This is a genomic window from Pseudacidovorax intermedius (genome assembly GCF_003350475.1).
Lineage (GTDB): Bacteria > Pseudomonadota > Gammaproteobacteria > Burkholderiales > Burkholderiaceae_C > Xenophilus > Xenophilus intermedius.
The window spans coordinates 56,754-111,493 of record NZ_QQAV01000010.1 but is presented as its reverse complement, the minus strand read 5'-3'; the positions used below and the strand labels follow the sequence as shown (position 1 = coordinate 111,493).

Below are 54,740 nucleotides of genomic sequence, written 5' to 3'. Positions count from 1 at the left end.
GCGAGCAGCAGCGCGCGCAGCAGGCCGCAGCGGCCGACGTGGCGCCGGCGCCCGCGCTGGCCGCTGTGCCTGCAGCGCGCGGCGGCTCGGCGCCGGCTACCGCTGCCGCACCTGGCACGAGCGCCGAGCGGCCACGCCGCGGGCCGCTCATGTTCCCGCGGCTGCCCACGCCGGCCGACACGCGCACGCTGGCCCTGTTCCCCGTCCCCAAGGTGGCCACCCGATGACGCGCCAGATCGACCAGCGCCACCGCTACCGCCTGCCCTCGCTGGTGCTGCGCGAGCAGATCGTGCGGACGATGTTCTGCAGCACGCCACCGGCACCGCGCACGGGCGGCGCCTACACCGGTGCCGAGCTGCTGCCGAGCGGCGCATACCGGCCCGGCGCCTTCGACGCACTGGCCTGCCCCAGCGTGATCGCCGGCCGGCGCGTGTACCGGCCCGACCTGGCCACCTTCGCGCCGTTCATCAGCGCCGAGCGCCTGGCGCAGGCAGAGGCCGAGCATGCGCTCGAGCGTGCGCGGGCATGAGCGGCATTCGAAAAGTGGTCATCGGCAACGCGACCCTCTACCGCGGCGAGTGCACGCAGGTGCTGCAGGATCTGCAGGGCGATCTGGCCGCCGTCATCACCGACCCGCCCTACAGCAGCGGCGGCATGGTGCGCGGCGACCGCATGCAGAGCACGGCCGCCAAGTACGTGCACGACGGCACGCCGCAGGACGCGGCGCACAACGTCGAATTCAGCGGCGACAACCGCGACGCGCGCAGCTGGGCCTTCTGGGTCAGCATGTGGCTGGCCATGCTGCAGCCCAAGGTGCGCGCCGGCGGCTACGTGATGGTCTTCACCGACTGGCGGCAGTTGCCCGCGCTCACCGATGCGCTGCAGGCCGGCGGCTTCGTGTGGCGCGGCCTGGTGCCGTGGGACAAGACCGAGTCCTCCCGCGCGCCGCACAAGGGCTACTTCCGCCACCAGTGCGAATACGTGGTGTGGGGCAGCAATGGCCCGCTGCCCATCGCCACGCACGGCGGCCCGTGGCCCGGCCTGATCCGCGAGCGCGTGAACCCGCGCGAGAAGCACCACATGACCGGCAAGCCCACCGGGCTGATGGAAGAGCTCGTCCGTGTGGTGCCGCCGGGCGGCGTGATCGTGGACCCCTTCATGGGCTCCGGATCCACCGGCGTGGCCGCCGCGCGCCACGGGTACCCCTTCGTTGGCATGGAGCTGACGGACCACTACTTCGACATCGCCTGCCGGCGCATCGCGCATGCCCAGGCGCAGCGCCCTCTGCTGCCGCCGCCCGTACTCCCCGCTCCGCTCGCTCAACAAGAGCTGACGGGATGAGCCGTCCTGCCTTTCGCCTTTTCCCTTTCCCTCAACGCTGTCACACACCATGAAGACCCTGCCCTTGCACCCGTCCCTGCTCAAGACGCTGCGCGCGCTGCTGGAATCGCGCGCGCCCGAGCTGCTGGAGTCCCTCTCCGTGCGCATCGCCGCGCGCGAAGAGCACAGCCGCCCGGCCACCACGCGCATCTACGTCGCCGGCCCCATGAGCGGACTGCCCGGCCTGAACTACCGCACCTTCAACGAAGAGGCCGCGCGCCTGCGCGCCCAGGGCCTGCACGTGGAGAACCCCGCCGAGAACCCGGCGCCGAGCTGCGGCAGCTGGGAGGGCTACATGGTCCTGGCCCTGGGCCAGCTGGCCACCTGCGGCCGCATCCACCTGCTGCCCGGCTGGAGCCGCAGCGCCGGCGCGCTGATCGAGCGCGACACAGCCTTCGCGCTGGGCCTGGACATGACGCACGCCGCATGAGGGAACCGCAATGACCACGCGCTACGTCCGCATCGTCAAGTTCGTCGCCGAGACCGGCTACACCGCCCGCGCGGTGGAAACCAAGATCCACCGCGGCGTGTGGATCGAGGGCAAGCACTACCGCCGCGCACCGGACGGCTGCATTCATATCGACATGGAGGAATACACAAAATGGGTAGAAAGCCGACATCAGGCGGGGTTCGACCAAAAGGCGGCCGCATAGAGGTTCGCTTCAAGTGGCAGGGCAAGCAGATCGCTCCCACGCTTCCGCTCAAGCCCACTGCAGCCAATTTGAAGCACGCGGCGCGCGTGCGGATCGAAGTCATGGCGCTGATCGCGCGCGGCGCGTTCCGAATCCAAGACCACTTTCCCGACTACCGCTACGCGCAGGAGATGCAGCCCGCCGAGGAAGGCGCGGGCCAGACTCTCGGCGATTGGGCGCTGACATGGCAACAGATCTCGTCGCGCTCGTTGGAGCATTCGACGCTGGCCATCTACGTACGCCACCTCAAGGCGTACTGGCTGCCCAGCTTCGGCCACCTGCTGCCGGAGCAGGTGACGCACTTGGCCATCCTCAAGCATCTGGCGAAATTGAGCGCCGACCGTTTCGACGAGAACACCGGCAAGACGATCAAGGGGCTGAGCCGCAAGACACAAAACAACATCATGATCCCTCTGCGCGCAGTGTTCGGCCTTATCTGCCGGCACATGAGGAACCTGCGCGATCCGACCGAGGGCATCGAGAACCAGAAGACGCAGAAGGGACGGCCCGACCCGTTTGCACCAGCCGAAGTGGAGGCGATTCTCAAAGCGCTACGGACCATGGCGCCGCATGGCGACGTGATGGCCGACTACTTCGAGTTCTCGTTCTTCGCCGGCATGCGGCCCAGCGAGCAGATTGCACTGCGATGGGAGGACGTCAACCTAAAGGCCGGCACGATGCGCGTGCACCGCGCGCGCGTGCTGACGGAGGACAAGGCAAGGACGAAAACGCATGTGGAGCGTCACGTTGAGCTGAACCATCGCGCGCTGGGTGTGCTGCTGCGGCAGCACGCCAGAACCTCGGCCCACGCTGCAGAGGTGTTCTTCAATCCACGCACGGAAGCGGCCTACGTCGACGAGCAATCGCAGCGCCGTGCGTGGGTGCAGGCGGTTTCGGAGGCCGGCGTGCGCTACCGCCCGCCGAAGGAATGCCGCGACACCAGCGTCACCATCGCACTGATGGCAGGCGCGAATCCTGTCTGGGTGGCCATGCAGCATGGGCACTCTGTGCAGGTGATGATGCGCGACTACGCCAAGTGGATTCCGTCAGCCGACCGGGGTGCGAACCTGGCAGCGTTGAATGCGACGCTGGCCCGTTCGACGGAGGGCGCGGAGCCCCCGGATTGATCGATTTAGGACAAATTTGGGACTAGCGGCAGCAGCCGGCCAGCCAGAAATGAAAAAAGCCGTTGAAGATCAACGGCTTTCTATGCGAAGGGCTTGGCGGAAACGGAGGGATTCGAACCCTCGATGAGGCTCTACACCCCATACTCCCTTAGCAGGGGAGCACCTTCGGCCACTCGGTCACGTTTCCAGTGCGCTAGGCAGACCATGATTATGCCATCGAATCTGCCCCGTTCGACCCCGAACGGCGCGCGTTGCGCATTAATTTGCAGGCTGGTCCAGGTCGAAGGCCTTGTGCAGCGCGCGCACGGCCAGTTCCATGTACTTCTCGTCGATCACGACCGAGGTCTTGATCTCGCTGGTGGAGATCATCTGGATGTTGATGCCTTCCTCGCTCAGCACGCGGAACATCTTGCTGGCCACGCCGACGTGGCTGCGCATGCCGATGCCGACGATGCTCACCTTGCAGATCTTGGTGTCGCCCACGATGTCGGCGGCGCCCAGGGTGGGCAGCACCTTGGTTTTGAGCAGGTCGACCGTGCGGGCGAACTCCGCGCGGTTCACGGTGAAGCTGAAATCGGTCTTGCCGTCCTTCGAGAGGTTCTGGATGATCACATCCACCTCGATGTTGGCGTCGGCCACGGCGCCCAGGATGTGGTACGCGATGCCCGGCTTGTCGGGCACGCCCAGGACGGAGATCTTGGCTTCGTCGCGGCTGAAAGCGATGCCGGACACGACGGCTTGTTCCATGGTTTCGTCTTCCTCGAAGGTGATCAGAGTGCCGGACACGGCCTCTTCATTGATGTCGATGTCCCAGGGCGTGAAGCTGGAGAGCACGCGCAGCGGCACGCGGTACTTGCCGGCGAATTCCACCGAGCGAATCTGCAGCACCTTGGAGCCCAGGCTGGCCATCTCCAGCATCTCTTCGAAGCTGATCTTGGCCAGGCGGCGCGCATCGGGCTCGACGCGCGGGTCGGTGGTGTAGACACCATCGACGTCGGTGTAGATCAGGCACTCGTCCGCCTTCATGGCGGCGGCGATGGCCACGGCCGAGGTGTCGCTGCCGCCACGGCCCAGCGTAGTGATGTTGCCCAGCTCGTCCACGCCCTGGAAGCCGGTGACGACGACCACGCGGCCCGCGTCCAGGTCGGCACGCACGCGCTCGTCGTCGATGCGCTCGATGCGGGCCTTGGTGTAGCTGCTGTCGGTCTGCACGCCCATCTGCCAGCCGGTGTAGCTCACGGCTTCCACGCCTTCGCTCTGCAACGCAATGGCCAGCAAGGCCGACGAGGCCTGCTCGCCGGTCGCGGCCAGCATGTCCAGCTCGCGGTTGTAGGGCGTGGTGGGCTTGGCTGGGGCCAGCTCCTTGGCCAGGCCCAGCAGGCGGTTGGTCTCGCCGCTCATGGCGCTGGGGACCACCACCATGCGATGGCCCGCGCGCGCCCATTTGGCGACGCGCTTGGCGACATTGCGGATGCGCTCGGTCGAGCCCATCGACGTGCCGCCGTACTTGTGAACGATCAATGCCATGGGTGAGATGTCGGAAGAAAAGTGAGTCGCCTGGTCGGCGTCGCCCGGGACGGCGGGCCTGGGGAATGGCCTGCGCGGTGGCGGCCCGGATGCCATTCAGCGCGGGTGCTTCGGCAAGGGCGCGCCATTGTACCAACGCAGGGTGTCGCCTTCGCGCACCACCTGGCCGCTGCCAGCCTTGAGATGGATGCGGTGGCCACGCGTGGTGCAGTCGGCGATCTGGTCCAGCAGCTCGTCGATCTGCCGGGCCGCCGGCGCGCGGCCGGCGGCCTGCGCCAGCCAGGCCCGCAGTGCATTGGCCTGCCGGCTTCGCGGCAGCGCCTGCAGCGCGCGGATGCGGGGTGGCGTGCCCGTCTGGTCCAGGTCGGCACGGGCGATGTCGGCCAGCAGTTCCTGCGCCTGGGCCGCGTGGCGCGCACTGCGGGCAAAGGTTTCGCGGAACTGCGGGAAGGCGGCGGCCAGCGCGGGCAGCACCTGCTGGCGGATGCGATTGCGCGTGTAGCGCAAGTCGGCGTTGGTGGGGTCGTCGACCCACGCTTCGCCGCGGGCGCGCAGCCAAGCGCGCAAGGTGTTGGCCGGCAAGTCCAGAAAGGGCCGGTGCCAACGCAGACCCGCACGCTCGGCCGTCCGAGGCATGGCGGCCAGGCCCGGCAGGCCGGCACCGCGTGACAGGGCGAGGATCAGCGTCTCGACCTGGTCGTCGGCATGGTGACCCAGCACGATGTCCTGCACGGCGCGATGCCGGTCGCCGGTCGTGGCAGGTTCCGCGGCCTTGGCCTCGCCCGACGCGCTCCGGACGAAGTCACCCTCCGCGCTGGCCAGCTTGGCCAGTGCCCGATAGCGCCCCAGCCGCGCCACCTGTTCCGGGCTTTCGCCGGCCTGCGCTCGGGCGTCGATCCGCCCCACCCGCAGCGGCACCTGCCAGCGTTCGCAAAGCGCGGCGCAATGGCGCTCGAAGGTATCGGCTGCCGCCTGCAGCCCGTGATTGACGTGCAGCGCCACCACCTGGCCTGGCCAACGGCGCGCACAGGCGACCAGCAGCGCTGTCGAGTCGGCACCGCCGCTCAAGGCGACGCCCAGCGGCAGGCGTGGCGTGAGCGCGGCGACGGCTGCCTCGACGTCACCCGGGGGAACCCCTGCCACCCCTGGCGCTCCAACCGCGTTCATGGCCGCCGCATTCCCGCGCCGGCCGCACCCGGACCGAGGAGTTGCCGAATGTGGAAGTTGGGACGACTGTGGTGGGCGATGCGCAAGGAGCTCCTGCTGGCCTGGGTCGTCCTGCGCGACGGGCGCTCGCCGTGGGGTGCCAAGCTGGCCGTGCTCGCTGCGGCGGCGTACCTGATCAGCCCCCTGGACCTGATCACGGATGCCGTGCCGTTGCTGGGCTGGCTGGACGACGGCATCGTGGTGTTCCTGCTGTTGCGGCTGTCGCAGAAGCTGCTGCCGCCCGGACTGAGCGAAGCGCTCAAAGCGCGCGGTGCAACACGTCGACGGTGACACGCATAGCCGCGCGCATGCGAAGCGGAGCCACACTTCTCCGCGTGGACTCGGAACTCAGCGCCCGGCGTCAACCTTCGTGTCGGCGAAGCGCCCGTAGCTCTGAATGCGCTCATAGCGACGATCTAGCAGTTCGCGCGGCTTGAGGTCCACCACTTGGCGCACCGCCTCGGTCAGCGCGCGCTTGAGGAAGGACGCCATCTGCCGATGGTCGCGGTGCGCACCACCCACCGGTTCATTGACGATCTTGTCGACCAGGCCCAGCGCCTTGAGACGGTGCGCCGTGATGCCCAGCGCGTCCGCCGCGTCCTGCGCCCGGTCGGCGGTCTTCCAGAGGATGGAGGCGCAGCCCTCGGGGCTGATCACCGAATATACCGAGTACTGCAGCATCAGCACCTGGTCCGCCACCGAGATGGCCAGGGCACCGCCGGAGCCGCCCTCGCCGATGATCGTGGTGAAGATTGGCACCTCCAGTTGCGCCATCTCGAAGATGTTGCGGCCGATGGCCTCGGACTGGCCACGCTCCTCGGCATCGATGCCGGGATACGCGCCCGGCGTATCGACGAAGGTGAAGACCGGCAGCTTGAACTTCTCGGCCGTCTTCATCAGGCGCAGCGCTTTTCGGTAGCCCTCGGGCTTGCTCATGCCGAAGTTGCGCGCCGTGCGTTCCTTGGTGTCGCGGCCCTTCTGGTGGCCCAGCACCATGCAGGGCATGCCATTGAAACGCGCGAGGCCACCGACGATCGACAGATCGTCCGCGAAATGCCGGTCGCCGTGCAACTCCACGAAGTCGGTGAACATCTCGTTCACGTAGTCCAGTGTGTAGGGCCGCTCCGGATGGCGCGCGATCTTCGTGATTTGCCACGGCGTCAGGCTGCTGTAGATCTCCTTGGTCAGCTGCTGGCTCTTCTTGCCGAGCTGGTCGATCTCTTCCGAGATGTCGACCGCCGATTCGCTCTGCACATAGCGCAGTTCTTCGATCTTGCTTTCGAGTTCGGCAATGGGTTGCTCGAAGTCGAGGAAGCTACGTTTTGCCAAGATCTACTCCTGTGAAGTCAATAGGCCACGGGCAGGGGCTCGAGCGAGCGCCAAATGTACCAAGTGGCCACACTGCAATAAGGGGCCCAGGCGACGGCCACTTCGCGCGCATCGCTGCGGCTGACGGGGTCGCCCGAGAAGTACTGCTGGCTGATGCCGGCGATGAGGCTGGCGTCGTCCAGCGGCAGGATGTTGGGACGCAGCAGGTGGAAGATGAGGAACATCTCCGCCGTCCACCGGCCGATGCCGCGAATGGCCACGAGCTCCGCGATGATCATCTCGTCGGCCATGTCCTTCCAGGCGTCGACGTGCACGGTGCCACCGTCGAAGTGCAGCGCCAGGTCGACCAGGTACTCCACCTTGCGCGCCGAAAGGCCCGCCGCACGCATGTCGTCCACCTTCAGCTTGAGCACGTTCGCGGGCGTCATGCGGCGCGGCAGCTTCTCGAAGCGCTCCCACACCGATTGCGCGGCCTTCACAGAAATCTGCTGGCCCACGATGCTGCGCGCCAGCGTGGTGAAGGCGTCGCCGCGCGACTGAAGGCATGCATCGCCGAATTGCGGGATCAGCCGGCGCATCACGCGGTCCTTCTTGACCAGGTGGCGGCAGGCCTCCTCCCAATAGTCGGGCGTGATGAATTGCGGATCCTGCGGGCGCGGTGCAGCCATGGCCAGCGTTGCCGTCGTGTCCACCGATTACTGGGCCGCGGCCCAGGTGGTGCCCGCGGGACCGTCCTTGAGCACGACGCCCTGGGCGAGCAGGTCGTTGCGGATGCGGTCGGCCTCGGCAAAGTTCTTGGCGGCCTTGGCGGCGGCGCGCTCCGCGATGCGCGTCTGGATGGCTGCGTCGTCGAGCCCCGCACCGGCCTGCAGGTAGGCCCGCGGCTCGGTCTGCAGCAGGCCCAGCGTGCCGGCCAGCGCCTTGAGCAACCCCGCCGTCTGTGAGGAACGGGCGCGGTTGGCCTCGGCAGCCAGTTCGAAGAGCACGGCGACCGCCTCGGGCGTGCCGAAGTCCTCGTCCATGGCGGCCTTGAAGCGCGCGGCATGGGGATCTTGCCAATCGATCTCTGCCACCTCCACCGGCGGAACTCCGTCGAGTGCCGTATAGAGGCGGCGCAGCGCGTTGCGCGCATCGTCCAGGTGCACATCGCTGTAGTTGAGGTCGCTGCGGTAGTGCGCGCGCACGATGAAGAAACGCAGCGTCTCGGCGTCGTACTTCTTCAGCACGTCGCGGATGGTGAAGAAGTTGCCCAGGCTCTTGGACATCTTCTCGTTGTCGATGTTGATGAAGCCATTGTGCATCCACTTCATCGCGAAGGTCTTGCCCGTGGCGCCTTCGCTCTGCGCGATCTCGTTTTCGTGGTGCGGGAACTGCAGGTCGGCACCGCCGCCATGGATGTCGAAGGTCTCGCCGAGCAGGTCGCAGGCCATGGCCGAGCATTCGATGTGCCAGCCGGGACGGCCAGTGCCGAAGGGGCTCTCCCACTTGGCCTCGGCGGGCTCGGCGGACTTGGCACTCTTCCAGAGCACGGGATCGAGCGGGTCTTCTTTGCCCTCGGCCACGGCCACGCGATTGCCGGCATGCAGCTCGTCGAGCGACTTGCCCGACAGCTTGCCGTAGCCCGGGAACTTGCGCACTGCGTAGTTCACATCGCCCTCGGCCGAGCGATAGGCCAGGCCCTTGCGCTCCAGCGTCTCGATCATCGACAGCATCTGGGGGATGTAGTCGGTGGCGCGCGGGTCGTGCGTGGGCCGCTCGACGCCCAGCGCGTCGGTGTCCTCGTACATCGCGTCGATCATCCGGCCAGTGAGGGCCTTGAGCGTCTCCCCGTTCTCCACCGCGCGGCGGATGATCTTGTCGTCGATGTCGGTGATGTTGCGCACGTAGGTCACGCGCCAGCCGCGGGCCTTGAACCAGCGCTGCACCACGTCGAAGGCGATCATCGAACGGGCATGACCCACATGGCAGAAGTCGTAGACCGTGATGCCGCACACGTACATCCGTACATGGCCCGCCTCCAGCGGCGAAAACTCCTCCAGTGCACGCGTGAGCGTGTTGTAGATACGCAGGGTCATGGAAATCGGAATGGGCGCCGTTGAAAGGTGGCGCCGGCCTGGGGGGTCGATCATGCGCCGCCGCGGGCACACTGCCAAGGGCTTCGGACAACCCGTGGCTACAATCCGGCAAGTATAAACGGCCCCTGCGCAGCGCCTTTTTCCGAGGGGGCTGCCGCATCCAACCACGCCGGGGCGCACTCGCGGTCCGGCCTCACTCGCTTCATGACGCACGCCGCATCCCCCGTCGCCCACTCCCTGCTCCGCGCTGCCCTGGCCTGCCTGTTGGTCGCAGGGGCCGGCACGGCCTTGGCCGACGACTACGCCGACGTCAACGCGCTGCTGCGCGCGGGCAAGGCCGCAGAGGCGCTCGACAAGGCCGACCGCTATATCGCCGGCAATCCGCGCGACCCGCAGATGCGCTTCCTGCGCGGCGTGATCCTCAGCGAACAAGGCAAGCCGCAGGACGCGGCCGACACCTTCGTCAAGCTCACGCAGGACTATCCCGAACTGCCCGAGCCCTACAACAACCTGGCCGTCATCTATGCCGCCCAGGGCCAGCTCGACAAGGCGCGCGACGCGCTCGACAACGCCCTGCGCCTCAACCCCAACTACGCCGTCGCGCACGAAAACCTGGGCGACGTCTATGTGCGCCTGGCTGCGCGCCAGTACAACCGCGCACAATCCTTCGCATCGACCAGTTCCAGCGTCGCGCCCAAGCTGGCGCTGGTGCGTCAGCTGGTGGACAGCACCGGCAATGCCGCCAACGGCAAGCTGCCCGCGGCCACGCCCGAGCAGCGGCGCATCGCCCGCTGATGCACCATCGGCGCCCGGCCGGAACCGCCGGGCCCACGGTCGCTCCTATCCCTTTCCGTGACCTCGCAGGGAGTTTTTGCGTGATGTTTTCCCATTCCACCCTCTTCACCCGCCGCTGGCTGCTGGCCCTGGCTGCGGCCGCCACCGTGCCCACTGCTGCCTGGAGCCAGGCCGCTGCGCCGCGCGTCAAGCTGGCCACCAGCGCCGGCGACATCGTGCTGCAGCTCGATGCGGCCAAGGCACCCAAGACGGTCGCCAACTTCCTGCAGTACGTGCAGGAGAAGCATTACGACGGCACCGTGTTCCACCGCGTCATCGATGGCTTCATGATCCAGGGCGGCGGCTTCACGCCCGACCTGCGCCAGAAGCCCACGCGTGCACCGATCGCGCTGGAGGCCGACAACGGCCTGAAGAACGACCGCGGCACCATCGCCATGGCCCGCACCAGCGACCCGAACTCGGCCACGGCCCAGTTCTTCATCAACGTGAAGAACAACGACATGCTCAACGCGCCCAATCCTGACGGCCATGGCTACGCCGTGTTCGGCAAGGTGGTGTCGGGCATGGACGTGGTCGACAAGATCCGCGCTGTCCCCACCGGCGCCCAGGGCCCGATGCGCGACGTGCCGGTCGAGCCCGTCATCATCCGCAGCGCCACGGTGCTGAAGTAAGCCCGCCCCGCGAGCGCCCTCCCCTTTCTCCAGGAGCCCCCATGAGCAATCCCAAAGTCGAACTCTCCATCAAGGACCACGGTCCCATCGTCATCGAGCTGGACGCCGAGAAGGCGCCCAAGACGGTCGAGAACTTCCTGGCCTACGTCACCCAGGGCCACTACGACAACACCATCTTCCATCGCATCATCGACGGCTTCATGATCCAGGGCGGCGGCTTCGAGCCCGGCATGAAGCAGAAGCCCACCGGCGCCGAGATCACCAACGAGGCCAACAACGGCCTGAAGAACGACATGTACACCGTGGCCATGGCCCGCACCAGCGCGCCCCATTCGGCCACCGCGCAGTTCTTCATCAACGTCGCCAAGAACGACTTCCTCAACCACACCGCGCCGTCGCAGCAGGGCTGGGGCTATGCCGTGTTCGGCAAGGTCGTCTCGGGCACGGAGATCGTCGACAAGCTGCGCAAGGTCAAGACGGGCCGCCGCGGCTTCCACGACGACGTGCCCGCGGACGACGTGGTGATCGAAAAGGCCACCGTCCTGGCCGAGTGATCGCAAGGCGGCATGCACGCAACCGGCCCGTACGCGGACCCGCTCGCCTGCATGGCGGCTGAGCGCCCCGCGCCTGATCGATGACCGCGCAGGCCGCCTTCACCGAATTCCTCGCGCCGCCCGAGTGGCGCACGGTCGACCTGCTGTCCGACCTGCACCTGCATCCTGCCGAGCCGGAGACCCTCCTGGCCTGGCGGCAGTACCTGCAGACCTCGCCGGCCGACGCCCTGTTCATCCTGGGCGATCTGTTCGAAGTCTGGGTGGGCGACGATGCCGCCTCCGAGCCCGGTTTCGAGGCCGACTGCGCCGCCTGGCTCAAGGAAGCGGCGGCGCGCCGGCCGATCTTCTTCATGGCCGGCAACCGCGACTTTCTGCTCGGCCAGGGCTTTGCCGCCCAGGCCGGCATCAAGCGCGTGCCCGATCCCCTGGTGCTGGTGCTGCATGGCCGGCGCTGGCTGCTCAGCCACGGCGACCTGCTCTGCCTGGAGGACCACGAATACCTGGCCTTCCGCGCGCAGGTGCGCAGCCTGGAGTGGCAGCAGGACTTTCTCGCGCGGCCTCTGCAGGAGCGCCGCGCCCTTGCCCGCCACATGCGCACGCAGAGCGAATCGCGCAAGGCCGATCCGCGCGCCGTCTGGGCGGACGTCGATGCCGATGCGGCCGTCGCCTGGCTGCGCAGCGCACGCGCCCAGACCTTGATCCACGGCCATACCCACAAGCCGGGCCGACACGACCTGGGCGACGGCCTGGAGCGGCTGGTCCTGAGTGACTGGGACGTGGCCGCCTCACCTCCTCGCGCCCAGGTGTTGTGCCTGACCGCGACCGGCGCGCAACGCGTCGATCTGCGCTGATCCCGCCCATGCTGGGACGCTGGCTGCGCGGGCTGCGCCCCCCTCCCGAGATTCCCGAACCGGCGTGGCAGAGCGTCCTGGATGCCTTGCCCTTCCTCGCCACCCGCACCAGGGATGAGCGCGCCCGGCTGCGCGAACTCAGTGCACGCTTCCTGCAGCAGAAGGAATTCCACGGCGCGCTGGGCTTCACCATCACCGACGACGTTGCGCTGCTCATCGCCGCGCAGGCCGTGCTGCCGCTGCTTCATCTGCCGGGCGACCTGGATTGGTACGACGATTTCGTCGGCATCGTCGTCGTGCCCTCCGAGGTGTCCACGCGGCGCACCCTGGTGGACGAGGCCGGCGTGGTGCACGAGTACGACGAGGCCATCATCGGTGAGGCGCGCGAGCACGGCCCCGTGATGCTGAGCTGGCCGCATGTGGCCGAAGGCGCCGCCGGCACGCAGGCGGGCCCCATCCTGAACGTGGTGATCCACGAGTTCGCCCACAAGATCGACATGCGCGACGGGCAGGTGGACGGCTGCCCGCCACTGCCGATCGGCTTCATGGGCAGCACGACGGCGCTGCAGGCCCGCGAACGCTGGCTGGCCGCGCTGCAACCTGCCTACGACCGCTTCCGCGAGCAGGCCATAGTGGCCGAGCGCTTCGGGGGAGAGCCGCCCTGGCTCGACGACTACGCGGCCTCGTCCCTGGCGGAGTTCTTCGCCGTCGCCTGTGAAGCCTACTTCGTGGACCGGGCGCGCTTCATCCAGGAGTTCAGCGGCCTGGCGTCCGCCTTCGACGCGTTCTTCCTCGCCAACGACCGTCAACGCTGAGCGCGAGAGGCCCGCAGGAGCCGCCCGCAGGTTGCCGCGGGTGTCGCGCCCGCTTCGAAGGGCAGCGTCGCCCCGGCCCTGCAGCCCCAGGAAAAAAGCGGCGCACCGTCGCCGGCACGCCGCTTTCGATGAGGCAACGCCCCGCGATCAGCCCTTGCGCAACAGCGGCTTGAGCGCGCTTTGCAGGCGACGCGCGGTCGTCGGCTCATGCGCCGAGGCCAACACGCGCGCGGCGTCCTGGGCCCAGGTCTCGGTCGGGCCAGGCTCGTTGCGCTTGGTCAGCAGCTTGAGCTGCAGCGCGCGGCGCGCGTCCAGCTGCTCCGGCGGCGTGGGCACTTCGGCGGCCATCTCCAGGCGCAGCAGGGCCTCGGCCGGCTCGCCCGAAGGCGCGGCCGACAGCGACTGCACCCACTGGTTGCGCACCGAAGGCGTGACGCGGCCCAGTTCCTGCGCCGGCGGCACGGCGGCGCCGTCGCGCTTGCTCCAGGCGTCGAGCAGTTGCGTCACGGCCTCGCCGTGCGCCTGGCTCGCCAGCTTGCGCAGCGCCGCCTGGGCGTGCTCCATGGCGTCGCGTTGCGCGCGGAAGGCGGTATCGCCCAGACGGGGGCCGCGGTCCTCGCGCGGCGGACGATCACCGCGCATGTCGCCGGGACGTCCAGCGCGGTCGCGGCCGAAACGGTCGCCATTGCGGTCGGCGCCTCGCGGGCCGCCACGGCTGTCGCGGGAATCACGGCGGTCGCCGAAGCGACCGGCGGGTGCGGTGGCCGGGCGTGCCGCGCCGGGACGGTCGTCGCCGCGGACGGCCACGACCGGGCGAGGTGCAGCCTTGGGTGCCGCAGCCGGTGCGGGTGCCGCACCCTCACCACCTTCGGCGGCGGGTGCGCCCTCCTGGGCGGCAGCGTCCGTCAGCGCGGCGGCGGATTCGGCAGGGGCGGCAGCGGCAGCGTCAGCGCCGGCCGCAGGTGCTGCAGCGCCGCCCGGAGCCGCGGCTTCACGACGGCCGCGCAGGGCATCTTCCAGCGCGGTCATGGCGGCGCGGATTTTCTGGGCATCGCCGGTGGCATTGGCTGCCTCCAGCGCCTTCGAAGCCTCGAGCACCGCACGGTCGTGTTCGCCCATGGCTTCGGTCTGGCGCTCGCGCTCGGCGCTCTTGCGCTGGAAGGCGTCGTCGATGGGCTTGCGGAAGGCGTCCCAGAGCTTCTGCTCCTGGCGACGCTCCAGCGGCACGGCCTGCGCCTCGGCCTGCCAGCGCTGCTGCAGCGACTTGACGGCGTCGATGCGCAGCTGCGGCGCAGCGCCGAGTTCGGTGGCCTCGGCAATCATCTGTTGACGGCGCTCGATGCTGGCCTTCTGCGAAGCCTCGAGCGGACCACGGGCCTCGGTCATGGCCGCACCCCACAGCGGCTGCAGCTCGGCGAACACCTTCTCGCTGACATGGCCGCCATCGCGCCAACGATCGGAGAACTGGTGCAGGGCGCGGTTGCGGGCCTTGAGGTCGGCATCGCCGGCGTGCTCGGCGGTCCAGGCGCGCAACTCTTCGATCAGCGCAAGACGCTGGGCGCGGTGTTCGGCGGCTTCGGCACGGACCTTCTCCAACCAGGCCTCGACCAACTTGTGGGCCTTGTTGCAGGCCTCGTCGAAGCGACGCCACAGGCCGTGGTTGGGCACACCGCCCTGGTCGGCCTGCTTCCATTGCTCGCGCAGGGTGCGCAGCTGCTCCTGCATCTTGCGACCGCCCAGCGCCTGACCCTCGGGACGATTGAGCAAGCCTTCGGCCTTTGCCACCAGTTCTTCGCGAACCTTGTCGGCGCCCCAGCGCTGCCAGCCTTCGAGTTCGCCGGCGGCGACGAGCGCGGCATGCACGCGTGCTTCCAGGGCATTGCCCACCAGCTTGCCATGCTCCTTGAGCACGGCGCGCAGCGCATTGGCTGCGGCCTGGCTGCTCTTGCCCTGACCCTGGGCCGTGGCTTCCTCCAGCTTGGCCAGGGAGGCTTCGACGGCAGCTTCGGCGGCAGCGCGCTGTGCCGGATCCACCTTGGGGGCAGGCGGTGCCGCGGCCGGGGCCGGCGCGTTCTCGGGCGGCAAGCCGCGGGCGGCGCGCAGTTCGTCGGCCCAGACGGGGACGGGAGGCAGCGGCGCCTCGGCATCGGCCGCAGCGGCCACGGCCTGGGCCAGCGCGCTGTGGAAGGCCTCGGACACGACCTGCAATTGCGACCGCGATGCGTCGAGCTGCGGTGCAAAGCGCGCATCCAGGCTGGCCCAGTTCGGGTCCTGCGCAATCTCGTCAGCCTGGGTCGTCCAGTGGGCGACGTCGCCGCGCAGGCCCTCCTCGGCGGCCTGGGCGTCCTGCCAGCCCTTGGTGGAAAGCACCTCGAAGCGCTGCGCCAGCAGCACGGCGGCTTCGCGATGGACCTGGGCGCGGTGCTGCAGGTCTTCCACGCCCTTCACGCGTTCGGCCAAGTTGGCCTTGAGGCCGGCGAGCGGTTCACGCGACAGCGGTGCGCCGGCCTTGGCGGCATCGCGCTGCCAGGCCATGGCGTCGGCGATGTTCAGCCGGGGCTGGTCGAGCAGCGAGCGGGCCTTTTCGGCCCACTCGGCGGCGATCACCTCCTGGCCCTTGGCGCGCTTGATCTCGTCCAGGCGCTCGCGCAGGGCGCGGGCGGCGCCCTTGTCGCGGCCGCTGAGTTCCTTGAAGACTTCCTGCATCAACTCGGGCGAGGGATTGCCCGCGAGCCAGTCGCGCACGCGCTGCGCCCGTTCGCCGGAGGTGGCGGCGGTGAAGACGCCCCCGGTGAGCTGGTCGAGGGTGGGGAGATCGTGTTTGGTCGTGGCTTGAGTCACTGCGCCAGAGTCGTTGAAAGAGATCGGAGGGGGTGGGCCGGCGCGAAGCCGGTCATCCAAGCAAAGGCGCCGGCAAGGCCGGCGCATCCCGCATTGTCGCCCAGGAGCGCGTGCGTCTGGAATACCGCAGAAAGCGGTTGAGGAATCCTTCTCAGGGCATGTCCAGCGCCAAGGCCGTGCCGGGCCTCCAGTCGGCACCGTCCGCACGTGTGCGAACCGCCCCCAGGAAGATCCGGTCGCCGGGCAACTGGCGCTGGAGCAGGTAGTCGCGCACGGCCGCAGCCCGGGCGATGGCCAGCTCGCGGATGGACTGCTCGTCGACGGCGATGGTCGGCAGCAGCAGCTTCTCCATCTCGGCGACCGACTGCGACTTGGCCATGCCGATGAGATTGCGGGGCTTGGGAATGTCGGCCCGCTTGTAGACGGCCTCCAGCAGCGCCGGGTATTCGGCGTCGGTGACCGGGCCGACCTCGGCCGGGTCGGTGCCGCCGCGTACCGCTGCGCGGCGCTTCTCGGCCAAGGCCATGCGACGCAGGCGCTCGCGCTGCAGCGCGTCGCGTTCACGCGCCAGGCTGGCCTGCCCGACGAGGGTGAGGCGCAGGCCGTCACGCTGGCCCAGCGCCTTCTCGACCTTGTCCAGGCTCTGCTTCGCCGCGTCGGACAGCGCATCGCTGCCCAAGGCGAAGGGCACGACACTCGATTCGCTGCTGCCGCCTCCCAGGCCGCCCGTGAGCAGGCTGAACGGAGAGGTCACCGCCTTGGCGATCAGGTTGAGGATGCCCTTCCAGATCAGCGGCCCGATGCTGAATTGCGGATCGTTGAGCGAGCCCGACAGCGGCAGGTCGACGTCGATGACGCCGTTGCGGTCGGCGAGCAAGGCGACGGCCAGGCGCACCGGCAGGCTGTTGGGCGCATCCTTGACCTCGTCGCCGAAGGCCAACTGGTTGAGCACCAGCTTGTTGGTGGCGGTGAGGCGCCCGTCCGGCGCTACCTGGTAGTGCACATCCACGCTCATCTTGCCGCGCTCGATGCCATGGCCGGCATAGCGGATCGAATAGGGAGACAGCGGCGCCAGCTCCAGGTCGCGCACCTTCGCCGCAATGTCCAGTTCCAGCGGCTTGGCCAGCGGATTGAGCTTGCCCAGGATCTCGAGCGAAGCGGTCTGCTGCGCCTTGCCGCGAAGCTCCAGATCGGCCAGGGCCGGCCGGCCGCCGTCGGCCGGCTCGGAGGAGAAGGCGCTGAGCCGGCCGGTCAGCTCCGTGAGGTCGGCCGAGTAATTCGGCTGCACGAACAGGTCGGAGAAGTCCACGCGCGCATTGACCACGCTGATCGGGCCGAAATGGATGATGGGCGCAAGGCCTGGCGCGGCCTCTGCCCGCGCAGTGGCCGGCGCCGGTGCGGGGCCCGTTCCGTCAGCATTGGTGGTGGCGCTGGCACCACCCCCCGCAGACGCGGTGCGCGGTGCCGGCCGCTCGGCCGCGGCCCGCTCGCTTTCCTGCTGGCCCTGGCGGGTGATGGCCTGCAGGTTCAGGCGCCCCGAAGGCTGCACGATGATCCGTGCGAACGCGTCCGTGAGCGTGGTCTCGCGCACGTCGAGCCGCAGGGCCGCGCGGGGACGCTGATCGAGTTCGAAACCGCGCAGGGCCAGCGTCTTCCAGCGCAGCAGCCGCTCGCCCCGCGCCGCGCCCGTCGCAGGACTGTCTGCGGCGGTCAGCGCCATGCTGTCTACCCGCAGGTCGTCGACCGACAGGTCGCCGCTGAGCTTGGCCTGCACGCCCGCCGGCTGGACGGCCACCGCCAGCGTGCCCCGGTAGGCGGCGAAGGCACGCCGCACGTCCACATTGAGCGACTGCCCGTAGTAGGGCTGGAAGGCATGCACCGGCAGGCCCGTGGCCTCCAGCCGGCCGGACAGCGCCACCGGGGCCATGGCCAGGCTGCCCTTGAAGTCGAAGCGGCCAGGCTCCGACCGGGCGCCTGCCGTGATGCGGCCGGCCAGCTCCACGGGCGACGCCGCGGCAGACGCGGGATCGAGGTCGCGGGCACGCAGACGCACGCTGGCGAGCTTCACCTCCACCGGCGCGCCGGCCTGGGCGCGGTCGGCAAATTCCACGTCACCGCCGTCGACGGACAGGGCGGCGATCCGGACCTTCCACGGGGGCGGCTCACCCTGCACCTGGCGCGGCTGCGCCACCGGCGCAGTCGACGCGTCGGGCGTGCGCAGCCAGCGCTGGTACATCCACCGCCGCTCCTCGTCGCGCTCCACCCGGACGCGCGGCTCCGTGGCCGTCAGGCTGCCGACGCTGAGCGTGCGCGCCTTCAGATCGGCCTGCGCATCGCGCACCTCGAAGTGGCCGACCGCAGCCAGGGCCGTCCTGCCTTCGGTCAGCGACAGACTGTCGAGCGTGGCGCGCTCGGCCGTGAGCAGCAGCGTCTGCGGCGACCACTGCAACCCCAGTCGGCCGCCCAGACGTCCGTCCACGGCTGGATTGAGCGTCGAGGCCAGGTAGGGTGCGGCCAGGGACAGCGGGACGTCGCTGGCCTCCAGTTGCGCCTTCACCGTGCTCGGGCTGCCCTGCCCTTCGAAGCGCAGCCGACCTTGCGCCACGGCCATCTCGCCCGAGAAGCGGGCCGGTTGCGCCATGGGCCATGCCGCGTCGTCCACCGTGACGCCCAGGCCGGTCACATCGATGGCCGCCGCCGGCCGCACGGAATCGTCGCGCCAGGCCACTCGGCCTTCCCGCACCGCCACGCGGTCGACCCGCACCTGCCAGGCACCGGGCGCGGCAGCGTCCTTCGATGGCGCCGAGGTCGGCGGCGCGGCCGTGCGAGCGGCCTGCGCGGTGGCCGGCGCCGGCGTCCGGCCGTCGGTGAGCAGCAGGTTGATGCGACCCTGCGCGTCGCGGCGTGCCGCCAGCGTGGGCGCATCGACCTCCACGGACGCCAGATGCACCTGCCGCTCCAGCGGACGCACATCCGCCAGTTGGACCTTCAGCGCATCGAGCCTGAGCAGTTCGCCGCCCTGCGCATCCACGGCCTTCACGTCCTTGACCTGCACCGTGCCGGACAGCTTGAGCGAGGCATGGTCGGCCCGCTCGAAGTCGGCACGCAGGTCCACGTCCACGACGCCCGACTGCAGCGCGACCGGCAGGCCGGGCGGCACATAGGCCAGGTAGGGCGCCAGATCGAGGCCGACGATGTGCAACTGCGCGGCCGTCTTGTGCGTGGCGGCGAAGGGTTGGGACGACGCGGAGGAGTCGAAGCGGCTGCCATTGAGCGTGAATGCCAGCCGGGGCTCGACGTCCACCTCGCGTTTCGATGCCAGGCTGCTGAGGAAGGGCACCTGCACCTCCAGACCCTCGACCACGTGCTGGCGCTTCGCCATCTGGTCGTCCAGCGCAATGCGCCCGTCGTGGATCGCCAGGTTGTAGAGCACGAAGCGGGCGGGCTCGCCCGCAGGCTTGGGCTCGGCGGGGCCGCTCAGCCGGCGCAGGATGTCGTCGATGTCCAGCGTGCCGTCCGCGCGCCGCGTCAACCGCAGCGCGGGCTGCTCGATGCGCAGCGCATCGACCACCGGCGCGAGGCGCAGGAGCGACTGAAGTTCGGCATCGGCATACAGGCGCTTCGCCGTGAACAGCGGCGGCGCGGCGTCCACGCCAGCGATCGCCAGGTCCGACAGCGACAACTCCAGCGTCCAGGGCCGGAACTGCACGCCCCCCACGATGACGCTACGGCCCAGCGCTGCCGATGCCTGCTTCTGGATCTGCCATTTCAGGAGCGGCGGCACGGCGGCCCAGAGCAGCAGCCACAGGAGCAGCAGGCCGGCGACGGCGACGCCCAGCCGCCTCAACCAAAGGCCGTACTTCGTTCCGGAGAAATTCATGGGCGGAGTGTGCCGCAACGCGTACTCGCCCTGCGACGAGAGGCGGGGCGCCCGCTGCGTGGGCCGCCCCTTGTCGGCATCGGCGGACCCCACAACGAAAAAGCCCGGTGGCTGCTTGCACAGGCCACCGGGCTCGACGGAGGGCCCCAGGCCGCATCCATCTTTTGGCGTGGGAAGAAGAAGGTTCCCGACGCACTGGCAGCAAGGGATTGCCGCCGAGGGGCCGGGCCACTCGTCAGGACTGCGTCCTTCAGGAGAAGCGCCAGCGGAGCGTCTGCGATGCAGACGGCTGCAGATTAGGCCTGCTGACCGGGCGTGGCAAATGAAGTCGAGCGATGAGGCTGCGTGCCGCAATAGACAAACTTTTCAGCACCTATTTAGCATAAAGAACAGATTCGATATTCTTGACCGTGTATTTGACGGTTCCTAGAATGCGCGCTGCCCGGGCTCCCGCAGTCCTACTCCCCGGGCTCTCTTCCGGACTTCCCAGGTCCGGCCTCTCTGGCGAAGTCAGGACGCCCGTGCACCTTGTATCCCTGCACGGACCTGTTCTCCGCCGCATCACGCGATCGTTCGAGGCAGTCGGCACCCTGGTGCACGACTCGCAGCCTTGGAGCTCGCAGAGAAAGGAAAGTAGCGAATGAATCAGGTCTTGCGGGCTGGCATGCAGGGGTTGCGAACCTTTGCCAGCGACGTAGCCGATGGTTTCTTCGAGATCGTCCACAACGGCTTCGCGCTGATCGGGCTCGCGCTCGTGTTCGTCGTCGTCGCACTGGCCGCCCGCCCCGACCTGCAACAGGTTGGCGAGGAGCGTCTGGCTGCCTGGGTGGAATCTCGCAAGCCGGCCCCGGCCCCCACCGATCCGGCACCCAACGCCGTGGAGCGAGCCACCGCGGCGCGCCCCGAAGAACTGCCCCGCCCCCAGGCGGCCGTGGCCTACTGGCTCAGCCGCAAATACAAGGTAGCGGCCGAGCCCCTGAGCGTGCTGGTGGCCGAGGCCTACGACATCGGCCGGCAGACCAAGCTCGATCCGACGCTGATTCTGGCCATCATGGCCGTCGAATCGAGCTTCAACCCGTTTGCCCAGAGCCCCGTCGGCGCACAGGGCCTGATGCAGGTAATGACCCGCGTCCATGGCGACAAGTACGAGCCGGCCGGTGGCACGCTCGCCGCTTTCGACCCCATCACCAACCTGCGCGTCGGCGTCAAGGTGCTGCAGGAATGCATCGCCCGCGCCGGCTCGCTGGAAGGCGGCCTGCGCTATTACGTCGGTGCCGCGAACCTGGGTGACGACGGCGGCTACACCGTGAAGGTGATGGCCGAGCACGACCGCCTGCGCCAGGTGGCCAACGGCCGCAACGTGCCGATCTTCACCCCCTCGGCACCAGCCGCCACCACGCCGCCGCCGGCTGCGATGCCGACGCAGCCCACGCAACGGACCCAGCCGATCCCGGTCATGGCCCCGGCGGGAGAGCCCAAGCCCGCAACGCGGCCGCCTGCCACGGTCGCCCTGCTGGAACAACCCGCGTCCTGACCGCTGCCGCCCGGCAACCCTTCCAGGCGCCTTTGATCAGGCGCCTTTTTCTTTCTTGGGCGCGGCGCGCTGCGGTTCCCCTGGGACGAGGGAGGGACGAAGGCCTCGGCTACACTCCGCCGGTGCGCGACTGGCGATAGGCGCGGCCCCTCCTCGCGAGGCGAGCCGGCTGACGTGGATGACCACTGGGAAGCGCACCGCCCGCGGCTGGAGCCGGGGCGATCAGCCGTTCGCCTGGGCAGCCCTTGCCGGATCCGACGCCGCAAGGTCCCTCTTCTTCGAAGGACTGCCATGTACCAACGCAATATCCTGGTCCAAGAGACCGATCCCGAGCTGTACGCCGCCATCGTCGCCGAGACGCAGCGCCAGGAAGACCACATCGAGCTGATCGCCAGCGAGAACTACGCCTCGCCGGCCGTGATGGCCGCCCAGGGCTCGCAGCTCACCAACAAGTACGCCGAAGGCTACCCGGGCAAGCGCTACTACGGCGGCTGCGAATATGTCGACGTGGCCGAGCAGCTGGCCATCGACCGCATCAAGCAACTCTTCGGCGCCGACGCTGCCAACGTACAGCCGCACTGCGGCGCCTCCGCCAACGAGGCCGTATTCCTGGCCTTCCTCAAGCCTGGCGACACCATCATGGGCATGAGCCTGGCCGAAGGCGGCCACCTGACCCACGGCATGCCGCTGAACATGTCGGGCAAGTGGTTCAACGTCGTCTCCTACGGCCTGAACGACAAAGAAGAGATCGACTACGACGCGATGGAGCGGAAGGCCCACGAGTCCAAGCCGAAGCTGATCGTGGCCGGTGCCTCGGCCTACAGCCTGCGCATCGACTTCGAGCGCTTCGCCAAGGTCGCCAAGGACGTCGGCGCCATCTTCATGGTCGACATGGCCCACTATGCCGGCCTGATCGCCGCGGGCGTGTACCCCAACCCTGTGCCCTATGCCGACGTGGTGACCTCCACCACTCACAAGAGCCTGCGCGGCCCGCGTGGCGGCTTCATCCTGATGAAGGCCGAGCACGAAAAGGCGATCAACAGCGCCATCTTCCCCGGCCTGCAGGGCGGCCCGCTGATGCACGTGATCGCCGCCAAGGCCGTGGCCTTCAAGGAAGCGCTGACGCCGGAGTTCAAGGCCTACCAGCAGCAGGTGGTGAAGAACGCGCAGATCGTGGCCGAGACGCTGACCTCGCGCGGCCTGCGCATCGTGAGCGGCCGCACCGAGAGCCACGTCATGCTGGTCGACCTGCGCGCCAAGGGCATCACCGGCAAGGAAGCCGAGGCCGTGCTGGGCAGCGCCCACATGACCATCAACAAGAACGCGATCCCCAACGACCCCGAGAAGCCCTTCGTGACCAGCGGCGTGCGTGTCGGCACTCCGGCCATGACCACCCGCGGCTTCAAGGACGAGGAGGCCCGCGCCACGGCCCACCTGATCGCCGACGTGCTGGACAACCCGCGCGACGCCGCCAACATCGAGGCCGTGCGCGCCAAGGTGGCCGCGCTGACCAGTCGCTTCCCTGTCTACCGCTGAGACAGGCCAGGCCGCATGAAATGCCCCTTCTGCGGCCACGCCGAGACGCAGGTCGTCGAGACCCGCATCTCGGAAGACGGTGACTTTGTCCGCCGCCGCCGCCAGTGCGGCGGCTGCGAGAAGCGCTTCACCACCTACGAGCGCCCCGACGTCAACTTCCCGGCGGTCGTCAAGAAGGACGGCAGCCGCGCCGACTACGACCCGGCCAAGGTGCGCGCCTCGATGATGCTCGCCCTGCGCAAGCGGCCCGTGGGCGTGCAGCAGATCGACGAGGCGCTCATGCGCATCGAGCAGACGCTGCTGTCGGGCGGGCTGCGCGAGATCGAGTCGAGCAAGCTCGGCGAACTGGTCATGCACGAGCTGCAGCGGCTGGACAAAGTCGCGTACGTGCGCTTCGCCTCGGTGTACCGCAGCTTCGAGGACGTCGAGGAGTTCCGCCGGCTGTTGCGGGACATCTGACCGGCGCCTGCCCCCGGGGCGGCAGCATGCCGACGCATGCCCGCAGCGTCGGCTCACCTTCCTTTCCCGACCCTCCCTGCCCGTCCGCTGATCGCCCCAGGCGGCGCTCCCGTCGTTCATCGGTGCCCGGCGCATGGATGCGTCCCTAACATCCCGCGCTCGAATGGGAACGAGGGGGCGCACCATGCGAGGAAGGAACGCGCGATCGGCGCGGATGCGGGGCTTTTCGCTGGTCGAGGGGCTGATCTGTCTGGCCGTCATGCTGACGGCTGCCACGGTGGCCATGCCCAACGTGGCGCGCTGGCTGCGCGACTGGCAGAGCAGCCGTGCCAGCCAGGCCCTGCGCGAGAGCCTCGACCTCGCGCGCATCCACGCCCTGCGCTCCTCCGGCCGTGCCACGGTCTGCGTCAGCGCTGACGGCAACGGCTGCCTCGCCTCCTCGGACTGGAGCGCCGGCTGGATCGTCTTCGGCGACCGTGACGGCGATGGCGTGCGCGGCACGGACGAGCCGCTGCTGCACGTCCAGCCGCGCCTGCCCGGGCTGCTGCGCATCGCGCCGGCCAGCGGCAGCATCCAGCGCCTCGTGTTCCTGCCCAACGGCCTGCTGAACAGCACGCCGACCAGCCTCGCGATCACCTCGGCCCATCCCGAAGTGCCGGTGCGCAAGCTGGTGCTCAACCGCATCGGCCGCGCGCGGGTGACGACCGGATCGTGAGGGTGGCCGCCATCGCGCCTCGCCGCCGCGCTCCGGGCTTTTCGCTGCTCGAGGTGCTCGTCGCGCTGATGCTCCTGGCCGGTGCCGCCCTGGGTGGGGCGCGGCTGGCCGCACGCACCTACCAGCAACTGCAGGCCACCCAGCAACGGGCGGCCGCCCTCGTCCTCGCGCAGGACCATGCCGAGCGCGCCCGCATGAATCCCAGGGGTCTGCAGGAGGGGCGCTATGCGCTCGGCCTCGATCAGCCACCGCCTGCAGCCGCCGCACCCGCGGCCGACCTGGCCGACGCCGCGGAAGCCGCGCGGCGGGTCGCAGCGCTGGACCAGCGCAATCTCCTCACGGCGGCCACCGCCCAACTGCCCCAGGCTCGTGCGCAGGTGAAGGTCACCCAGGACAACGGCGTCCAGGTGCTGCAGGTCTGGCTGGTCTGGTGGACCGCCGGCGCGGCAGCCGAGGACGGACTGGGTGCCGCCAACCAGGCCGACTGCCCGGCCGAACTGGGCAAGCCCGCCCCGGAACAGGCCTGCCTCTTTCAGCGCTTCGCCCTCTGATGCCATCGGAACACCATCGACACGCGCGACACCGGCAGGCTGGCACCAGCCTCGTCGAGTTGCTGCTGTCCTCGGCCATCGGCCTTGCTCTCGTGCTTCTGGCAGTCCAGATCTACGTGAGCACCGGCCAGCCGGTACGCCGCGTCGCGGCGCAGGTGCAACTCCACAGCGACGGTGCGATGACCCTGCAACTGCTGGCACAGCAGGTGCGGCTCGTCGGGCTGTCGGAGCTCGACGACCAGGGCACGCCGCATTTCCAGGGCCTTGCCGTGCGAGGCTGCGCAGGCGCCTTTGCCGAGACGGGTGCCGCCTTCGACGCACTGGCCTGCAAGGCGTCCACCGGGGACGCGCGGCCGCACGCCTTCGCGATCCGGCATCAGGCAGACGCCCATGTCACGGTGCCCGTGGGCACCGACCAGCCGTCCAACTGCGTGCTGGAGGGCATCGCCGCCTGGGCCACGTCCAGCGCGGACGGCGCCTTGCGCTACGCGCTGGCCGACCAGCGCTACTTCATCGAGCCCGACGAGGACGGCGTGCCCACGCTGTACTGCCGTGGTATGCGCGATGCGGGCGTGATGGGCAGCAAGCAGGCCCTCGCCAGCCAGGTCGAGGACATGCGCGTGCTCTACGCCGTGACCCGCCTTCCCGACGGCAGCGAACCGCAGCCGGCGCAGGTCACAGCCTATGTGCGGGCCGACGACGACGCGTTGGGCGCCGCCGCCGAGCGCTGGCGGCGCGTGATCGGCATGAGCCTGTGCATCGTCGTGCGCAGTGCCTCGCCGGTGGCAGGCGCGCAGCAGATGCCCGAGTCCTACCTCGATTGCGACGGCCAGCCGCAGCAGGCCCCGGACGGACGGCTGCGGCGCAGCTTTCGCACCACGGTCTTTTTCCATGCCCTGCGGCCTGCACTGAACGCGGGAACCTCCCCATGAAGCGCCGCAGTCGCCAGGCACCCCGCGCGCGACATCTGGCCGAGCGAGGGCAGGCCCTGGTGGTCCTGATGCTGCTCCTGCCTGCGCTGACAGCGGCCACCGCCCTGGCGGTGCGGAGCGCCATCACCGCCGCCCGGCAGTTGCAGGCCCAGCAGACCAGTGCGCAGGCCCAGGAGGCCGCCAGCCTCGCCCTGCGCCAATGCGAAGCGCTGGTCATGGCGGCACTCGCCCCCGATGCGGCCGATCCGCGAACCGTCGCCGTGACCGCCGCCCAGGCCGAGCAGACCTGGAACCGGCTGTCTGCCTGGCGCCCGGGCGCCTTGGGCCTGGGCACCGCCACCGTCGCCGGACCCGATGGCCGCAGCCTGGGGATGGGGCAATGCCTGTTCCAGCGGCTCACGGACGGCGCGCAGGGCCTGCGCTTCGTGGTCACGGCACGGGGTCTCTCGGCCGATGCGCAGGTCTCGGTGCAGACCGGCATGCTGCTCGATGGTGCCGAGGCCTGGCAGCAGGCGATGCTGCGCAAGGCCGCCGACCCTTGCCTGGGCGCGAGCGCGCCGTCCGCCCCGACCTGCGCGCCCCCAGGCTGGACGCGCCGCTGGCGCACGTTGATCACCCCTCCCGCTGCCAACCCCGGATGAACCTTTCTTCCCCGCGCCGGCCGCCCACCGGCTTCTCGCTGATCGAACTGCTGGCGGCCCTGGCCATCGCCACGCTGCTGGCCGCCATCGCGCTGCCGGCCTACCAGGAGCACGTGCGACGCACCCATCGCGCGGCGGCCCAGTTGGCCCTCATGGAGGCCGAGCATCATCTGCATCGCTACCACGCCGCCCGCCTGAGCTTTGCGGGCGCGGCACTGCCGGACGCCCTGACCCGCGTGCCCGCCACCGGCGCTGCCGTCTATCGCCTGACGCTGACGCTCGACGCCAGCCAGACTCAGCGCTTCACGCTGGCCGCCACGCCCACGGGTGCCATGCAGGGCGACCGCTGCGGCACACTGTCCGTCGACCAGACCGGCCGTCGCACGATCAGCAACAATGCCGCGGACACCCGCGACTGTTTCAAAGCCTCATGAGCGACCTTCCCGTCCTGCCGCCCCTGCCCGACCACGACCTCGCCTGGATGGCCCGGGCGCTGGAACTGGCCCGGGGCGCCATCGGCCTGTCCGATCCCAACCCCCGCGTCGGCTGCGTGATCGTGGCCGAGGACGGCACGGTGCTGGGACAGGGCCACACCCAGCAGGCCGGCGGCCCCCATGCCGAAGTGATGGCGCTGCGCGATGCCCAGGCGCGCGGTCATGCCGTCAAGGGCGCTACCGCCTATGTGACGCTCGAGCCCTGCAGCCACCACGGCCGCACGCCGCCCTGCTGCGATGCGCTGGTGGCGGCCGGCGTGGGCCGCGTCGTGGCGGCGCTGCAGGACCCGAACCCCCAGGTGGCCGGCCGCGGGATGGCGCGCCTGCGTGCATCGGGCATCGACGCCCGACTGCTCGACGCCGCCAGCGAGCCGGCCCAGGGCGCGCGCGCCCTCAACATCGGCTTCTTCAGCCGCATGGTGCGCGCCAGGCCCTGGGTCCGCCTGAAGACGGCTGCCTCGCTGGACGGCAAGACCGCCCTGCCCGACGGCACCAGCCAATGGATCACCGGCGAGGCCGCCCGCGCCGACGGGCACCGCTGGCGGGCCCGCGCCGCCGCCCTGCTCACCGGAGCCGGCACCGTGCTGGACGACGACCCCCGGCTGGATGTGCGCGGCCTGACCATCGCCCGCCAGCCCACGCTGGTGGTGGTGGACAGCCGCCTGCAGACCCCGCTGGACGCCCGGCTGTTCGCGGCCGAGCGGCCGGTCTGGTTCTACGCGGCAGCGCCGGAGGACGCGCGAGCCGACGCGCTGCAGGCCCGCGGCGCCCACCTGACGCGCATGGCCGACGCCCAGGGCAAAGTCGACCTCGCCGCGATGCTGGCCGACCTGGCCCGGCGCGAGATCAACGAGCTGCATGTGGAAGCCGGCCACAAGCTCGCCGGCTCGCTGCTGCGGGCCGGACTGGTGGATGAACTGCTCGTCTATCTCGCACCCAAGCTGATCGGCGAGGGCCTGGACATGTTCCACCGGCCCACGCGCACCAGCCCGCTGGCCGCACTGGCGGACGCACCGGCACTGGTGTTCCACGACGTGCAGCGCATCGGCGACGACCTGCGCATCCTCGCCCGCCCGGCCGGACGCGACGCGTTTTGACCCAGCGCGCGGTTCGCGCCTCGCCAGTCTGCGAAAATGGCGGGCTATGTTCACCGGCATCATCACCGGCATGGGGCGCATCGCCGCCGCCCATGACCTCGGAAGCTCCTCTCTTCACGGCAAGCGGCTGGACATCGAGGCGCCTGCCGGCTACCTGGACGACGTCGGCCTCGGCGACAGCATCGCCCTCAACGGCGCCTGCATGACCGTCACCTCGCTCGACGCCGCCGCCTCGCGCTTCACCATCGACATCTCCGCCGAATCGCTGGCCAAGACGGCGGGACTCGGCGAGGCCGGCACCACCGTCAACCTGGAGAAGGCGGTGCGCCCGCAAGACCGCCTGGGCGGCCACATCGTCTCGGGCCACGTGGACGGCATCGGCCGCGTCAGCCGCTTCGAGTCGCAGGGCGAGAGCTGGAACCTGCGCATCCTGGCCCCCGCCGCCCTCGGCCGCTTCATGGCCTACAAGGGCTCGGTCACGGTCAACGGCGTGAGCCTCACGGTCAACACCGTCGAGGACCATGCCGAGGGCTGCGAGATCGGCATCAACCTCATCCCCCACACCGTCGAACACACCACGCTGGGCCTGCTCAAGGCCGGCAGCCAGGTCAACCTGGAGATCGACACCGTGGCCCGTTACGTGGAGCGCATGCTGCAGGCCGGCACCGCAGTCTCCGGCACCTCCTCCAAAGCACCATGAGCGCTTCCATCAGTTCCCTGCCCACCGCGGCCATCACGCCCGCGCCCATCTCGCCGGTCGAGGAGATCGTCGAGGAGATCCGCGCCGGCCGCATGGTCATCCTCGTCGACGAGGAAGACCGCGAGAACGAGGGCGACATCGTCATCGCCGCCGACCACATCACGCCCGAGAGCATCAATTTCATGGCCCGCCATGCGCGCGGCCTGATCTGCCTGACGCTGTCGCGCGAGATGTGCGAGCGCCTGAACCTGCCGCCCATGGTCGCGCGCAACGGCGCCAAGCATTCCACCGCCTTCACCGTCTCGATCGAGGCGGCCGAAGGCGTGACCACCGGCATCTCCGCCGCCGACCGGGCGCGCACCGTGCAGGCCGCCGTGGCGCCCGACGCCCGCGCGAGCGACCTGGTGCAGCCGGGCCACATCTTCCCGCTGCAGGCCGTGGACGGCGGCGTGCTGATGCGCGCCGGCCATACCGAGGCCGGCTCCGACCTCGCCCGCATGGCCGGCTGCTCGCCCGCGTCCGTCATCTGCGAGGTGATGAACGACGACGGCACCATGGCCCGCCTGCCCGACCTGCAGCGCTTTGCCGCCGAACATGGACTGAAGATCGGCACCATCGCCGCGCTGATCGAATACCGCAGCCGTCACGAATCGCTGGTGCAGCGCGTGGGCAGCCGCGAGGTGCAGACGGCGCACGGCCCCTTCCAGCTGCATGCCTTCCGCGACCAGCCCAGCGGCGGCTTCCACCTGGCCCTGGTGCGCGGCGAATGGCAGGCGGACGAGGCCGTGCCGGTGCGCGTGCACGAGCCGCTGTCGGTGCTCGACCTGATCGAACTCCACCGCCCCATGCACACCTGGAGCCTCGATGCGGCGCTGGCCCACATCGCCGGTGCCGGCAAGGGTGTGGCGGTGCTGCTGAACTGCGGCGAAAGCGCCACTGACCTGCTGGCCCAGTTCGAGGGCACGGCGCGTCCCGCGCAGGCGCCCGAGCGCGGCCGCATGGATCTGCGCAGCTATGGTGTGGGCGTGCAGATCCTGCGTGAATGCGGCATCCAGAAGATGCTGCTGATGGGCAAGCCCCGCCGCATGCCCAGCCTGGTGGCCGGCTACGGCGTCGAGATCGCCGGCTACGTGACCAAATGACCCGGGGCGGCCACAGCCGCTCCAACCCCATAACAAAGAATCCTCATGCTCAACGCCAACAAGGGAGCGGCCGGCCCGCTCGACGGACGCGGCCTTCGCATCGGCATCGTCCAGGCCCGCTTCAACGAAGACATCACCAACGCGCTGGCCGAGGCCTGCCTGGCCGAGCTGGCCCGGCTGGATGTCCAGCCGGCCGACATCGAGCATGTGCTGGTGCCCGGCGCGCTGGAAGTCCCGCTGGCCCTGCAGGCCATGGCGCAGCGCGGCGGCTTCGACGCGCTGGTGGCGCTCGGCTGCATCATCCGCGGCGAGACCTATCACTTCGAACTGGTGGCCAACGAATCCGGTGCCGGCGTCACGCGCGTAGGCCTGGACCATCGTCTGCCCATCGCCAACGCCATCCTCACCACCGAGGACCTGCCGCAGGCCGTCGCCCGCCAGACCGACAAGGGCCGCGACGCGGCCACCGTGGCGGTGGAGATGGCCCGGCTGGTGCAGCGCATCGGAGGCCGGGCATGAGCAGCACCCAACCCCCCGAAGACGCGCCGCTGACCGGCTCCGAACTGCCGGCCGAAGGCGAGGTCCGTCCGCTCGCCGCCGCCGGTGGCGCCAAGCCCGGCACCAAATCCAACGGCGTACGCAAGGCTTCGGCCAAGTCGGCGCGTACGCGGGCCCGCGAATTTGCCGTGCAGGCGCTCTACCAGCACCTGGTCGGCCGCAACGATGCCGCGGCCATCGACGCCTTCACCCGCGATCTGTCGGGCTTCCACAAGGCGGATTCGGTGCATTACGACGCCCTGCTGCATGGCTGCGTGAACGAGGCGGCCGAGCTGGACGCGCTGATCGTGCCGCTGCTCGACCGCAAGCTTGAAGAGATCTCGCCCATCGAGCATGCCGTGATGTGGATCGGCGCCTACGAATTCCGCCACTGCATGGATGTGCCATGGCGCGTGGTCATCAACGAGTGCATCGAGTTGGCCAAGGAGTTCGGCGGCACCGATGGCCACAAGTACGTCAACGGCGTGCTGGGTGGCCTGGCGCCGCAGCTGCGCGCGCCCGAGGTCGAGGCCGACCGCGCGGCGGGCAAGGCCCGATGAGCGGATCCCCTTCCCTGCGCATCGCCCGCCGGGCCGAGCGCATCGAGCCCTTCTTCGTGATGGAAGTCGCCAAGGCCGCCAGCGCCCTGGCCCGCGAGGCCGCTGCAGGCAGCCTGCCGATGCTCTACCTGAACATCGGCGAGCCCGATTTCACCGCGCCGCCGCTGGTGCAGGAGGCCGCGGCCCGCGCCGTCGCTGCCGGTCGCACGCAGTACACCCCGGCCGTGGGCATCGACGCGCTGCGCGAGCGCATCAGCGGCTGGTATGCCCAGCGCTTCGGCCTGGACGTGCCGGCGCGTCGCATCGTGGTCACGGCCGGCGCCTCGGCCGCGCTGCAGCTGGCCTGCCTGGCGCTGATCGAGGCCGGCGACGAGATCCTGATGCCGGATCCGAGCTACCCCTGCAACCGGCACTTCGTCAGCGCCGCCGAAGGCCGCGCGGTGCTGCTGCCGACCACCGCCGAAGATCGTTTCCAGCTCACGGCCGAACAGGTGAAGGGTGCCTGGAACGAGCGCACGCGCGGCGTGCTGCTGGCCTCGCCCTCCAACCCGACCGGCACGTCGATCCCGCTGGACGAACTGCGCCGCATCCACGAGGTGGTGAAGTCGCACGGCGGCATCACGCTGGTGGACGAGATCTACCTGGGCCTGAGCTACGGCGCCGCCCTGGGCGATGCCGCCGAGGCCGATGCCCGCTTCGGCCACAGCGCCCTGGCCATCGACGACAACGTCATCAGCATCAACAGCTTCAGCAAGTACTTCAGCATGACCGGCTGGCGGCTGGGCTGGCTGGTTGTGCCCGAGGCGCTGGTGCCGGTGGTCGAGCGCCTGGCGCAGAACCTTTTCATCTGCGCCAGCGCCATCGCGCAGCAGGCGGCGCTGGCCTGCTTCGAGCCCGAGAGCATCGCCGAGTACGAACGCCGCCGCGCCGAGTTCAAGGCCCGCCGCGACTGGTTCATCCCGCAGCTCGAATCGCTGGGCCTGCCGGTGCCGGTGGTGCCCGACGGCGCGTTCTATGCATGGGCGGACTGCAGCGAATTCGCGCGCCAGTTGGGCATCACGGGGCCCGACGCGAGCTGGGATCTCACCTTCGAACTGATGAAACGCGCCCATGTCACCGTGGCGCCGGGCCGCGACTTCGGCACCGACCAGACGGGCCGCTTCATCCGCTTTTCCACCGCCAACGCCTTGCCCCAGCTCGAAGAGGCGGTCGCCCGCCTGCGCGCACTCGTCCGATGAACCGCTTCACCTACGACATCCGCGTCTACTGGGAAGACACCGACGCGGGCGGCATCGTCTTCTACGCCAACTACCTGAAGTTCATGGAGCGCGCCCGCACCGAATGGCTGCGCGCCATGGGCGTTCAGCAGCAACTGCTGCGCGACGAGACGGGCGGCATGTTCGTCGTCACCGACACCCAGGTGCGCTATCAGCGCCCGGCACGACTCGACGACCTGCTGTGCGTCTCGGCCGAACTCAAGCACATGGGCCAGGCTTCCGTCACGCTCTCACAGCGGGTGGTGCTGGCCGCCGACCCCACGTACAAGCTGGCCGAGGGGACCATCCGCATCGGCTGGGTCGAGGCCGCGACGCTGCGGCCCGTGCGCATGCCGGCCGCATTGCTGGGAACCCTCGAACGCCATCGCGCTCCATCCACCGAAGAACCACACCGAAGAACATGAACCAGGATCTGTCGATCGTTTCCCTCATCCTGCAGGCGAGCTTCGTCGTGCAGATCGTGATGGCGCTGCTGGCCTGCGTCTCGGTGGCCAGCTGGGCTGCCATCATCCGCAAGTTCTTCGCCCTGCGGCGCATGCGTGCGCTCAACGACGAGTTCGAGCGCGAGTTCTGGTCGGGCTCCAGCCTGAACGAGCTCTATGCCGCCGCCGCGCAGAACGCCAAGCTGGCCGGCCCCATGGAGCGGATCTTCGCCTCGGGCATGCGCGAGTACCAGAAGCTGCGCGAACGCCGCATCGGCGACGCCAACACGCTGCTGGACGGCACCCGCCGCGCCATGCGCGCCAGCTTCCAGCGCGAGATGGACGCTGCAGAGTCAAACCTGTCCTTCCTGGCGACTGTTGGCTCCGTCAGCCCCTACGTGGGCCTGTTCGGCACGGTGTGGGGGATCATGCATGCCTTCACCGGCCTGTCGAGCATGACGCAGGTCACGCTGTCGACGGTGGCGCCCGGCATTGCCGAAGCCCTGGTGGCCACCGCCATCGGCCTGTTCGCCGCCATCCCGGCGGTCGTCGGCTACAACCGCTTCGCCCGCGACATCGACAAGGTGGCGATCGCGCTGGAGACCTTCACCGAAGAGTTCTCCAACATCCTGCAGCGCAACCTGTCCACCGCGCCCACCGCCACCGCGGCCGGGCACTGAACCGCCAGGAGAGCCGAGCATGCCCGCCGTCGCCTCTCGCGGCCGAGGACGCCGCACGATCAACGAGATCAACATGGTCCCGTTCATCGACGTGATGCTGGTGCTGCTGATCATCTTCATGGTCACGGCACCGCTGATCACGCCGAGCGTGATCAACCTGCCCACCGTCGACAAGGCCAACCGCCAGCCCGACAAGCCGCTGGAGGTCACGATCAAGAACGACGACGTGATCGAGTTCAAGAAGGACCCGAGCTCCGGCTCGTCCGGCCTGCAGGTGCCCATGAACCAGATCGGCCAGGCGGTGAAGGCCGCGCAGAACGGGGACGACCAGCGCCCGGTGGTCATCAGCGCCGACAAGTCGGTCAAGTACGAGACCGTGGTGAAGGCGATGAACCAGCTCAAGCGCGCCGGCATCGAGCGCGTGGGCCTGTCGGTGCAGGCCACCGGCAGCGGCCGCTGATCGGCCGCGCGAGGATCCCGCCCCGATGTCCCTGGCCTCCGAACGTCCCGAGTTCCATCCACCACCGCAGCGCGGCACCGTACGTGCCGTGGTGCTGGCGCTGATCGCGCATGCCCTGCTGATCGCTGCCCTCACCTGGGGCGTGCGCTGGAAGCGCGAAGGCGACGACGAGCCGGTGGAGGCCGAGATCTGGTCGGCCACCGTGCAGCAGGCGCGGCAGAACGTGACGCCCACGCCGCCGCCTCCGCCGGCACCAGCGCCGACACCTTCACCGCCTCCGCCGCCACCGCCCCCTCCTCCCCCGCCGGCCCCGGCCGTGGCCCCCACGCCACCGCCGCCCAAGGCCCCCGACATCGCCCTGGAGCGCGAGCGCAGGCAGCGCGAGCAGCAGGCCCAGCGCGAGGAAGAGCAGCGCCAGGCCGCCGAGAAGAAGCGCCAGCAGGACGCACAGCGCAAGGCCGAGCAGGACCGCAAGGAACAGGAGGCCCGCAAGCGCGAGCAGGAAGAGGACCGCCGCCAGAAGGAACAGCAGCGCTTGGCCGATCAGAAGAAGCAGGAGCAGGCCGAGAAGGCTGCGGCCGAAAAGGCAGCGGCGCAGAAGGCCGCGGCAGCCGCAAAGGCCGCCGCCGACAAGCAGGCCAAGGAAGCGGCCGCGGCCCGCGCCGCCGCGCTCGAAAAGGAGCGTCAGGACAACATCCGGCGGATGCTGGGTCAGGCCAACGGCGGTGCCGACCAGTCCAGCGGGCCGCGCTCGGGCAAGGGCAACGGCAGCGGCGGTGTGTCCGCCGGCTACCTGGGCCGCGTGGCCGCGCTGATCAAGCGCAATGTGGTCTTCGACCCCAACTCGGTGCCCGGCAACCCGGCGGTCGAGATCCAGATCCAGACTTCGCCGGACGGCACCATCGTGGGCACGCCGCGCGTCACCAAGTCCAGCGGCAACCCGTCCTGGGACGATGCGGCCGTGCGCGCCGTGCAGCGCGCCGAGGTCATGCCGCGAGACACGGATGGACGGGTGCCGTCGCCCTTCCCCATCATCGTCATGCGCCCGAAGGACTTCTGAGTCCGCGGGCTCGCCGGTTCAGCGGCGAGCCCGGCGCGACGGCTTCGTCGTCGTCGCTGCTTCCTCCCGCTCCCAGGCTCTTTCCTGCCGCAGCCACTCGCGCAGCGCGCCCGGGGCTTCCAGCGCCCGCAGGAGTTGTTGCAGCCCCTTCTGCGCAGCACTTAGCGACTGCTTGCGCGCGCGCAGATCTGCCTCGAAGCGGGCGGCCGTGAGCGTGGGATGCGACGGCAGTCCGAAGGCCGTCGCCAGCCGCAGCTGTTCGGCCCGCCATTGCGCCTGCAGGTCGGCCAGTTGGCTTTGCAGCAGCCGGTTGTAGCGGGCGATGGCGTCGTCGTTCATCTGCGCGAGCCGGCTCGATTCGGATGTGGCCAGCATCTGCTGGATCTCCAGCAGTTCAAGAAGCTGGCCGGCCTCGTAGGCGCGGTTGGCACGTTGCATGAGCGCCGTCTTGCGTTCGCGCGCCGTGGGATCGGGCTCGCGGTCGGGATGGAGCTGGCTCGCCAGACGACGGTAGACCTCGCGCAGCGGCACGGCCGTGTCGCGGGCTTCGGCCTGGGCCGCACGCTCCCTGGCCTGGCGCGCGCGGCGCGCCCTGTGGGCGGCACGGGCGGCGTCGGCCTGCTCGGCGGCAGCACGCGCCTGGGCTTCGGCGCGGTCGGCGAGTGTGGCCGGATCGTCGTCCGGCGGGGTATCGGCGCCTTCCCGGGCGGCGAGCGCGTCGCCAGACGACCGCACGCGTCGACCTGGCGGCGCGTCATCTGCACTGCCCTCCTCGGATGCATCGGGCGAGTAGTAGGCCCGCAAGCGCCGCATTGCCGCTCGCCGCGCCGCATCCGGGGTTTCTTCGAGTTCGCCGGCCAGCTGCGCGATGAGCTCATGCAGCCGCACCCGCTCGGGATGCGACAGCCGCTCACCGCCGGAAGCAAGCGCGTCGAGTCGCTCGACCAGCTGGGCCCGCAGTGCGTCGTAGGCCTCGTGCAATGGCGCGACATCGCGCGCGTACTGGGCGCCGAGCCGCTCGGCGAGCGCCTGCCACTCGGCCAGCCGCGTGCGGGCGGTCTCGATGTTGGCCAGCAACTGCGCGAAGGCCACGCGAGGCGAAGCGGCCGGCGTCGCCTCGGGCGTCGCCAGATCCTGGCGACGTGCGACGTCCCCGGCCGGCATCACCGCAGAGCCGCCAACCGGTCCGTCTCGCGGATCAACGCGTCGAGGATGCCCGGCTCCGAGTACGCATGGCCCGCGCCTTCGATCAGGTGGAAGTTGGCCTCGGGCCAAGCCTGGTGCAGTGCCCAGGCATAGCGCATCGGGCAAGGCATGTCGTAGCGGCCGTGGACGATGGCGCCGGGAATGCCCTGGAGCTTGTGCGCGTCGCGCAGCAGCTGGCCGTCCTCCAGCCAGGCACCGTGCACGAAGAAGTGGTTCTCGATGCGGGCGAAGGCGAGCGCGAAATGCGGGTCGCGGAAGGGCGCGCTGAAGGCCGCGTCGGGCAGCAGCGTGATGGTCTCGCCCTCCCAGATCGTCCAGGCCTGCGCGCAGGCGAGCCGGGCGGCCTCGTCGTCGCCGGTCAGCCGGCGGCGATAGGCCGCGATCATGTCGTGCCGCTCCTCGGCCGGAATGGGTGCCTGGAAGCCTTCCCACTTGTCCGGGAACATCTCGGAGACGCCGAACTGGTAGTACCACTGAAGCTCGGCCCGCGTGACGGTGTAGACGCCGCGCAGTACCAGGGCGCTCACCCGCTGCGGATGCGTCTGGGCATAGGCCAGCGCCAGCGTGGAGCCCCAGGAGCCACCGAAGACCTGCCAGCGCGGCGCGCCGGCGATCTCCTCGCGCAGCCGCTCGATGTCGGCGACCAGATGCCAGGTGGTGTTGGCCTCCAGGCTGGCATGCGGCGTGGACTGGCCGCAGCCGCGCTGGTCGAAGAGCAGCACGTCATAGCGCGCCGGATCGAACAGCCGGCGCTGGGCGGGCGAGATGCCGCCGCCCGGACCGCCGTGCAGGAAGACCACCGGCGTGGCACCGGGCGTGCCGCAGCGCTCCCAGTGGATGCGGTGGCCATCGCCCACGTCGAGCATGCCCGTCGCGTAGGGTTCGATGGCGGGATACAGCGTGCGCAGCGCAGTGCTCATGGCAGGAAGAACTCCAGAATTGACGGCCTGCGCCGCGCGCGGGCCAAGGAAGGGGATCGGCCGGCGCGCGCGAAGGCGCAGCGCCCGGCCCCACCGCGGAAATTCAGGCGGACTCGTACACGATGGCCGCCTGCCCCGCCTCGGCCTGCGCCATCCAGCTGGCCAGCGCCGCATCGACCGGGAAGAAGCGCGCCGACTCGCCCAGCTGCAGCTCCACCTGCGCGCCCGCGCGCTTGAGCGCCAGCCGCACCGGCAGGCCACGGTGCACATCGCCCTGCTCCGTCGCCTCCACCCTGGCGGGATGGTCGCGCACGATGCGGGCGATGTCCGGCAGCTTGCCGTTGACGGCCACGCGCAGGTACTTGCCGAAGCGGCAGCGCGCCGCCGCCAGGTCCCACACCTGCTGCACATTGAAGCGCGGCTCGAAGCCGCCGCGGCCCGGCTGCAACCGGCCGCTGACGATGACCAGCTCGTCTTCCTTGAGCAGGTTGCGCGCCGCGTCCAGCACCGCCTCGTCGGCGACGGCCTCGATGGTGGCGGTCTTGTCGTCGAGCGCGAAGATGGCCAAGCGCCCGCGCTGGCCGCTGATGACGCGCAGGCCGCTGACGATGCCCGCGATCATCTGCGGCTCGCGGCTGTCGATCAGTTCGTCGATCTGCCGGCGCGCGAACTGGCGCACCTCGCGCGACACCTCGTCGAACAGGTGCCCCGACAGGTAGAAGCCAATGGCGGTCTTCTCGTGCGTCAGGCGCTCCTTCACGCCCCAGGGCGTGACCTCGGCCAGTGGCGGCGCCTCGGTGCTGCAGCCGGGGCCGTCGTCCATCATGTCGAACAGGCCGCCCTGGTTGGCATTGGCCTCCTGCGCGGCGGCGTAGTCGAAGGCGCGGTCCAGCGAGGCGACCAGCGCCGCACGGTCGGCATGCAGGGTGTCGAAGGCGCCAGCCTTGATCAGGGCCTCCACGGTGCGCTTGTTCATGCGCTGGCGGTCCACCCGGGCGCAGAAGTCGAACAGGCTCTGGAAGGGGCCGCCCTCCTCGCGCGCGCGGACGATGGCCTCGATGGCCAGCTGGCCGGTGCCCTTGACGGCGCCCAGGCCGTAGCGGATCACCTTGTCGCTCACCGGCTCGAAGCGGTAGCGGCCGCGGTTGACGTCCGGCGGCTCGAAGCTGATGCCGAAGTTCTTGACCGCGTCCTCGAACAGCACCTTCAGCTTGTCGGTGTTGTCCATTTCCACGGTCATGTTGGCGCAGTAGAACTCGGCGGTGTAGTGGACCTTGAGCCAGCCCGTGTGGTACGCCAGCAGCGAGTAGGCCGCTGCGTGCGACTTGTTGAAGCCGTAGCCCGCGAACTTCTCCATCAAGTCGAAGATCTCGTCGGCCTTCTCCTGCGGAATCCCGTGCGTCGCGAGCGCACCGGCGCGGAACTTCTCGCGGTGCTCGGCCATTTCCTCGGCCTTCTTCTTGCCCATCGCGCGGCGCAGCAGGTCGGCGCCGCCGAGCGAGTAGCCGCCCAGGATCTGCGCCGTCTGCATCACCTGCTCCTGGTAGACCATGATGCCGTAGGTCTCGGAGAGCATCTCGGCCACGGCCGGGTGCGGGTACTCCACCTCTTCGCGGCCATGCTTGCGGGCCACGAAGCTGGGGATCAGGTCCATCGGGCCCGGCCGGTACAGCGCGTTCAGGGCGATCAGGTCTTCCAGCCGCGTCGGCCGCGCGTCGCGCAGCATGCCCTGCATGCCGCGGGATTCGAACTGGAACACGGCCTCGGTCTTGCCTTCCTGGAACAGCCGATACGTCGGCTTGTCGTCCAGCGCGATGTTCTCGTAGGCAAAGCCTTCCTGGCCCTTGTGGCGCTGCACGATGAACTCGCGCGCGATCTCCAGGATGGTGAGCGTGGCCAGGCCCAGGAAGTCGAACTTGACCAGGCCGATGGCCTCCACGTCGTCTTTGTCGTACTGGCTCACCGCCGATTCGCTGCCCGGCTGCTGGTAGAGCGGGCAGAAGTCGGTGAGCTTGCCCGGCGCGATCAGCACGCCACCCGCGTGCATGCCGATGTTGCGCGTCATGCCTTCGAGCTTCTGCGCCATCTCGACGACGGTCTTGACCTCTTCTTCCTTCTCGATGCGCTCGGCCAGTTGCGGCTCGGCGGCGATGGCGTACTTCTCCTTGTCGGCCTCGGACAGGTCCTTGGGCGGGTACTGCAGCGTGACCGGCTTGCCTGGCTTGTTGGGAATGAGCTTGCTGATGCCGTCGCAGAAGTTGTAGCTCATGTCCATCACGCGGCCCACGTCGCGGATGGCGGCGCGGGCGGCCATGGTGCCGAAGGTGGCGATCTGGCTCACCGCATTGCGGCCGTACTTCTGCTTCACGTACTCGATGACGCGGTCGCGGTTGCCCTGGCAGAAGTCGATGTCGAAGTCGGGCATGGACACCCGCTCCGGGTTCAGGAAGCGCTCGAACAGGAGGTTGTATTCGAGCGGGTCCAGGTCGGTGATCTTCAGCGCATAGGCCACCAGCGAGCCGGCGCCGGAGCCCCGGCCCGGGCCCACCGGGCAGCCGTTGTTCTTGGCCCAGTTGATGAAGTCGCCCACGATCAGGAAGTAGCCCGGGAAGCCCATCTTGAGGATGGTGCCGATCTCGAACTCCAGCCGCTCGACGTAGCGCGGGCGCTGCTTGTCGCGCTTGGCCACGTCGGGGTACAGGTGCACCAGGCGCTCTTCCAGGCCCTCGAAGGAGGCCAGGCGGAAGAACTCCTCCATCGGCACGCCGCCCGGCGTGGGAAAGTCCGGCAGCCGTGGCTTGCCCAGCACCAGTGTCAGGTTGCAGCGGCGGGCAATCTCCACCGTGTTGGCGATGGCGCTGGGGATGTCGGCGAAGAGCGCGCACATCTGCTCGGCGCTCTTGAAGTACTGCTCCCGGGTGAAGCGGCGCACCCGGCGCTGGTTGCCCAGGATCTCGCCTTCGGAGATGCAGACGCGGGCCTCGTGGGCTTCGAATTCGTCGGGCTCCAGGAACTGCACCGGATGCGTGGCCACCACCGGCAGCGACAGGCGGGCCGCCAGCTTGACGGCGGCGACCACGTGCGGCTCGTCCTCGGGCCGGCCGGCGCGCTGCAGCTCCAGGTAGAAGCGGTGCGGGAACAGGCCGGCCAGGCGCAGCGCCACTTCGCGCGCACGCTCGTCGTTGCCGGCGGCCAGCGGTGCGCCCAGCGGGCCGGCCTGGGCGCCCGAGAGCAGGATCAGCCCGCCGTTGAGCTCCTCCAGCCAGGCCCATTTGGCCTTCGCCTGGCCTTCGCCGCGGCCCACGTTCTGGGTCCAGCCGCGGGCCAGCAACTCGCACAGGTTGAGGTAGCCCTCGCGGCTTTGCACCAGCAGAACGACGCGCGAGGGCGGCGCGTCGGCGTCCAGGCCTTCCATGGCCACTTCGCAGCCCAACAGCGGCTTGACGCCCTTGCCCCGCGCCTGCTTGTAGAACTTGACGCCGCCGAAGAGGTTGTTGAGGTCGGTGATGGCCAGGGCGGGCTGGCCATCCTTGGCGGCTGCCTTGACGACTTCGTCGATGCGGGTGGTGCCGTCGACGACGGAGAACTCGGTGTGCAGGCGCAGATGAACGAACATTGGCCCGATTGTAAAAAGCCCCGCGGCCGCGCAAGGTTGCCGGTGATCGAAGCGGCCTCGCCCTGCGTAGGGAAAGGGTCACCCGCCTTCCACATGCACCCTGCCGCGCCACCCATGACCGAACCCCGAGGCTTCAAGGGCAACAAGGCCGCCCTGCCCGTCAAGCCCTGCGCCGTCTGCAGCCGGCCGATGAGCTGGCGCAAGGCCTGGGCGCGCAACTGGGAAGAAGTGCGATATTGCTCCGAGGCCTGCCGGCGCCGCCGCGCAGAGACGCCGAAATGACGCTGCGCCACCTGGTGCTGGTGCTGGGCGACCAGCTCGACCCGGAGGCGAGCGGCTTCGACGGCTTCGACCCCGCGCAGGACGCCGTCTGGATGGCGGAGGTGGACGACGAGGCCAGCCATGTATGGTCGATCCAGCCGCGCATTGCCATCTTCCTGGCCGCCATGCGCCATTTCGCCCATGCACTGGTGAAAGCCGGTCGCACGGTGCACTACACCCGCCTGGACGGCAAGGGCAATCGCGGCAGCCTGGCGGCGGAACTGGAACTGGCCATCCGCACGCACCGGCCGCAAGGGCTGGTGATGACCGCACCGGGCGAGCACCGGGTGCTCAAGGCGCTCCAGGCGGTGGCGGCCGCCGAAGGCGTGCCGCTGGAAGTCCGCGAAGACCGGCATTTCTTCTGCACCGTCCGCGAATTCGCCGCGTATGCACGGGGCCGGCGGCAACTGCGCATGGAGTTCTTCTACCGTGAGCAACGCCGCCGCCACGGCGTGCTGATGGATGGCGACGAGCCCGTCGGCGGCCAGTGGAACTACGACGCCGAGAACCGCGCCGCCTTCGGAAGGGCCGGTCCGGGCTTGGTGCCGGCGGCGCCGGCCTTCCGACCCGACCCGCTCACCCAGGGCGTGCTCGACCTGGTGGCCGAGCGCTTCGCCGACCGGCCCGGCAACCTGGCCAACTTCGCCTGGCCGGTCACGCGAGCCCAGGCCCTGGACGCTCTGGCCGACTTCATCAGCCACCGCCTGGCCGATTTCGGCCACTGGCAGGACGCCATGTGGCCGGGCGAGCCCTGGCTCTGGCATTCGCGCTTGTCGGCCGCGATGAACCTCAAGCTGCTCCACCCGCGCGAAGTGGTCGAGGCCGTCGAAAAGGCGTACCGGGCCGGGCACGTGGCGCTCGCCAGCGCCGAGGGCTTAATCCGCCAGATCCTTGGCTGGCGCGAGTACGTGCGCGGCATCTACTGGACGCGCATGCCGCGCTACCTGGAACTCAACGCGCTCGGCGCCAGGGAACCGTTGCCCGGCTTCTACTGGACCGGTGACACGCCCATGGCCTGCCTGGCCGACGCCATCGGCCAGACGCTCGAACATGGCTATGCGCACCACATCCAGCGCCTCATGGTCACCGGGCTCTATGCCCTGCTGCTGGGCGTCGAGCCGCAGCAGGTCCACGCCTGGTACCTCGCGGTCTATGTCGATGCGGTGGAATGGGTGGAGCTGCCCAACACGCTGGGCATGAGCCAGTTCGGCGACGGCGGGCTGATGGGCAGCAAGCCCTACGTGGCCACGGGCCGCTACATCGAGCGCATGAGCGCCGGCAGCCTGTGCGGCCGCTGCCGCTTCAAGCCCGCCGAGCGGCTGGGCGACGATGCCTGCCCCTTCACCACGCTGTACTGGGACTTCCTGGTCCGCCACGAAGAACGGCTGGCGTCCAATCCGCGCATGACCCTGCAACTGCGCAACCTGCAGCGCCTGGACGCGGATGAACGCCGGCGCATCGCCGAACGTTCGGCCGCCATCCGGCGCGGCGAGGTCGGCGCATGATGCACACCCCCTCTCCGCCCATGCCCACCGTGCTCCCACGAAGGCCGCCCGCCATGCCCCAGACCCTGCTCGTCACCGGCGCCACAGGCTTCGTCGGCCGCCATCTCGTCCGCCGGCTGCTGGCGGACGGCCATGCCGTCATCGCGCTCTCCCGCGACGCCGCGCGCGCCGGCCGGACGCTGGGGCCGCAGGTGCGGGTGGTCGGCCAGCTGTCCGACATCGCGGGCGACACCCCCATCGATGCCTGCGTCCACCTGGCCGGCGCCCGGGTCATCGGCCCGCCCTGGACCCAAGCCCGGCGCGAGGAACTGATGCGCAGCCGGGCCGCGCCAGCCGCCCAGTTGCTGGCGCTGATGCACCGGCTGGCGCGCCAGCCCCGTGCCCTGCTGGTGGCGTCGGCCATCGGCTGGTACGGCAAGGTGGAAACGGGCGACGACCTGCCGTGCGACGAAAGTGCGCCGCCGCAGCCGGGGCAGTTCCAGTCCGACCTGTGCGCCGCCATCGAACGCGACGCGCAGCTGGCCGAAGCGCTGGGCGTGCGTGTGGTCCGGATGCGATTCGGCGTGGTGCTGGGCGCCGACGGCGGCGCCTATCCGCCGCAGGCACTCGCCGCCCGGCTGGGCCTGGGCGCCGTGCTCGGCAATGGACGCCAACCTTCGCCCTGGGTGCATGTGGACGACGTGGTCGGCCTGGCCTGCTTCGCCCTGGCGCACGAGACCTTGGCCGGACCAGTCAATGTGGTGGCGCCGCACACGCCCACCCAATCCGAATTCGTCCATGCGCTGGCGGCGTCGTACGGACGCAAGGCACGTCTGCGCGTCCCGGGCATGGCCTTGCGCCTGGCCATGGGCGAGATGTCCGACCTGCTGCTGGCCGGCCGGAACGTGGTGCCTGTCGTGGCGCAGCGGGCGGGCTACGCCTTCGCCCATCCTTCGCTGGAGGCGGCACTGTCCGATCTGGCGACCGGCTCGCGGCACGCCAAGGGCGGCGCCAGTTGACGCCGAACGCTCACCAGTAGCCCAGCACCTTCCACCAAAGCAGGCCGACGGTGGCGAAGACGGACAGTTCCACCAATGCCATCACCAGCCCCACGAACCACCATCGACCCATGCCCACGTAGCCGCTGCCGAAGACGATGGGCGAGGTGCCGGTAGCATAGTGTGTCAGCGTCATCATGATGCAGGAGGCCGCCGCCATCATGAGCAGGAAGGGCACGAGGTAGGCGCCCGGCACCAGGTGCGCGCCCACAGTCAGAAAGGCCAGCATCATGGCGCTGATGTGCGCGGTGGTGCTGGCAAAGAGATAGTGCGAGAACAGGAAGACCAGCACCAGCACCGCCGCCGCGGGCAGCCAGCCCATGCCGCTGGACTCGATGCCGCTTCGCAGGCCCGCCGAGAACCAGCCGATCACGCCCGCCTTGTTGAGCTCGCCCGCCAGCATCACCAGGGCGCCGAACCACACCAGCGTGTCCCAGGCGCTCTTCTCGGTCAGCACGTCCTCCCAGTCCAGCGTGCCGGTGATCAGCAGCATGAACAGGCCCAGCAGCGCCACCACCGTCGCATCCAGGCTGAAGGCCTTGCCCAGCAGCAGGGCCGGCACGTCGGCCCACAGCACCAGCAGCAGCGCGAAGGTGCCCAGCATGACCCACTCGCGGCCCTGCAGCGGGCCCATGCGGGCCAGTTCGGCGCGCGCGAAGGTCACGGCATCGGGCGTGCGCGTCACCTCGGGCCGGGCCAGCACGTAGATCACCAGGGGCATCAGCGCCATGCACACCAGGCCCGGCAACAGCATGGCCAGCGCCCAGGTGCCCCAGCTCAGGTGGAAGGACTGGTTCGTCACCTTCGCCACGTAGTCGACCACCAGCGGATTGGGCGCCGTGGCCGTGACGAACATGGCCGAACTGATGGGGTTGGCGTGGTAGTTGACCAGCGCCAGGTAGGTGCCGACCTTGCCCTGCGTCTTCTGCTCCGGATCGGAGCCGAAGGCATGCGCGATGGACTTCATGATCGGATGCACGATGCCGCCGCCCCGGGCGGTGTTGCTGGGCGTGAACGGGGCCAGGATCAGCTCGCAGGCCGCCAGCCCGTAGCCGATGCCCAGGGTACGCCGCCCGAGCAGCGAGATGAACCAGAAGCCGATGCGCGCGCCCAGCCCGGTCTTCTTGAGCCCACGCGAGATCATCACCGAGACCACGATCAGCCAGATCAGCGGATTGCCGAAGCTGGCCAGCGCATCGGTGATCGCACCCTTGGACGAGGTGGCGGTGACCTGCGAGAGCGCCACCACCATGATGGCCATCATCGCCATCACGCCGATGGGCATGACCTTGAGGATGATCGCCACGATGGTGGTCAGGAAGATGGCTACCAGCGCCCAGGCCTTGGGCGTGAGGCCGTCGGGCGTAGGCACGAGCAGAAGGCCGATCAGCACGGCGGTGGCGATGGTGGCCGGCACGATGCGGAAGGGCACCGCGCGGCGAAAGTGGTCGAGCATCCTGGAAATCATGGCCATGGCCGGGTCGTCGGGAACGTGCCCATCGTGCAGGCGCGCTGCCCGGGGAGCCTTGACTCATGTCAACCGAAGCCGGATGTGCCCGATCACGCGCGGACGCCTTCCTACAATCCGCGCCGTGTCCGAATCCGTGCTCAACATCTCCGCCTATCTCTTCGTGCCCATCGACGACCGCGACACGCTGCGGCCGCACCTGCTGGAGCGCTGCAAGGCACTCGGCCTGATGGGCACCATCCTGCTGGCCGAGGAAGGCATCAACCTCTTCCTGGCCGGCGCAGCCGACGCAGTGCGCGGCTTCGTGGCCGAGCTGCGTGCCGACCCGCGCTTCGCGCCGCTGGCGCCCAAGGAAAGCTGGTCCGCGCACCAGCCCTTCCGCCGCATGCTGGTCAAGAACAAGCGCGAGATCATCCGCATGGACCATCCCGCCATTCGCCCCGCGGCCGGCCGCGCGCCGGCGGTGGATGCGCCGACGCTGCGCCGCTGGCTGGACCAGGGGCACGACGACGCCGGCAAGCCGGTCGTGATGCTGGACACCCGCAATGCCTTCGAGGTGGACTACGGGACCTTCGAGGACGCCATCGACTGGCGCATCGGCAAGTTCAGCGAGTTTCCGGCGGCAGTGCAGGCGCACCGCGACCAGCTGGAGGGCAAGACGGTGGTGAGCTTCTGCACCGGCGGCATCCGCTGCGAGAAGGCCGCCATCTACATGCACGAGCTGGGGCTGACGAATGTGCTGCAGCTCGAAGGCGGCATCCTCAAGTACTTCGAGGAAGTGGGCGGCGCCCACTACCGGGGCGACTGCTTCGTGTTCGACGGCCGCGAGGCCCTGGCGCCGGACCTGAGCGCACGCTCGGCGCATGCAAGCGCCCGGGCCTTCGAGGACCCGGATCTGCCGATCAAGCAGGGTTGAGGGCGCCGAAGTCGGGTGCCACCACTGCCCGTCGCCGAACCTGCCCGCCTGCTCAAGCCTTGGAATTGCCCTCAGGCTCCGCCGCGCTCGTCTGCGATTGGGTCTTGAAGGGATGGTCCGGCAAGGGGATGAATTCCGTCTCGCCAGGCACATGGCCCATGCGCTGGGCCTCCCAGTCCGCACCCGCCTGCAGGATGCGCTCGCGGCGGCTGGAGACGAAGTTCCAGCTCATGAAGCGCGGCCCGTCCAGCGGCGCGCCGCCCACCACCACCAGGCGGCGCGCGCCATCGGCGGTGATGCGCACCGGGGGCCGCTCGCCGGCCACGGCGTCCTCGTCGGGCAGCACGCCCATGGTGTGCAGCGGCAGGGGCTCGCCGTCCAGCATGACGTCGCCATCGACGGCATAGACGGCCATCTGCGGCGCCAGCGGCGGCAGCGAGAAGGCGCCGCCCGCGGGCAGCGCGATGTCCAGGTAGAGCGTGGGCATCAAGGTGGGCACCGGCGAACGCAGGCCGAAGGCCTCGCCGACCAGCACGCGCACCGGTACGCCCTCCACCTCGGTCGCCGGAATGTCGGCGGCGGCCGTGTGCGAGAAGCTGGGTTCGACCTCCTCGTGCTCGCGCGGCAGCGCGCACCACAGCTGCAGGCCGTGGTTGACGTAGGTCTCGGTCTTGAGCGCCTCGGGCTTGCGCTCGGAATGCACGATGCCGCGGCCCGCGGTCATCCAGTTGATGGCGCCGGGACGGATCTCCTGTTCGGTGCCCAGGCTGTCGCGGTGCATCATCGCGCCCTCGAACAGGTAGGTCACCGTCGCCAGGCCGATGTGCGGATGGGGCCGCACATCGTGCTGGTCCTGCGGCGTCTCGGTGGCCGGACCGAAGTGGTCGAAGAAGACGAAGGGGCCGACCGCGCGGCGTTGCGCGGCCGGCAGCACGCGCCGAACCTGGAAGCCGCCGCCCAGGTCCTTGGCATGCGGATGGAGCGTGAGAAGGTCGGACATGGCGGCTCTCCGGTTCGGTTGGCGTGGATGAGGACGAAAGAAGGATCAGGCCAGCAGCTTCAGCGCGCCTTGCAGGCGCTCGCCGAAGGCGCGGGCGGTCTGCAGGTCGCCGGCCGGGATCTCGGCGGGGCTCGCATCCGAGGGTGAGGTGGTCATCAGGCCACCGAAGCCGCCGACGTAGTTGAGGGAGTCGCGCGTCGATTCCTTCTTGTTGCTCGGCACGATGCCCAGGCCGACCCACAGACCGCCGTGCTGCATGGCCAGCTGCCAGAAGTAGGCGATGGTGGCGAACTTGTCGCCGTTCATGGTGGCGCTGTTGGTGAAGCCGGCGAAGAGCTTGTCCTTCCAGCCCTGGACGAACCAGACCTTGGACGAGGCGTCCGCGAACTTCTTGAACTGCCAGCTGGGCGCGCCCATGTAGGTCGGCGCACCGAAGACGATCAGCTTGGCCTGGGCGAGCGTTTCCCAGCCGCCTTCGGGCAGGTTGCCGTCGGCGTCGATGGCGATCACGGCGGCTTTGGCGCCTTCGGCGACGGCCTGGGCGACGCGCTGGGTGTGGCCGTAGCCGGAGTGGTAGACGATGGCGATGTCGGTCATGGGATTTCCTGGTTCAGAAAACAAAGGGACAAAAGCCGGGCCGGGCATCAGCGCCGCGGCCCGGGAGGCATTACTTCTTGTCGATGCTGAAGCGGCCCGGACCGAAGGCGAAGAAGGCCAGGAAGCCGCCGGCGATGGCGAAGTTCTTGAAGAAGTTGGTCTGCTGGGCCATCACCATTTCGGGCGGCACCTTCCAGAAGGCATGGCCCAGGAAGGCGGTGGCGACGGTGAACACGGCCAGGATGATGGCCATCAGGCGCGTCTTGAAGCCGACCAGGAACAGCAGGCAGACCAGCAGTTCGACCACCACGGCGATGGCCGCGGCCACCTCGGGCATGGGCACGCCGATCTTGCCGAAGTAGCCGACGGTGCCCGCGAAGCCGGTGAGCTTGCCCCAGCCCGCGGGCAGGAACAGCATCGAGATGAACACGCGGCCGACCAGGGCGGCAGCGTCCTGGGTCGGGGTGGTGTTGGAGGTCTGGGTGATGGCCATGGAAGTAGCTCCTTGCGTTGAAAAAATCGGTGGGACGGATTGGAAACAATGAACGGTGTCGCCGCCTGACCAACGGCACCGCCGAGGGTATCGGCTGCGAAACGGCCCGCACAGGGCGGGCCGCTTCGTCCGGGCATCAAGGCGCCAGATCGAACACCAGCACCTCGGCGTCCTGGCCGCCCTTGAGGCTCAGCTGCGACTCGGCCGCGATCATCGCCGCATCGCCGCCCTGCAGGCGCTGGCCGTTGACTTCCAGCGCGCCGCGGATCAGGTGCACGTAGGCCTTGCGGGCCGGGTCGAGCTTCAGCTCGGCCGACTCGTCTCCGTCGAACAGGCCGGCATAGAGCCGCGCGTCGGCATGCATGCTCACCGACGCGGCCTCGCCCTCGGGCGCCGCCACCAGGGCCAGCTTGCCGCGCTTGTCGGCCACGTCGACCGCCTTCTGTTCGTAGCCCGGCGGAATGCCGCGCACATTGGGTTCGATCCAGATCTGCAGGAAGTGCGTGGTCTGGTCGGCCTTGTGGTTGAACTCGCTGTGCATCACGCCCCGCCCGGCGCTCATGCGCTGGACGTCGCCGGGCGGGATCGATTCGATGTTGCCCATGCTGTCCTTGTGGGCCAGCTCGCCGTCGAGCACGTAGCTGATGATCTCCATGTCGCGGTGGCCATGGGTGCCGAAGCCGGCGCCGGCGGCCACGCGGTCCTCGTTGATCACCCGCAGGTTGCCCCAGCCCATGAAGGCGGGGTCGTAGTAGCCGGCGAACGAGAAGCTGTGAAAGGACTTGAGCCAGCCATGGTCGGCATAGCCACGTTCCTGGGACTTGCGGATCTGCAGCATGATGTTGAACTCCTTCGAATGGGGCTGGCGGTGGCGCCTGCTGCGCCGGCCTTCCCCGGTAGGCGGCACCGAACTGCGCCGCGATGGAATGAACTTTAGGCCCGCGTACCCGGCTTGAAACCGCAGTGCATTGAAGACGCCGTTCAAATTTTTTGAATGACAATCCGGCCATGCCGACTGCCCGCGAAGTCCTCACGCCCGACGCCCTGGCCATGCTGCAGACCGTGGTCGACCGCGGCAGCTTCGCCGCCGCCGCCCGCAGCCTGGGGCTGGTGCCCTCGGCCCTCACCTACCGCGTGCGGCAGATCGAGGATGCGCTGGACGTGCTGCTGTTCGACCGCAGCGCCCGCCAGGCCAAACTGACCGAAGCCGGCCGCGAACTGCTGCGCGACGCCGCGCGGCTGCTGGGCGAGATCGACGCCGTGGCCAACCGCGTGCGCCGCATCGCCACGGGCTGGGAGCCTCAGCTGACCATCGCCATCGACAGCGTGATCGCCCGCGACCCGCTCTACGACTTGGTGGGCGCCTTCTACGCCCTGTCGCCACCCACGCGGCTGAAACTGCGCGACGAGACCCTGCTGGGCACCATCGAGGCGCTGACCAGCGGCCAGGCCGACCTGGCCATCGGCTCGGTGCTCGACGCGGACGGCCTGGGCTTCACCGGCACCGGCATCCGCAGCTGCGTGCTTGGCCAGCTCTCCTTCGTGTACGCGGTGGCGCCGAACCATCCGCTGGCGCGCACGAGCATGCCCGTCACCGAGGCCATGATGCGCCAGCACCGTGCCGTCGCCGCGGCCGATTCGGCCCGGCTCTCGCAGGGCATGAACGTCAACCTGCTGGCCGGGCAGGACGTGCTCACCGTGCCCACCATGCAGGCCAAGCTGCATGCCCAGCTGCATGGGCTGGGTGCCGGCTTCCTGCCCGAACCGATGGCGCGGCCCTACGTGGAGGCCGGTCATCTGGTCGCCCTGCCCACCGAGCGCCAGTCGCCCACCACCCACATGCATGCAGCCTGGCGTGTGCGCAGTGCCGCACAGCCCGGGCTGGCGCTGCAGTGGTGGCTGTCGCAGTTCGAACACCCCGGCACGCGCGAAGCGTTGCTGACCCGGCATCGGGGCCGCTGAGCGGCAGACCTGCCGACGCGACACGGCGCACAGGGACAAACCCGGGCGCCCTGTGCTGGCGCAGCATGGGGCGTCATCGGTGCGGTTAGAGTCGGACGACCATCCCGCTGTCCGCACCACCTGCCGCCATGCCCCTCACCGCCGCCGACCGCCCCGATTCCTCAACCCGCCGCATTGCCATCGTGGGCGCCGGCATCGCTGGCCTCGCGGCAGCGCGCACGCTGGCGCAGGCCGGCCTGGAGGTGGCGGTGTTCGAGCAGGCGTCCACGCCCGGTGGGCGGCTGGCCGGCCTGGACAGCCGCACCGGCAGCTTCGACACCGGCGCCCAGTACTTCACCGTCCGCGACGAGCGCTTCCGCCGGGCGCTGGACGCCACGGCCGCCCCATGCCGCCGCTGGAGCGCCAACGCCGTGCGCGTGCTCGATGCCCTGGGCCGCGTGGTCGAAGCCTCGCTGCCCGGCCTGGAGCCCCATTGGGTCGGACTGCCCCGCATGGATGCCCTGGCCGCCCACTGGGCCGCGCCGCTGGGGGATGCCCTGCACCTGGGCACCACCGTCTCGCAACTGGAGGCCGACACTCTGCAGCCCGGCCGCTGGCAGCTGCGCACACAGGGCGACGGCGACGACCATGCCGTGCATGCCGGCTTCGACGCCGTGCTGCTGGCCGTGCCGGCCGGCGCGGCGCGCAGCCTTCTTCAGTCCGTGGCACCGGCCCTGGCCGCACCCCTGGCGCCGGTGCGCATCGCGCCCTGCTGGTCGCTGCACATCGCCTTCGCGCAGGCCAGCCAGCCCGGCCTGCCGCACCTGGGCCCGCAGTGGAACTGCGCCCGCTCCACCCATCACCGCGTGGCCTGGCTGGCGCGCGAGTCGTCCAAGCCCGGCCGCGGCAGCATCGAGCGCTGGACGGTCCAGGCCAGCGCCGAATGGTCGGCCGAGCACATCGGCGACGACGCGCCCCGCGTGCAGGCCAAGCTGCTACGCGCCTTTGCCGAGATCACCGGCATCCGCGTCGAGCCCTCCTTCGCCCAGGCCCGCCTGTGGACCGAGGCCAAGACCGAGACGCCGCTCGGCCGCAGCCACCTCTGGAACGCCGCCTCGGGCATCGGCATCGCCGGCGACTGGTGCATCGGCCATCGGGTCGAGGATGCCTTCGTCTCGGGGCTGGAGCTGGCGCTGGCCGTGATCTGAGCACGTGGCCGGCTACATCGGCCGCTTCGCGCCCTCGCCCACCGGGCCGCTGCATGCGGGCTCGCTGGTGGCGGCGCTGGCCAGTTGGCTGGACGCGCGCGCGGCCGGCGGCCGCTGGCTGGTGCGCATCGAGGACGCCGACACCGAACGCTGCCTGCCCGGCGTGGGCGAACACATCCTGCAGCAGCTGGCCGCCTGCGGCCTCGTGCCCGACGAAGCGCCAGTCTGGCAGACGGCGCGTGTCGATCGTTATCAGGCCGCGCTGACGCGTCTGATCGACGCCGACCTGGCCTATCCCTGCGGCTGCACCCGCCGCGAGATCGACGCGGCGCTGGCCGCCCAGGGCATCCGCCATGACCGCCATGGCGAGCGCGTCTATCCCGGCACCTGCCGCCACGGCCTGAACGGCAAGCCCGCGCGGGCCTGGCGCTTCGCCACCTGGCGCGCGTCCGCGCCCCTCGTCGACTGGACCGACCGCCGCCTGGGCGCACAGCGCCAGGATGTGCTGCACGAGGTCGGCGACTTCGTGCTGCGCCGCGCAGACGGCCCCTGGGCCTACCAGCTCGCGGTCGTCGTGGACGATGCCGAGCAGGGCATCACCGACGTGGTCCGCGGCGCCGACCTGACCGACAACACGCCACGCCAGATCCTGCTGCAGCGCGCGATGGGCCTGCCCACGCCGCGCTACCTGCACACGCCGCTGGTGCTGGGTGCCAATGGCGAGAAGCTGTCCAAGCAGAACGGGGCCGCCGCCATCGACACCGGCACGCCGGCCGCCGCGCGCTCGGCACTGGATGCCGCCGCGCAGGCCCTGGGGCTGCCCGCGGCACGATTGGAAGACGGCTTCCAACAGGCCCTGGCGGGCTGGGTCGCGCCGTGGGCCGATCTTTACAATCCCGCCCCGTGACCGCCGACGAAACGAACGACTCCCCCGCTGCCCCGCCTGAAGCCGGCGACACCGAACATCCCCACCGCCGCATCCGCAGCTTCGTGCGGCGCGCCGGTCGCACCACCGATGCGCAGGCCCGCGCCTATGCGGACTTCGGCGCGCAGTACCTGATTCCCTACCGCCCCGCCCCGCTGGATTTCGCCCAGGCCTTCGGCCGCGCGGCGCCCACCGTGCTGGAGATCGGCTTCGGCATGGGCGAGGCCACGGCGCACATCGCGCGCGTGCGCCCCGACGACAACTTCCTCTGCTGCGAGGTGCACGAGCCCGGCGTGGGCGCGCTGCTCAAGCGCGCGGGCGAACAGGGCCTGGCCAACATCCGCATCGTGGCGCACGATGCCGTGGAGGTGCTGCAGCACATGATCCCGCCCGGCAGCCTGGCCGGCGCGCATGTGTTCTTTCCCGACCCCTGGCACAAGAAGCGCCACCACAAGCGCCGGCTGATCCAGCCGGGCTTCGTGCGCCAGCTGGCCGAGCACCTGGCCCCAGGCGGCTACCTGCACTGCGCGACCGACTGGCAGCCCTATGCCGAGCAGATGGTCGAGGTGCTGGCCGGCGAGCCGCTGCTGGCCAACACGGCCGCCCCCGATGCGGGCGGTTTCGCGCCAAAGCCGGACTACCGGCCGCTCACGAAATTCGAGAACCGTGGCATCAAGCTTGGCCACGGCGTGTGGGACGTGGTGTTCAAGAAGATCTGACACCTCCCATGCCGCTTCGCGGCTCTGGGTGGCCGCCAGAGGCGGCTGCTCTTCGGGCACGTCCAAGCCTGCACTCGCAGGCTCGGAGCCGCGGCCCTCAGCCCCTCTCTGGCGCCTTCGCTTGGAGGGGGGCGCACCCGGAGGCCTGGCGAAGCCAGTTCCTCGGGTGCCCTTGCGTGGCCTGCTCCGCGGCCATTCGATCCTCGCCCGATAGGAGGCACCGCGGTGTCCTGTCGTCTGCCGGACAGACGGCACCTACGGCGCAGGCCTACAGTGCCGTCTCCCCCACGACAACGACGGAGACGACCATGGCCCACAGGGCAACTTTCGTGCGCATGCAGGACAGCACGCGCGAGGACTGGCAGGCCATCAGTGGCGAGTTCATGCACTTCGCCGGGGGGCTGCCCGAGCGGGTCATGGCGCACCTGAAGCTGCTGGAGGGCGACTACGGCGGCTTTCCGGTAGACCGTTACACCCACAGCCTGCAGACTGCCACCCGCGCCCTGCGCGACGGCCGGGACGAGGAATACGTGGTCTGCGCCCTGCTGCACGACATCGGCGACACGCTGGGCGCCTTCAACCATCCGGACATCGCCGCGGCCATCCTGCAGCCCTTCGTCAGCGAAGAGAACCACTGGATGGTCAAGCACCACGGCATCTTCCAGGGCCATTACTTCTTCCACCACATCGGGCTGGACCGCGACCTGCGCGAGCAGTTCCGCAGCCATCCGAACTTCGAGCGGACGGCCGAGTTCTGCGAGCTGTACGACAACCCGGCCTTCGACCCCAAGGGCGAGACGCTGCCCATCGCCGAGTTCGAACCCATGTTGCGCCGCCTGATGGCCCAGCCGCGCCAGAGCATCTACAAGAAGGCCCTGACGACAGAAGCGGCTTGAGCCCGCGCGCTGCCGCCGCTGCCCATCCCCGCGACCATCCGAACTTGCCGCCCCCGCGGCCCACCAGGAGACCCCCATGAACGCCACCACCCAAGCCGAACTCAGCGAAGTCCGCCGCCTCGTCTCCGACGAGGAATGGCAGCTGCGCGTGGACCTCGCCGCCTGCTACCGCCTCGTGGCGCTCTACGGCTGGAGCGACCTGGTCTTCACCCACATCAGCGCGCGCATCCCCGGGCCGGACCATCACTTCCTGATCAACCCGTACGGGATGATGTTCGACGAGATCACGGCCTCCAGCCTGGTCAAGGTGGACATGGACTGCAACAAGCTGATCGACTCGCCCTACCCGGTCAACCCGGCCGGCTTCGTGATCCACAGCTGCATCCACGAGGCCCGCGACGACGTGCAATGCGTGCTGCACACCCACAGCCGTGCCGGCGTGGCCGTCAGCGCCCAGAAATGCGGCGTGCTGCCGATCAGCCAGCAGAGCACCTTCGTGCTGGCCTCGCTGGCGTATCACGACTACGAAGGCGTGGCCGTGCGCGACGACGAGAAGCCGCGCCTGCAGCAGGACCTGGGCCGCAACAACTACATGCTGCTGCGCAACCACGGCCTGCTCACCGTGGGCAAGACGGTAGCCGACGCCTTCCTGCACATGTACACCTTCGAGAACGCCTGCCGCATCCAGATCGACGCCCAGGCCGGCGGCGAGCTGGTTCACGTCAACCCGCAGATCATGGACGGCATCAGTCAGGTGATGAAGAAGGTCACCACCGGCCAGGGCGCCAACATCGCCTGGCCGGCATTGCTGCGCAAGCTGGATCGCGAGAGCCCCGGCTACAGGGACTGAGCCCGCGCCCCTCCGGGGGACTTTTGACCTTTGTTGACAATTGGCGGCATGCATCGCCGCCAAGCCCTGCTCCGCCTCGCCTCGCTTCCCATCGCCACCAGCCTCGCCGGCTGCGCCGAGATTCAGAAACCCGCCGAAGCCCTCGCCGAATCCCTGGCGGCCGATGCCCGCATCGAGGCGCTGATCCTGCGCATGACCATCGAGGAGAAGGTCGGCCAGCTCAGCCTGTACGCGCCTGCCGCGGACGAGATCCTCGGCAATCCCCAGACGGGGCAGGTCAGTCTGCGCCAGCAGCTCGACGATATCCGCGCCGGCCGCGTGATGGGCCTGTTCAACGGCGAAGGCATCGCCGGCAAACGGCGCGCGCAGGAGGTGGCCGTGCGCGAATCGCGCCTGGGCATCCCGCTGCTCTTCGGCGTGGACATCATCCATGGCTTCCGTACCGTGTTCCCGGTGCCGCTGGCGGAGGCCGCCAGCTGGGATCCGGCGCTTTCCGAACGCACGGCCCGAGCCGCCGCCCGTGAGGGCACGGCCGACGGCTTCCGCTGGACCTTCGCGCCCATGATCGACATCGCCCGCGAC

56 protein-coding genes, 1 tRNA gene and 1 riboswitch (2 of these 58 cut by a window edge) are annotated in these 54,740 nt (G+C 69.6%); of the genes, 41 read left to right on the top strand and 16 right to left on the bottom strand.

Annotated elements, in window-relative coordinates; genetic code table 11:
- The 6 genes in view from DFR41_RS21520 to DFR41_RS21495 are tightly spaced (at most 49 nt apart) and all read left to right on the top strand, a layout consistent with a single transcriptional unit that may run on beyond the window.
- Positions 1-227: the 3' portion of a hypothetical protein gene (locus DFR41_RS21520; RefSeq protein ID WP_114804214.1), read on the top strand. 130 nt of this gene lie to the left of the window's left edge; 227 of the gene's 357 nt are visible here — the last part of the coding sequence; its start codon lies beyond the left edge, outside the window; it ends in the stop codon at positions 225-227.
- Positions 224-529: a hypothetical protein gene (locus DFR41_RS21515; protein WP_114804213.1), complete on the top strand. Its 306-nt coding sequence runs from the start codon at positions 224-226 to the stop codon at positions 527-529. Before DFR41_RS21520 ends, DFR41_RS21515 begins: the two co-directional genes overlap by 4 nt.
- Positions 526-1,341: a DNA-methyltransferase gene (locus tag DFR41_RS21510; RefSeq protein ID WP_211322636.1), complete on the top strand. Its 816-nt coding sequence runs from the start codon at positions 526-528 to the stop codon at positions 1,339-1,341. The genes DFR41_RS21515 and DFR41_RS21510 overlap by 4 nt, the downstream gene beginning before the upstream one ends.
- 49 nt (positions 1,342-1,390) lie before the next feature.
- Entirely contained in the window at positions 1,391-1,810 is a 420-nt protein-coding gene (locus tag DFR41_RS21505) for a DUF4406 domain-containing protein (protein WP_114804212.1), read from the top strand.
- A 10-nt stretch (positions 1,811-1,820) separates the two neighbouring features.
- Positions 1,821-2,033, top strand: coding sequence for an excisionase (locus DFR41_RS21500; protein ID WP_114804211.1), 213 nt, complete (start codon positions 1,821-1,823; stop codon positions 2,031-2,033).
- Positions 1,982-3,199 (top strand): tyrosine-type recombinase/integrase, encoded by a 1,218-nt coding sequence (locus DFR41_RS21495; RefSeq protein ID WP_114804210.1) that lies wholly within the window; start codon positions 1,982-1,984, stop codon positions 3,197-3,199. Before DFR41_RS21500 ends, DFR41_RS21495 begins: the two co-directional genes overlap by 52 nt.
- Positions 3,200-3,293: 94 nt before the next feature.
- On the opposite strand, the gene DFR41_RS21490 is transcribed toward DFR41_RS21495, so the two are convergent.
- From DFR41_RS21490 to tilS, 3 genes are all read right to left on the bottom strand, one after another.
- Positions 3,294-3,386 (bottom strand) — tRNA-Ser (locus tag DFR41_RS21490).
- Between the two features lie 71 nt (positions 3,387-3,457).
- Positions 3,458-4,726, bottom strand: coding sequence for an aspartate kinase (locus DFR41_RS21485; RefSeq protein ID WP_114804209.1), 1,269 nt, complete (start codon positions 4,724-4,726; stop codon positions 3,458-3,460).
- A gap of 96 nt (positions 4,727-4,822) precedes the next feature.
- Positions 4,823-5,869 carry a tRNA lysidine(34) synthetase TilS gene (gene tilS / locus DFR41_RS21480; protein WP_244917826.1) on the bottom strand — a complete coding sequence of 349 codons (1,047 nt, stop codon included), beginning with the start codon at positions 5,867-5,869 and terminating at the stop codon, positions 4,823-4,825.
- Between the two features lie 102 nt (positions 5,870-5,971).
- Here tilS and DFR41_RS21475 point away from each other — a divergent pair, with 102 nt between their 5' ends.
- Entirely contained in the window at positions 5,972-6,223 is a 252-nt protein-coding gene (locus tag DFR41_RS21475) for a DUF1232 domain-containing protein (protein ID WP_017758098.1), read from the top strand.
- Between the two features lie 57 nt (positions 6,224-6,280).
- Here DFR41_RS21475 and DFR41_RS21470 read toward each other — a convergent pair whose 3' ends face one another.
- From DFR41_RS21470 to cysS, 3 genes are read right to left on the bottom strand one after another with little or no spacing between them, the layout of a single operon-like run.
- On the bottom strand, positions 6,281-7,261 hold the full coding sequence (locus tag DFR41_RS21470) for an acetyl-CoA carboxylase carboxyltransferase subunit alpha (protein ID WP_114804207.1): 981 nt from the start codon (positions 7,259-7,261) through the stop codon (positions 6,281-6,283).
- A gap of 17 nt (positions 7,262-7,278) precedes the next feature.
- Positions 7,279-7,929, bottom strand: coding sequence for a DNA-3-methyladenine glycosylase family protein (locus DFR41_RS21465; RefSeq protein WP_017758096.1), 651 nt, complete (start codon positions 7,927-7,929; stop codon positions 7,279-7,281).
- Between the two features lie 27 nt (positions 7,930-7,956).
- Entirely contained in the window at positions 7,957-9,336 is a 1,380-nt protein-coding gene (gene cysS, locus DFR41_RS21460) for a cysteine--tRNA ligase (RefSeq protein WP_114804206.1), read from the bottom strand.
- A 204-nt stretch (positions 9,337-9,540) separates the two neighbouring features.
- On the opposite strand from cysS, the gene DFR41_RS21455 reads away from it, so the two are divergent.
- The 5 genes from DFR41_RS21455 (at position 9,541) to DFR41_RS21435 (ending at position 13,022) form a co-directional block, all read left to right on the top strand.
- Entirely contained in the window at positions 9,541-10,131 is a 591-nt protein-coding gene (locus tag DFR41_RS21455; protein WP_114804205.1) for a tetratricopeptide repeat protein, read from the top strand.
- A gap of 83 nt (positions 10,132-10,214) precedes the next feature.
- A complete protein-coding gene (locus DFR41_RS21450) occupies positions 10,215-10,802 on the top strand; it encodes a peptidylprolyl isomerase (protein WP_017758094.1) in 588 nt (195 codons plus the stop codon).
- Between the two features lie 41 nt (positions 10,803-10,843).
- On the top strand, positions 10,844-11,356 hold the full coding sequence (locus tag DFR41_RS21445; protein ID WP_017758093.1) for a peptidylprolyl isomerase: 513 nt from the start codon (positions 10,844-10,846) through the stop codon (positions 11,354-11,356).
- Between the two features lie 80 nt (positions 11,357-11,436).
- Positions 11,437-12,207: a UDP-2,3-diacylglucosamine diphosphatase gene (locus DFR41_RS21440; RefSeq protein WP_114804204.1), complete on the top strand. Its 771-nt coding sequence runs from the start codon at positions 11,437-11,439 to the stop codon at positions 12,205-12,207.
- An 8-nt stretch (positions 12,208-12,215) separates the two neighbouring features.
- On the top strand, positions 12,216-13,022 hold the full coding sequence (locus DFR41_RS21435) for a M90 family metallopeptidase (protein WP_017758091.1): 807 nt from the start codon (positions 12,216-12,218) through the stop codon (positions 13,020-13,022).
- Between the two features lie 147 nt (positions 13,023-13,169).
- Here DFR41_RS21435 and DFR41_RS21430 read toward each other — a convergent pair whose 3' ends face one another.
- Both DFR41_RS21430 and DFR41_RS21425 read right to left on the bottom strand, forming a co-directional pair.
- Positions 13,170-15,863, bottom strand: a complete 2,694-nt coding sequence (locus DFR41_RS21430) for a DUF349 domain-containing protein (protein ID WP_244917825.1) — start codon at positions 15,861-15,863, stop codon at positions 13,170-13,172.
- A gap of 151 nt (positions 15,864-16,014) precedes the next feature.
- Entirely contained in the window at positions 16,015-19,743 is a 3,729-nt protein-coding gene (locus DFR41_RS21425; protein WP_114804202.1) for a DUF748 domain-containing protein, read from the bottom strand.
- Between the two features lie 640 nt (positions 19,744-20,383).
- Between DFR41_RS21425 and DFR41_RS21420 the strand changes: the two genes are divergently transcribed.
- The 18 genes from DFR41_RS21420 to tolA all read left to right on the top strand — a co-directional run bounded on the left by DFR41_RS21420 (position 20,384) and on the right by tolA (position 34,540).
- Positions 20,384-21,277, top strand: a complete 894-nt coding sequence (locus DFR41_RS21420) for a lytic transglycosylase domain-containing protein (RefSeq protein ID WP_017759790.1) — start codon at positions 20,384-20,386, stop codon at positions 21,275-21,277.
- Positions 21,278-21,393: 116 nt separating this feature from the next.
- A riboswitch (ZMP/ZTP riboswitch) is annotated at positions 21,394-21,524 on the top strand.
- A 44-nt stretch (positions 21,525-21,568) separates the two neighbouring features.
- Positions 21,569-22,813: a serine hydroxymethyltransferase gene (gene glyA / locus DFR41_RS21415; RefSeq protein WP_017759789.1), complete on the top strand. Its 1,245-nt coding sequence runs from the start codon at positions 21,569-21,571 to the stop codon at positions 22,811-22,813.
- Positions 22,814-22,828: 15 nt separating this feature from the next.
- Positions 22,829-23,272 carry a transcriptional regulator NrdR gene (nrdR, locus tag DFR41_RS21410; RefSeq protein ID WP_017759788.1) on the top strand — a complete coding sequence of 148 codons (444 nt, stop codon included), beginning with the start codon at positions 22,829-22,831 and terminating at the stop codon, positions 23,270-23,272.
- A 214-nt stretch (positions 23,273-23,486) separates the two neighbouring features.
- A complete protein-coding gene (locus tag DFR41_RS21405; protein ID WP_017759787.1) occupies positions 23,487-23,987 on the top strand; it encodes a GspH/FimT family pseudopilin in 501 nt (166 codons plus the stop codon).
- Complete coding sequence (gene pilV, locus DFR41_RS21400; protein WP_170159436.1) at positions 23,984-24,538, top strand: type IV pilus modification protein PilV; 555 nt, start codon at positions 23,984-23,986, stop codon at positions 24,536-24,538. The genes DFR41_RS21405 and pilV overlap by 4 nt, the downstream gene beginning before the upstream one ends.
- Positions 24,539-24,630: 92 nt before the next feature.
- A complete protein-coding gene (locus tag DFR41_RS21395) occupies positions 24,631-25,470 on the top strand; it encodes a PilW family protein (RefSeq protein ID WP_170159435.1) in 840 nt (279 codons plus the stop codon).
- A complete protein-coding gene (locus DFR41_RS27780; protein ID WP_170159434.1) occupies positions 25,467-26,111 on the top strand; it encodes a hypothetical protein in 645 nt (214 codons plus the stop codon). The genes DFR41_RS21395 and DFR41_RS27780 overlap by 4 nt, the downstream gene beginning before the upstream one ends.
- A complete protein-coding gene (locus DFR41_RS27775) occupies positions 26,108-26,545 on the top strand; it encodes a type IV pilin protein (protein WP_170159440.1) in 438 nt (145 codons plus the stop codon). The genes DFR41_RS27780 and DFR41_RS27775 overlap by 4 nt, the downstream gene beginning before the upstream one ends.
- Positions 26,542-27,702, top strand: a complete 1,161-nt coding sequence (gene ribD, locus DFR41_RS21385) for a bifunctional diaminohydroxyphosphoribosylaminopyrimidine deaminase/5-amino-6-(5-phosphoribosylamino)uracil reductase RibD (RefSeq protein WP_114804199.1) — start codon at positions 26,542-26,544, stop codon at positions 27,700-27,702. The genes DFR41_RS27775 and ribD overlap by 4 nt, the downstream gene beginning before the upstream one ends.
- Positions 27,703-27,748: 46 nt before the next feature.
- Positions 27,749-28,402, top strand: a complete 654-nt coding sequence (locus tag DFR41_RS21380; protein WP_017757846.1) for a riboflavin synthase — start codon at positions 27,749-27,751, stop codon at positions 28,400-28,402.
- On the top strand, positions 28,399-29,544 hold the full coding sequence (gene ribBA / locus DFR41_RS21375; RefSeq protein WP_017757845.1) for a bifunctional 3,4-dihydroxy-2-butanone-4-phosphate synthase/GTP cyclohydrolase II: 1,146 nt from the start codon (positions 28,399-28,401) through the stop codon (positions 29,542-29,544). Before DFR41_RS21380 ends, ribBA begins: the two co-directional genes overlap by 4 nt.
- 45 nt (positions 29,545-29,589) lie before the next feature.
- Positions 29,590-30,063: a 6,7-dimethyl-8-ribityllumazine synthase gene (ribH, locus tag DFR41_RS21370; RefSeq protein WP_114804198.1), complete on the top strand. Its 474-nt coding sequence runs from the start codon at positions 29,590-29,592 to the stop codon at positions 30,061-30,063.
- Positions 30,060-30,641 carry a transcription antitermination factor NusB gene (nusB, locus tag DFR41_RS21365; RefSeq protein ID WP_017757843.1) on the top strand — a complete coding sequence of 194 codons (582 nt, stop codon included), beginning with the start codon at positions 30,060-30,062 and terminating at the stop codon, positions 30,639-30,641. The genes ribH and nusB overlap by 4 nt, the downstream gene beginning before the upstream one ends.
- A gap of 14 nt (positions 30,642-30,655) precedes the next feature.
- Positions 30,656-31,879: a pyridoxal phosphate-dependent aminotransferase gene (locus DFR41_RS21360; protein WP_043119064.1), complete on the top strand. Its 1,224-nt coding sequence runs from the start codon at positions 30,656-30,658 to the stop codon at positions 31,877-31,879.
- Complete coding sequence (ybgC, locus tag DFR41_RS21355) at positions 31,876-32,322, top strand: tol-pal system-associated acyl-CoA thioesterase (protein WP_114804197.1); 447 nt, start codon at positions 31,876-31,878, stop codon at positions 32,320-32,322. The genes DFR41_RS21360 and ybgC overlap by 4 nt, the downstream gene beginning before the upstream one ends.
- Positions 32,319-33,020: a protein TolQ gene (gene tolQ, locus DFR41_RS21350; protein WP_017757840.1), complete on the top strand. Its 702-nt coding sequence runs from the start codon at positions 32,319-32,321 to the stop codon at positions 33,018-33,020. Before ybgC ends, tolQ begins: the two co-directional genes overlap by 4 nt.
- A 19-nt stretch (positions 33,021-33,039) precedes the next feature.
- Positions 33,040-33,480, top strand: coding sequence for an ExbD/TolR family protein (locus DFR41_RS21345; RefSeq protein ID WP_017757839.1), 441 nt, complete (start codon positions 33,040-33,042; stop codon positions 33,478-33,480).
- Between the two features lie 25 nt (positions 33,481-33,505).
- Complete coding sequence (tolA, locus tag DFR41_RS21340; protein ID WP_114804196.1) at positions 33,506-34,540, top strand: cell envelope integrity protein TolA; 1,035 nt, start codon at positions 33,506-33,508, stop codon at positions 34,538-34,540.
- Between the two features lie 18 nt (positions 34,541-34,558).
- Here the strand turns inward: tolA and DFR41_RS21335 are convergent, their stop codons facing one another.
- From DFR41_RS21335 to dnaE, 3 genes are all read right to left on the bottom strand, one after another.
- Entirely contained in the window at positions 34,559-35,704 is a 1,146-nt protein-coding gene (locus tag DFR41_RS21335; protein ID WP_114804195.1) for a J domain-containing protein, read from the bottom strand.
- On the bottom strand, positions 35,704-36,666 hold the full coding sequence (gene pip, locus DFR41_RS21330; protein WP_114804194.1) for a prolyl aminopeptidase: 963 nt from the start codon (positions 36,664-36,666) through the stop codon (positions 35,704-35,706). Before pip ends, DFR41_RS21335 begins: the two co-directional genes overlap by 1 nt.
- Before the next feature lie 103 nt (positions 36,667-36,769).
- Positions 36,770-40,282 carry a DNA polymerase III subunit alpha gene (gene dnaE / locus DFR41_RS21325; protein WP_114804193.1) on the bottom strand — a complete coding sequence of 1,171 codons (3,513 nt, stop codon included), beginning with the start codon at positions 40,280-40,282 and terminating at the stop codon, positions 36,770-36,772.
- A gap of 114 nt (positions 40,283-40,396) precedes the next feature.
- Here dnaE and DFR41_RS21320 point away from each other — a divergent pair, with 114 nt between their 5' ends.
- From DFR41_RS21320 to DFR41_RS21310, 3 genes are read left to right on the top strand one after another with little or no spacing between them, the layout of a single operon-like run.
- On the top strand, positions 40,397-40,564 hold the full coding sequence (locus DFR41_RS21320; protein WP_114804192.1) for a DUF2256 domain-containing protein: 168 nt from the start codon (positions 40,397-40,399) through the stop codon (positions 40,562-40,564).
- Positions 40,561-42,108 carry a cryptochrome/photolyase family protein gene (locus DFR41_RS21315; RefSeq protein WP_114804191.1) on the top strand — a complete coding sequence of 516 codons (1,548 nt, stop codon included), beginning with the start codon at positions 40,561-40,563 and terminating at the stop codon, positions 42,106-42,108. Before DFR41_RS21320 ends, DFR41_RS21315 begins: the two co-directional genes overlap by 4 nt.
- A gap of 53 nt (positions 42,109-42,161) precedes the next feature.
- A complete protein-coding gene (locus DFR41_RS21310; RefSeq protein ID WP_244917824.1) occupies positions 42,162-43,106 on the top strand; it encodes a TIGR01777 family oxidoreductase in 945 nt (314 codons plus the stop codon).
- A gap of 10 nt (positions 43,107-43,116) precedes the next feature.
- On the opposite strand, the gene DFR41_RS21305 is transcribed toward DFR41_RS21310, so the two are convergent.
- On the bottom strand, positions 43,117-44,619 hold the full coding sequence (locus DFR41_RS21305) for a DASS family sodium-coupled anion symporter (RefSeq protein WP_114804189.1): 1,503 nt from the start codon (positions 44,617-44,619) through the stop codon (positions 43,117-43,119).
- Between the two features lie 76 nt (positions 44,620-44,695).
- Here DFR41_RS21305 and DFR41_RS21300 point away from each other — a divergent pair, with 76 nt between their 5' ends.
- A complete protein-coding gene (locus DFR41_RS21300) occupies positions 44,696-45,529 on the top strand; it encodes a sulfurtransferase (RefSeq protein ID WP_052383796.1) in 834 nt (277 codons plus the stop codon).
- Positions 45,530-45,581: 52 nt separating this feature from the next.
- On the opposite strand, the gene DFR41_RS21295 is transcribed toward DFR41_RS21300, so the two are convergent.
- The 4 genes from DFR41_RS21295 to DFR41_RS21280 form a co-directional block, all read right to left on the bottom strand.
- Entirely contained in the window at positions 45,582-46,529 is a 948-nt protein-coding gene (locus DFR41_RS21295) for a pirin family protein (RefSeq protein ID WP_114804188.1), read from the bottom strand.
- Positions 46,530-46,574: 45 nt separating this feature from the next.
- The gene (locus DFR41_RS21290) at positions 46,575-47,126 is read right to left on the bottom strand and encodes a flavodoxin family protein (protein ID WP_114804187.1); all 552 of its coding nucleotides are present in this window, start codon (positions 47,124-47,126) and stop codon (positions 46,575-46,577) included.
- Positions 47,127-47,196: 70 nt separating this feature from the next.
- On the bottom strand, positions 47,197-47,619 hold the full coding sequence (locus DFR41_RS21285) for a DoxX family protein (protein ID WP_114804186.1): 423 nt from the start codon (positions 47,617-47,619) through the stop codon (positions 47,197-47,199).
- A gap of 136 nt (positions 47,620-47,755) precedes the next feature.
- Positions 47,756-48,457, bottom strand: a complete 702-nt coding sequence (locus DFR41_RS21280) for a pirin family protein (RefSeq protein ID WP_114804185.1) — start codon at positions 48,455-48,457, stop codon at positions 47,756-47,758.
- A 170-nt stretch (positions 48,458-48,627) separates the two neighbouring features.
- On the opposite strand from DFR41_RS21280, the gene DFR41_RS21275 reads away from it, so the two are divergent.
- The 7 genes from DFR41_RS21275 to DFR41_RS21245 form a co-directional block, all read left to right on the top strand.
- Positions 48,628-49,581 carry a LysR family transcriptional regulator gene (locus tag DFR41_RS21275; RefSeq protein ID WP_017760411.1) on the top strand — a complete coding sequence of 318 codons (954 nt, stop codon included), beginning with the start codon at positions 48,628-48,630 and terminating at the stop codon, positions 49,579-49,581.
- 128 nt (positions 49,582-49,709) lie between these two features.
- Positions 49,710-50,768, top strand: a complete 1,059-nt coding sequence (locus DFR41_RS21270; RefSeq protein WP_114804184.1) for an NAD(P)/FAD-dependent oxidoreductase — start codon at positions 49,710-49,712, stop codon at positions 50,766-50,768.
- A gap of 4 nt (positions 50,769-50,772) precedes the next feature.
- The gene (gene gluQRS / locus DFR41_RS21265; RefSeq protein ID WP_114804183.1) at positions 50,773-51,675 is read left to right on the top strand and encodes a tRNA glutamyl-Q(34) synthetase GluQRS; all 903 of its coding nucleotides are present in this window, start codon (positions 50,773-50,775) and stop codon (positions 51,673-51,675) included.
- Positions 51,672-52,412, top strand: a complete 741-nt coding sequence (trmB, locus tag DFR41_RS21260) for a tRNA (guanosine(46)-N7)-methyltransferase TrmB (RefSeq protein ID WP_244917823.1) — start codon at positions 51,672-51,674, stop codon at positions 52,410-52,412. The genes gluQRS and trmB overlap by 4 nt, the downstream gene beginning before the upstream one ends.
- 308 nt (positions 52,413-52,720) lie before the next feature.
- A complete protein-coding gene (locus DFR41_RS21255; protein WP_114804181.1) occupies positions 52,721-53,308 on the top strand; it encodes an HD domain-containing protein in 588 nt (195 codons plus the stop codon).
- Positions 53,309-53,384: 76 nt separating this feature from the next.
- Positions 53,385-54,158 (top strand): class II aldolase/adducin family protein, encoded by a 774-nt coding sequence (locus DFR41_RS21250; RefSeq protein ID WP_114804180.1) that lies wholly within the window; start codon positions 53,385-53,387, stop codon positions 54,156-54,158.
- 48 nt (positions 54,159-54,206) lie between these two features.
- Positions 54,207-54,740 carry the 5' end (the start) of a glycoside hydrolase family 3 N-terminal domain-containing protein gene (locus DFR41_RS21245; RefSeq protein ID WP_114804179.1) on the top strand. It continues 1,749 nt past the right edge of the window, so 534 of the gene's 2,283 nt are visible here — the first part of the coding sequence; the start codon lies at positions 54,207-54,209; its stop codon lies beyond the right edge, outside the window.

Bases quoted from the DNA above. Each gene is read 5' to 3' on its own strand.
- dnaE (WP_114804193.1), bottom strand. From the start codon at position 40,282: ATGTTCGTTCATCTGCGCCTGCACACCGAGTTCTCCGTCGTCGACGGC.
- DFR41_RS21515 (WP_114804213.1), top strand. From the start codon at position 224: ATGACGCGCCAGATCGACCAGCGCCACCGCTACCGCCTGCCCTCGCTG.
- DFR41_RS21420 (WP_017759790.1), top strand. From the start codon at position 20,384: ATGAATCAGGTCTTGCGGGCTGGCATGCAGGGGTTGCGAACCTTTGCC.
- DFR41_RS21255 (WP_114804181.1), top strand. From the start codon at position 52,721: ATGGCCCACAGGGCAACTTTCGTGCGCATGCAGGACAGCACGCGCGAG.
- DFR41_RS21320 (WP_114804192.1), top strand. From the start codon at position 40,397: ATGACCGAACCCCGAGGCTTCAAGGGCAACAAGGCCGCCCTGCCCGTC.
- DFR41_RS21380 (WP_017757846.1), top strand. From the start codon at position 27,749: ATGTTCACCGGCATCATCACCGGCATGGGGCGCATCGCCGCCGCCCAT.
- DFR41_RS21465 (WP_017758096.1), bottom strand. From the start codon at position 7,929: ATGGCTGCACCGCGCCCGCAGGATCCGCAATTCATCACGCCCGACTAT.
- DFR41_RS21250 (WP_114804180.1), top strand. From the start codon at position 53,385: ATGAACGCCACCACCCAAGCCGAACTCAGCGAAGTCCGCCGCCTCGTC.
- DFR41_RS21345 (WP_017757839.1), top strand. From the start codon at position 33,040: ATGCCCGCCGTCGCCTCTCGCGGCCGAGGACGCCGCACGATCAACGAG.
- DFR41_RS21290 (WP_114804187.1), bottom strand. From the start codon at position 47,126: ATGACCGACATCGCCATCGTCTACCACTCCGGCTACGGCCACACCCAG.
- DFR41_RS21510 (WP_211322636.1), top strand. From the start codon at position 526: ATGAGCGGCATTCGAAAAGTGGTCATCGGCAACGCGACCCTCTACCGC.
- ybgC (WP_114804197.1), top strand. From the start codon at position 31,876: ATGAACCGCTTCACCTACGACATCCGCGTCTACTGGGAAGACACCGAC.
- DFR41_RS27775 (WP_170159440.1), top strand. From the start codon at position 26,108: ATGAACCTTTCTTCCCCGCGCCGGCCGCCCACCGGCTTCTCGCTGATC.
- DFR41_RS21295 (WP_114804188.1), bottom strand. From the start codon at position 46,529: ATGTCCGACCTTCTCACGCTCCATCCGCATGCCAAGGACCTGGGCGGC.
- DFR41_RS21405 (WP_017759787.1), top strand. From the start codon at position 23,487: ATGCGGGGCTTTTCGCTGGTCGAGGGGCTGATCTGTCTGGCCGTCATG.
- DFR41_RS21270 (WP_114804184.1), top strand. From the start codon at position 49,710: ATGCCCCTCACCGCCGCCGACCGCCCCGATTCCTCAACCCGCCGCATT.
- DFR41_RS21435 (WP_017758091.1), top strand. From the start codon at position 12,216: ATGCTGGGACGCTGGCTGCGCGGGCTGCGCCCCCCTCCCGAGATTCCC.
- DFR41_RS21500 (WP_114804211.1), top strand. From the start codon at position 1,821: ATGACCACGCGCTACGTCCGCATCGTCAAGTTCGTCGCCGAGACCGGC.
- glyA (WP_017759789.1), top strand. From the start codon at position 21,569: ATGTACCAACGCAATATCCTGGTCCAAGAGACCGATCCCGAGCTGTAC.
- ribBA (WP_017757845.1), top strand. From the start codon at position 28,399: ATGAGCGCTTCCATCAGTTCCCTGCCCACCGCGGCCATCACGCCCGCG.
- DFR41_RS21305 (WP_114804189.1), bottom strand. From the start codon at position 44,619: ATGGCCATGATTTCCAGGATGCTCGACCACTTTCGCCGCGCGGTGCCC.
- DFR41_RS21300 (WP_052383796.1), top strand. From the start codon at position 44,696: ATGTGCCCGATCACGCGCGGACGCCTTCCTACAATCCGCGCCGTGTCC.
- tolQ (WP_017757840.1), top strand. From the start codon at position 32,319: ATGAACCAGGATCTGTCGATCGTTTCCCTCATCCTGCAGGCGAGCTTC.
- pip (WP_114804194.1), bottom strand. From the start codon at position 36,666: ATGAGCACTGCGCTGCGCACGCTGTATCCCGCCATCGAACCCTACGCG.
- nrdR (WP_017759788.1), top strand. From the start codon at position 22,829: ATGAAATGCCCCTTCTGCGGCCACGCCGAGACGCAGGTCGTCGAGACC.
- DFR41_RS21495 (WP_114804210.1), top strand. From the start codon at position 1,982: ATGGGTAGAAAGCCGACATCAGGCGGGGTTCGACCAAAAGGCGGCCGC.
- ribH (WP_114804198.1), top strand. From the start codon at position 29,590: ATGCTCAACGCCAACAAGGGAGCGGCCGGCCCGCTCGACGGACGCGGC.
- DFR41_RS21280 (WP_114804185.1), bottom strand. From the start codon at position 48,457: ATGCTGCAGATCCGCAAGTCCCAGGAACGTGGCTATGCCGACCATGGC.
- DFR41_RS21425 (WP_114804202.1), bottom strand. From the start codon at position 19,743: ATGAATTTCTCCGGAACGAAGTACGGCCTTTGGTTGAGGCGGCTGGGC.
- DFR41_RS21275 (WP_017760411.1), top strand. From the start codon at position 48,628: ATGCCGACTGCCCGCGAAGTCCTCACGCCCGACGCCCTGGCCATGCTG.
- DFR41_RS27780 (WP_170159434.1), top strand. From the start codon at position 25,467: ATGAAGCGCCGCAGTCGCCAGGCACCCCGCGCGCGACATCTGGCCGAG.
- cysS (WP_114804206.1), bottom strand. From the start codon at position 9,336: ATGACCCTGCGTATCTACAACACGCTCACGCGTGCACTGGAGGAGTTT.
- DFR41_RS21315 (WP_114804191.1), top strand. From the start codon at position 40,561: ATGACGCTGCGCCACCTGGTGCTGGTGCTGGGCGACCAGCTCGACCCG.
- DFR41_RS21440 (WP_114804204.1), top strand. From the start codon at position 11,437: ATGACCGCGCAGGCCGCCTTCACCGAATTCCTCGCGCCGCCCGAGTGG.
- DFR41_RS21310 (WP_244917824.1), top strand. From the start codon at position 42,162: ATGCCCCAGACCCTGCTCGTCACCGGCGCCACAGGCTTCGTCGGCCGC.
- DFR41_RS21485 (WP_114804209.1), bottom strand. From the start codon at position 4,726: ATGGCATTGATCGTTCACAAGTACGGCGGCACGTCGATGGGCTCGACC.
- nusB (WP_017757843.1), top strand. From the start codon at position 30,060: ATGAGCAGCACCCAACCCCCCGAAGACGCGCCGCTGACCGGCTCCGAA.
- DFR41_RS21285 (WP_114804186.1), bottom strand. From the start codon at position 47,619: ATGGCCATCACCCAGACCTCCAACACCACCCCGACCCAGGACGCTGCC.
- DFR41_RS21475 (WP_017758098.1), top strand. From the start codon at position 5,972: ATGCGCAAGGAGCTCCTGCTGGCCTGGGTCGTCCTGCGCGACGGGCGC.
- DFR41_RS21505 (WP_114804212.1), top strand. From the start codon at position 1,391: ATGAAGACCCTGCCCTTGCACCCGTCCCTGCTCAAGACGCTGCGCGCG.
- DFR41_RS21455 (WP_114804205.1), top strand. From the start codon at position 9,541: ATGACGCACGCCGCATCCCCCGTCGCCCACTCCCTGCTCCGCGCTGCC.
- DFR41_RS21450 (WP_017758094.1), top strand. From the start codon at position 10,215: ATGTTTTCCCATTCCACCCTCTTCACCCGCCGCTGGCTGCTGGCCCTG.
- DFR41_RS21445 (WP_017758093.1), top strand. From the start codon at position 10,844: ATGAGCAATCCCAAAGTCGAACTCTCCATCAAGGACCACGGTCCCATC.
- DFR41_RS21335 (WP_114804195.1), bottom strand. From the start codon at position 35,704: ATGCCGGCCGGGGACGTCGCACGTCGCCAGGATCTGGCGACGCCCGAG.
- ribD (WP_114804199.1), top strand. From the start codon at position 26,542: ATGAGCGACCTTCCCGTCCTGCCGCCCCTGCCCGACCACGACCTCGCC.
- tolA (WP_114804196.1), top strand. From the start codon at position 33,506: ATGTCCCTGGCCTCCGAACGTCCCGAGTTCCATCCACCACCGCAGCGC.